This is a genomic window from Pseudoalteromonas sp. SR44-5 (assembly GCF_014163675.1).
Taxonomy (GTDB): Bacteria; Pseudomonadota; Gammaproteobacteria; order Enterobacterales; family Alteromonadaceae; genus Pseudoalteromonas; species Pseudoalteromonas rhizosphaerae.
Genome location: NZ_JACJDT010000031.1, coordinates 1 through 57485, shown reverse-complemented (window position 1 = coordinate 57485; position 57485 = coordinate 1). Strand labels below are relative to the sequence as shown.

Here is a 57485-nt window from a genome sequence, read left to right as displayed (position 1 = left end):
GTTTGTTAACAATGGAAACTCAGTTTTACTTGCTGTACCTGTAACTCCGCAACCAGCTAAGATTAGTGATAAAGATAAAAATAGTAGATGTTTCACACGTACTCCATATTTACGTATCGCCGCATCAAGCGGAACCTAACCAACTGTTTAAGTTCCAGTACGCCCGGCATGGGCATTGACTTATGAGGTGAAAGTCCTCTGTAGGAAGATCACCGTTTAAATAGCACACTGTTATTAAACGATAGACACTCGCGAATGGCAAGGGCTAAATCGCGAGAGATAGTCTGAAGGAAGCCGCTAGCATTCTTTATAAAAGTAAGTGCGAGCTGATGAACAAAAACATCATATGAGGCATAGGCGGAAGACGAGCTAATACAAAATAGCGAAGTCATGTGATCTAACGGCCGCTGTAGGGTAATAATGTGCTACTGGCGGCAATGGCGCTCTTTCCAAAGGAATAGCCCCAAAGTACGCAGTTTAATGAAATTGGGTGTTAGTGAGCGACTCGCCATAGCATGTGGTATCACCAGTACCAAAAGTAGGCGCTTGGAAGCGAAAGCCCTTGTCGAAGCTCAAAAAAAGGAATTAACATTGCGCTAGGCAATAACTACTTAACTTTACAAGGTTTAGTGTCATTGAGAGATATTTGGATCAATATTCATTACGGGAGATGAACCGCCCATTGAAAAGCGCATGGTGGGTGGTGTAGGGGCTGGAGGCCTCCGGCTATCCGATTAGGCGTTTCTCGCATCTAGCCTATTAAGCTTTCTTCAAATGCTGACTCACCTTCGTAGGTAATTTCATTTTTTTCCCAAGCCATTGAAGCACGAATCTTGACCCATGTGGAGCATGTGTCCCAATGAGGAAATCCAAGGTCGTAACTGCCATAGAGGTACTTATAATGAAATTTTCATTGGGGATTTCTACGAAATCTATGTTCGTCGATTCAAACCATGGGTTGTATTCGTAAAATGCCTCAATAAGGCTTTGATCCATCTTTCTGAGGCTTTCTTGTATCGAAGGCACACCAATCAACTGCCTTAATCCGAAAACATAGCTGTCTAGCGCAAACAAGTAGCCAGAATTAAAATTGACGCCGAAAGAGTTATAACGATTATCAGGATGTCCATAAGCTTCAATATTACTGATGAAATCTGATACTGAGAAAATATCAACTGACTCAGAAACAGCTGAATGAATCTTGACTGCTTCATTAGGTTTCGTTTTAACGCTTGAGAGTTGCTTATCTACTGAGCAGGCTTCTTGGTGCAGGGCAACAATGGGATGGCCACGGAACCGCTTTTCATTAACAGCGATTCCCCTCATAAGGAGAAAAGCCTTTAAGTATTTTTCGAGCGCTTGAGACGCAGCCCAGAAGAACGCACGATACATACCTTTTTGCGCTAAAAATCGAGCAGTTACGTAGTCCTCATCGGCGGGTTTAACGAAAGAATCGGTGATGACTTTAACAATGTATTTTTCTATATCAGCCTGCATCGTTTCTGGCAACTTTTCGAAGTGTTCAAGATCGTCTTTACACTTGAAACTGTATATGTAGCTCAATTTTCTCTCATTCATCAAATCCCGAATCCTTGCCTTTTGCCGACTGAACGCTCATTTATCTACTTAATATAGTTTTAACAAATAACCTAAAGCATTACTACCACTAAGTTTTTTAAAGCTTTAAACTGAAGTTTAATAGAGCAATATGCGCGCGTCGCTCATTATCATGAATATATACACAAAGAGCAGTTTGACCAATCAATTAACTATTATATTTAGCCAATCTCAATGACCGGTAATTGCTCAAAGCTGTTATTCAGCTTTAATATTTTTAAGGTTGGGTTTCGTTGCTCTCAACCACAACCTACGATGATACGTTTAACGCTGTTTTTAATACTTATCGCTTACAGCTGACGGCTTACAGCTTCTTTTTAGCTACTTTTAAAACCAATTCTAAAACCGCCCCAGTGTTTGCCATTTACATAAATGGGTACTGATAGGTCATGTAAAATTTCACCGGTATCACGTTTATAGGTTTGCAATAAAAAGCTCTCAGTGTGGCTACCACAGCGGCTGCCGGTGGCATCGTTGAAAATACGTTTAGTGCGGTTATTCACTAAATCTTGTTGGTAATTGCCAGTTAATGGCTGGCTGTAGCGCTTATTGTGGGTAGGGAAGTAACCTTTTTTGTCTACGGCACCAGCAAAAAGAATTTTGTCATTTTCAAGGGTAGGCTCTTGAATTGGCGGTAAAATTTTATCGGTTAAAGTATCGTATGGTGTTGTATATTTTGTGGGGTTAGTATTTTTAATTGCTTGATATTCTTGTGAGAACAACTGCTTTTCAGTTAATTGCTTCGTTTCTAGCAACTCATTAAATTTTACCGCGATTGCATTGCTTGCCGTTGTTGCGGCATTGAGTATAGGCTTAAAAAAGGCATTGTGTTCAACTTTACTGAGCTCTCTAAAGATGGTTTCAGATCCTATCGATAACATAGCTGCTTGTGATGAAATTGAGTTACCTTTGGTTGCTATTTCAGCTAGCAAGTGGCTGATACTTGATACAGAGGTATTTATTTGTGTGGTTGCTTGTTGAAAAGCAGATACTGCTTGCTGCATGTTTTCTAAGGTTGATGATGAGTCTGTAATATCATGATTTATTGTTAAAAATGCTTGGGTAACATTTTCGAGTTCGGTTTTCACTTCATCACTTTGTAAAGAAACCTGTTTCATATCATCATTTGTTTGCACGCTATTAGTATTGATCTCAGTTAGCATCTGTGCAATTTGTTTAGTGGCTTGATTGGTTTTATTGGCAAGATTACGTACTTCATCGGCAACTACAGCAAAGCCTCTGCCTTGTTCACCCGCTCGTGCTGCTTCTATGGCGGCATTTAATGCCAGTAAATTAGTTTGCTCAGCAATGGTTTGAATAACTTGGGTAATGCTTTGAATATCAGTTGCACTTTTTAACAATAAATCTAACTTACTTGCGACGTTAGTAATTGAGTTAGACAACGAATCAATTTGTTGTGTGGCTATTTGCAAGCGTTGCTCTGCTGATGTTGATGCCTGAGATGTTTGCAACATTGCTGCATTTACGATGGTGATACTATTAGTGAGTTCACTACTGTTATGGGATAACGCCTGTGTTGCAGCGCTAACCGATTCGCTTTCACTGTAACAACCATCAATCTCTTTAGTTAGGCTATCTACATAGAATCCGACTTCTGCTGCACCAATTGCATTTTGAGAGGTTGCCACTGTGATGTTTTGAGCAACATTGCTGAGTTGGGGCTGTTTATTAATGTCTGACGCAGGGTTTGGTTTTTTGTCAGTTAACTTGGCTGTAAAAGCGAATAGAGCAGTAAAAATTGCAATGATTAGCGCCGCGACTATCGATAGTTGCTCGAAGTAATATAGAAAACCAATACTGACAGCGAAGAGTGTATAGCATAGCGATTTTAAATTCATTCCATTGACCTTTGTTGAGTTGTAATTTTCAGTCTTAAATATAAAGCACAGAAAATCAATTAATAAAAGGTCTAATAGGGAAGTCGACTGATTGACTTAGCAAACAAAAAAGCCAACCCTAAGGTTGGCTTTTGCAGTAATCTATTGCAGTAATGAGCATCAACTCATTTTAGTAAGTTGCACTGCCTTTGGTACGTGGGAAGGCAATAACGTCACGTACGTTGCCCATACCAGTTACATAGGCAACTAAACGTTCGAAACCTAAGCCAAAACCAGAGTGTGGTACTGAACCGTATTTACGTAGGTCGCGATACCAGCTGTAGTCTTCTTTGTTTAAGCCCATTTCTTCTAAACGTGCATCAAGTACATCAAGACGTTCTTCACGCTGTGAACCACCAATGATCTCGCCAATACCTGGTGCTACAACGTCCATTGCAGCAACGGTTTTGCCGTCTTCATTTTGGCGCATGTAGAATGCTTTAATATCACGTGGGTAGTTTTTAATAACCACTGGTGCTTTAAAGTGCTCTTCTGCTAAGTAACGCTCGTGCTCAGATTGTAAGTCAACACCCCATTCAACGGCGTATTCAAATTTCTTACCACAGCTTTTAAGAATTTCTACTGCATCAGTGTAATCAACTTGTGCAAAATCTTTCTCAACAAATTCTTCTAGGCGCGTGATAGCTGTTTTCTCAACACGTTGAGCAAAAAACTCCATATCATCACGACGTTCTTCAAGCACCGCTTTGAACACATACTTAAGCATGTTTTCAGCAAGTTTGGCGATATCTTCTAAATCAGCAAACGCAACTTCTGGCTCGACCATCCAAAACTCTGCCAAGTGGCGAGAAGTATTTGAATTCTCTGCACGGAAAGTCGGGCCAAAAGTATAAATTTTTGACATCGCTGAGGCGTAAGTCTCACCATTTAACTGACCTGATACAGTAAGGAATGCTTCTTTACCGAAGAAGTCTTCGCTGTAATCAACATCGCCTTTATCTGTACGTGGCAAGTTTTGCATATCAAGCGTTGATACGCGGAACATTTCGCCTGCACCTTCACAGTCACTTGCGGTGATGATAGGGGTGCTGATCCAGTAATAACCTTGCTCATGGTAGAAACGGTGAATAGCTTGCGCTAAACAGTTACGTACACGTGTTACCGCACCAATCATATTGGTACGTGGGCGAAGGTGAGCGTGCTCACGTAAATACTCAATGCTGTGGCGTTTTGCCGACATTGGGTATGAGTCTGGGTTTTCTACCCAACCAAGTACCTGTACGCTATTTGCTTGAATTTCGAAAGATTGACCTTGGCCTGCTGATTGTACTAAAACACCAGTAACTGACACAGAGCAACCGGCTGTTAGGCTAGTAACTTCATCATAATTATTTAGTGAATTAGGTACTACCGCTTGAATAGGATCAAAACACGAACCGTCATGAACGGCTAAAAATGAAATTCCTGCTTTTGAATCGCGGCGTGTACGGATCCAGCCTTTAATTGTTACTTGGCTGTCTACCGCAACCTTGCCTTTTAATAGCTCTGAAATCGCTAAGTGGCTCATCTTCACTCCAATGATATAAGTTGCCTACATTAATATGTGCGCTATTGCACTTGAACGGTGTATCTTACCTTTGAATGTAAAATAAAAAAACATTCAAAAGTAACTCTTTGCTTATTCTTTTGCATTTTTGTGGTTTTTTGTCGTTTAAAACCTAGAACTTTAATTTTTTGTGATAAGAAACAACTTAGATCAAAATTTAAAGGCGATTTTCACTGCGATAAAAACGGGTTTTGTGGCATTATATGCAATTACGATATTTAAACTAACTTGCTAAACATATAGGTATTATGAAACAAGTCTTTATTTTACGTGGTTTACCAGGGTGTGGTAAGTCTTATTATGCGCAAAACCTAGCCGATGAAATGGTAGCGGGCGATCAAAGCCAATACTTAATTTGTTCGACCGATGATTATTTTTATAATGAGCAAGGGGAGTATCAGTTTGATAAGTTCAAACTGTCGCAATACCACAATTTAAATTTAGCTCGTTTTATAAATGCGTTAGCGCAAGAAATCCCACTTATTATTGTTGATAATACTAACATCAAGAAATGGGAATTTATTGCTTATAGCCAAGCCGCTGTTGCACTAGGCTACCAAGTTAAAGAAGTGATTGTGGGTGAAGTAAAAGACAAATCAATGCAACACCTGTACGCCAAACGTAATAGCCATAACATTCCACTGAAAATGATCAGCAAAATGGCTTATATGTTTGAGTGGTAATAATTACCCAAATTACGATTAGGTTGGGTAATTATTTGGGGTCTTGATGATATGCTAATAATGTTTTCCGGCAATTGCGGCGTAAATGGCGTTAGCTAATGTGGTGATATCGCCTGAACAACTAATATACGGTGGCATTAAATAGATAAGCTTACCAAAAGGGCGGATCCATACATTTTTACTAACAAAGAAAGCTTGTATCTTTGCTACATCGATAACAGTATCGAGTTCAACCACACCAATTGCTCCTAACGTTCTTACATCAACAACATGCTCAAGATCATTACAACGGTGTAATGCTTGCAGCGCATCGTTTAGGTGGGCTATTTGTGCTTGCCAGTCTTGCTCAAGTAATAAATCAATACTCGCACAAGCCACTGCGCAGGCCAATGGATTGCCCATAAATGTTGGGCCATGCATTAATACCCCAGCTTCACCTTCGCTGATACCAATGGCAATTTTATCTGTGGTTAATGTTGCAGATAACGTCATCATGCCACCTGTGAGTGCTTTACCTATGCATAAAATATCTGGCTCAATATCAGCATGTTCTACGGCAAATAGCTTACCTGTGCGGCCAAACCCTGTGGCTATTTCATCACAAATTAATAATACACCGTAACGATCGCATAGTTCACGCACGGTTCTTAAATACTCAGGATGATAGAAGTTCATTCCCCCTGCATTTTGTACAATTGGCTCGATGATAAAAGCTGCAACATGCTGATGATGTTCTTCGAAATACTGTGCAAGGTGGTGTGCTTCTTGTTTATCGAACTGTTGTCCAAACTGAGTCTTTGGTGCAGGCACAAATACATGCTCAGGTAAAAAGCCTTGATATAAAGAGTGCATAGAATTAATAGGATCACATACGCTCATCGCAGCGAAGGTATCGCCATGATAGCCTTTATAAGGCGTCATCAGTTTTTGTTTGCTGGTTACTCCTTGACTAAGCCAATATTGCAAAGCCATTTTTATCGCCACTTCAACACTTACCGAGCCGCTGTCGGCTAAAAATACTTTTTGCAACTTACTCGGGGTTATTGCAACCAGCTTTTTACAGAGCTCTACTGCTGGCTGGTGGGTTATGCCACCAAACATTACATGGCTCATTTTATTTATTTGGGCGTGCATCGCTTCATTTAAAACCGGATGATTATAGCCGTGAATAGCACTCCACCATGAGGCCATACCGTCAATAAGTTGCTCCCCCGTTTCTAAGTGAATAATATTGTGATTTGCATGCGTAACGGGGTAAACCGGAATAGGTTGAGTCATTGATGTGTAGGGGTGCCAAATGTGCTGACGATCAAAATCAAGGTCTATTGTTTGTTTTATGTTCATATGTAAACTTTAACTAAGTGAGCTTCGTTGACAATGGTACGGCAATACGTATTCTAAGCCAATAACACCAAGATCAAAAAATAAAAGAGAGTATTATGGAGCTTGCAACAGTTCGACACGATTGGACCCACAGTGAGGTGAAAGCCTTATTTGAAATGCCATTTAACGATTTATTGTTTAAAGCCGCCTCTGTTCATCGCGCTAATTTTAATCCAAACGAAGTACAAATTTCTACGTTGTTATCTATTAAAACCGGTGCTTGCCCAGAAGACTGTAAATATTGCCCGCAATCGGGGCATTATAAAACTGATTTAGAGCGCGAACGCCTGCTAGAAGTAGAAAAAGTGGTAGAGCAAGCGCGGTTAGCAAAACAAAAAGGCGCCACTCGTTTTTGTATGGGGGCCGCATGGTCAGATCCAAAAGACAGAGACATGCCATACATTTCGCAAATGGTAAAAGAAGTAAAAGCCCTTGGCCTTGAAACCTGTATGACTTTAGGCATGTTAAATAACGAAAAAGCCCATGAACTGCGCAGTGCAGGGCTTGATTACTATAACCACAACCTCGACACCTCACCTGAGTACTATGAGCAAATTATATCAACTCGCACCTTTCAAGACCGTCTTGATACTATAGGTAATGTACGAGACGCTGGTATGAAAGTCTGCTCGGGCGGTATTGTGGGTATGGGGGAGCAAGCAAGCGATCGTTATGGGTTATTAATGCAGTTAGCTAATTTACCCCAGCAGCCCGAAAGCGTGCCAATTAATATGCTAGTAAAGGTAAAAGGGACACCGCTTGAAAATGTTGATGACTTAGATCAGTTTGAGTTTATTCGTACCATTGCCACAGCACGTATTATGATGCCACACAGTTATGTACGTTTATCAGCAGGACGTAATGCGATGAATGAGCAAATGCAATCAATGTGCTTTTTTGCAGGCGCAAACTCTATATTTTATGGCGATAAACTATTAACAACAGAAAATCCAGAAGCCGATGCCGACATGCAATTAATTAAAAAGCTCGGGATGAACCCTGAAACAGCCGAAGACTATTCTGATGAAGCCGTTGCTGCGTCTTTGTCATCGCAAGTGGCCGATAAAGCAACCGCAGAATTGTTTTACGAAGCGTAAAGTGCTCAGTACTATGGTAATGGTTTAAAGTATCGCGTTGAAGGTTAAAGCATTTATGTCATTTGAATTTATAAACACCCATTTAGATGAACGCAAAGCGCAGCAGCTCTTGCGTAAACGCTATGTAGTACAAAGCGCAACGGCGCGTACTATTACGGTTAATGATAAAACCTACCTTAACTTTGCGAGTAACGATTATTTAGGGTTTGGCGATTCGCCGGTGGAGTTAACCAGCGCGCCATTACTAGGTAGCCACAGCTCAGCATTAGTAACGGGTTATCAACAACCACAGCAAGCGCTTGAGCAAGCTTTATGTAGTGCTTTGGGTTATGAGGCAGGCATGTTGTTTAATTCGGGCTTTAGCGCAAATAGCAGTGTTATTAAAGCCTTGTTTCAAGATAAAGCGACAGCGCAACACAGTGCGATTTTTCAAGATAAACTCAATCATGCCAGTTTAATTGATGGCGCATTACACGCTAACGCCGCGTTAGTACGCTTTAACCATAACGATATAAACCATTTACGCTCACGGCTAGAAAAATCAAAAGCGCGCAATAAGCTCATCGTGTCTGAAGGTGTGTTCTCAATGGATGGTGATACCGCGCCAATTAAAGCGCTATTTACCTTAGCAAAGCAGCATAACGCCTGGTTAATGATAGACGACGCCCATGGTTTTGGTGTTTTAGGAAAATCGGGGCTTGGCAGTTGTGAAGCCTTAATTGCAGCCGACACCTTGCCCGATATTTTAGTGATCACCTTTGGTAAAGCGGTTGCGAGTAGTGGGGCGTGCGTATTAGGTTCGCAGCATTTTATAGATTACATGCTGCAGTTTAATCGTGATTATACCTACTCAACCGCTATGTCACCGTTTATTGCCGCTCATACTTTGGCACGTATTAACAGCATAAGAGACGCCAACGACAGGCGAGCCAAATTAAATGCTAATATTGCGCTGTTTAAACGCCTAGCTAAAGAGCAGCACATTGCGTTAATGGAATCAAACACCGCGATTCAACCGATTGTTTTAGGCTGCGCTGAGCAAACGTTAAAAGCCAGTGAGCAACTAAAGCAGCAGGGCATTTGGCTAACGGCTATTCGCCCGCCAACTGTTTTACACAATACCTCGCGTTTGCGTATTACCTTAAGTGCAGCCCACACCCATGACGATATAAAACAACTCGTTGGTAGTTTACAAAAGGTCATTTCATGATAAGCCCGCAGGCAATTAAAACTAAGCCACTTAGCCCCACTACAGTGTATTTAGCTACTCAGGCTTTAAAAAAAACCACAGCACATAACTTTTCAAAAGCAGCAAACAGTTACAGCCTGCATGCTAATGTGCAAAAACAAGCGGCGAATGATTTATTTAAACTCATTAGTGCAAACCCTAAAAAGCTCTGTGTTGACCTAGGCGCAGGGCCGCTTGTTAATACTCAGGCTTTAAGGGCATTATTTGGCCAAGTTGTTGCCATAGATTTAAGTTTTAACATGCTAAAAAGCAGTGCCTTAAACACCCCTAAACTGTGCGCCGATATGGATAACTTACCGCTGCAAGCTAATAGTATTGATGTGCTATTTAGTAATTTTGCGCTGCAGTGGTCTGCTAATTTTGAAACCTTAATGCACTCGCTTTACCAAGCATTAAAACCAGGCGGGCAAGCTTACATTTGTACGGTTGTTGCAGGGTCATTAAACGAGATAAAAACCGCCTTTGCAGCGCTTGATTCACATAATCATATTAATCAGTTTGCAAGCCATAATAATATAAACCAATCGGTCGAAAAGGCAGGGTTTAAGATCAATACCTCAAAAAAAGTCATTTATACCGATCAACACAGCAGTGCATTAGCGGCTATAAAATCGATTAAAGCCATTGGTGCCACCACACAAAATCATGCAACAAGTCGTCGTGGTTTATTAACTAAATCAGCACTAAAAAAAGTCTGTGATGCCTATCCGCTTGTAAACAATAAAGCCCATGTATCTTACCATGTAGTATTGTTATCATTAGAAAAAGCCCAGTAAAAATAATAAGGCCATGCCATGAACCAGTTTTTTATTACCGGTACCGATACCGACGCCGGTAAAACTCATGTAACCAGTTTGCTGCTAAAGTTACTCGCACAACATAAAAAGCGCGCAATAGGTTTTAAGCCGATTGCCTCTGGGTGTGAAATGGCGTTTGAGCAGCTCGTAAACGCCGATGCGCTAATGCTAATGGAAAGTGCCACAGTCAGCGCTAAATACGACATAATTAACCCATTTGCATTTGCGCCGCCAATAGCTCCCCACATAGCTGCAGAGCAAGCGGGTATAAACATAACAGTAGAAAAGCTGAGCATGGCTTATCAACATGTTAAGCAACAAGGCGCAGATTACCTGTTAACAGAAGGCGCGGGTGGTTGGGCTTTACCTATTAATAATAACGAGTATTTATACGACTGGGTAAAAGCAGAGCAACTGCCAGTAATATTAGTGGTCGGGATGAAACTAGGCTGTATAAATCATGCATTACTCACGGCAGCACATATGCAAAGTATGGGTGTTAATTGCATTGGCTGGATTGCTAACCAAGTTGATGCCACTATGGATGAATACCAAGCAAACCTAGATTCACTGAAAACACGTTTACCATTTCCACTGCTTGCCATTAGCCCATACACAGAGCAAACCCCTAAATTACAAATTTATAAAACCCTGCTTGAAAAATTATCAATAAATCCATAAATAACCCTTGTGTTGTGACATAGTTTGTCACAGAATAGCGCTGACGTTATGACATAGTGTGTCATAACGCAGTGATTGCTCAATGCCGATCAAACATAGTAAATCGCTCAGCAATAAATGTTATTTTTGGAGAACTCGTATGAAACGTGTATTTTTGTTTTTATTAACTAACCTCGCGGTTATGTTGGTATTAGGTGTGGTGCTTTCAATCATAATGAGTGCGCTGGGCTTAAGCCATCGTAGCCTTGGCGGAATTTTACTAATTGCGACTGTATTTGGTTTTGGTGGATCGTTTATTTCGTTATTTATGTCGAAATGGATCGCAAAAAAATCAACCGGTGCGCAAGTGATCACCCAACCTCGTACCGAAACCGAACAATGGCTGGTAAACACTGTGGCTGCTCAAGCTAAAAAAGCCGGCATTAACATGCCAGAAGTGGCGATTTACGACAGCCCAGAAATGAACGCCTTTGCAACCGGCCCAAGTAAAAATAATTCGTTGGTGGCGGTAAGTACGGGTTTATTACATAACATGAGCCAAGATCAAGCAGAAGCCGTACTGGCGCACGAAGTATCGCATGTTGCTAATGGCGACATGGTAACGCTAACGCTTATTCAAGGTGTGGTTAATACTTTTGTTATTTTTGCCGCGAAAGTGCTGGCTGGCATTGTAGATAACTTTATCAATAGCGATGAAGAAGAGGGCGGCAGCAGCTGGACTTACTTCTTATTCGATATGTTATTCCAAGTATTATTTGGTGTATTGGCAAGCATAGTGGTTGCCCATTACAGCCGAAAACGTGAATTTGCAGCCGATAACGGCGCAGCTCAGTTGGTAGGCGCAGATAAAATGCGTTCAGCCCTTGAGCGATTAAAGCAAAACCACCCATCGCAATTAGAAGGCTCAATGATGGCCTTTGGTATTGCCAGTGGTAAAGGCATGGCTGAGTTGTTTTCATCTCACCCACCGCTTGACGCACGAATAGACGCACTACGTCGTTAAAAAAATTCAAGTTTTTCACAGTACTTGTAAACAAAAAGCCTGCATTTGCAGGCTTTTTTATGTTTAATGTTTTTTATTGCGATTGAATAATGTCAGTAATGCCCTCTGGCGAGAGTATTTCAATCCAGTAACCGTCTGGGTCTTTAATAAAGGCAAGGCCTTTCATTGAGCCGCCATCTGGCTGTTTTACAAACTCCACATCGTATTTAGCAAAGCGTTCGCACGCTGCATATACATCTGGCACGCTAATACCAATATGGCCAAAGCCTTTTGGTTCTTCATTACCACTGTGATAACCGCTAAAGCTGTCGTCGTTTTCAGTACCCCAGTTATGGGTAAGCTCAATCAGTGCAGGGCGGCGAAACACCCACTGGGTTTTTTGTTTATCATCGCCTTTAGGCATATCTTGCTCATAGCCTAAAAAGTACAAGGTAAACTCCATACCAGGAAAGTCGTACTTACCTAACAACTTCATGCCCAATACGTTTTCATAAAATGCCAGCGACGGTTTTGGATCTTTAATACGCAACATAGTTTGCTGCATCACATAGCCCTCAGTGGCCTGTGTAATTTGCTCTGGAGATTCGTTATAGCTAGACATGAAATAATCCTTAATGGATTTAAAAAGGCAGGGTGTGCGCTCATCATAATCAACAGCAGCAAAAATTAAAACCACCGAGCTAAATTACCAGCCAGTGAGCTGAATGTTTTATAAGCAAAAAAATGGCATATTTAGCGATACTGTTTATTTGCACAGTGTTGGTGTTTTATCTAATATTACTGATCTCCACCATTTTGGGGTATTTCTGCATTTATGAAGTATGAGCCGAAGCTAACTAGTTGTTTACAGATGTTTATTTGAGGGCTAAGATAAATGCAATGTAATATATAGACATTTGTCGGTTTTATAAAGCGACAGATGTCGTAGATAAAGTTGTTATACATCCTTGAGGTACGTCACATTTTAATCCGAGCTATAAATAGTCAGAGGAAGTTAAAGCCTTATTTTTATTCGCAGACTGTGAAAGTAGGTTCTGTTGGTTGCACCTTAGGAATTATCATTGCGTACAACTTGTTCTTTGTAATAGCTTCCAGCTTAGGTATTGAGGCTGATGTGCCTATTCGTAGCTATAGTGGTGGTTTAATGTCGGCCGCATTCGCTTTGTGTATATTGGCTTTGGCAGTCTCGCTGTATATATTTTGTCTAGTATCAGGCGCTATTTATTATGGCTTTAAACTCAAGAAAGAACTTATTAGTAAAGATGAATTCATGAATATTGTATTCAAAGGGGTTTACCCAACTCGTTGGCAAAAGAGGTTGTAAGGCGGATGTATAACAAACCAAGTCAGCGGGAATTTTACTCGCTGAAAAATACTCATAAAATCCCCTGCTTGGGGCGTTACGAATAATATAGGAATCTAGCCGATGGATGGTTACTTACAGACAGGACTCGGAATACTTGTATCGTTAATACTATTTGTGGTCGGGTACAGGCAAACTATTGGTGCTAGAAAGGAAAGGGCGAAGAATGCAAACAGCTCCGTCCATCGAGCGATAATGCGTCGGATGGTTCTAGAAGATTATGCTCCGGTATACAACGATGTAACCAGACTCATAGAAGGGAAGGCAAGGGAGTTTCAGGTTTCCTTAAATTTGCTTTTCTCAGAAGAGCAGATATTGAACAGTCTATATACTGAGGTTTTTGATAGTGATCTAAAAAAACCAAATGGGGTCAAATCTTGACTTCAGACATCAAATTCATGCGGCAATTTTATAAGCTGTTTTTAAAATAAAATGCTGGTGGTTCACTGGCTAATTAATTTCTGAGTTAAATTAAGGAAAAAGATTTTTTATGGAAGGTATTAATTATGAAAGGTATTAAACGTATTTGGTTTTGGTTTACGCTAGTTGTGTGCCCATTGTTGATTATTTTAGGCGTGGCTACCTTTGCACAGTTATTAGGGCAGTACATGTATTCTCAGCAATTTAGTTTCTCGTCACTATCAAGCTTTCAAATTGCGTTTATGGGGGGCGGAATTTGTGCGTTTTCTGTATTTTTAAACACATTAAAAGAAGCAAAAAATACGCTTTTTTGCAAAATGAGTTAGTTAATAAGGAAAAGTACGTTTGTTGGTGGGCTAGCTAGGTTTGCTTGGTTTTGAGCCTGTTTTAAAACGGGTGTAAAATTAACAGCTATTAAATGGATGATTCAAGGATGAACAAAGGATTATTAAAATCGTGGAATGAAGAGAAAGGCTTTGGCTTTATTAAAAACCAAATGGGGTCAAATCTTGACTTCAGACATCAAACTCATGTAGCAACCTTATAAGCGGCTTTTAAAATGCTGGTAGCTTATAAGCTAATTAATCTCTAAGTTAAATTTAAAATAAAAGGATTTTTTATGAAAGGTATTAAACGTATTTGGTTTTGGTTTACGCTAGTTGTGTGCCCATTGTTAATTATTTTAGGTGTGGCTACCTTTGCTCAGTCATTTGGGCAGTACATGTATTCTCAGCAATTTAGTTTTTCTTCGCTATCTAGTTTTCAAATTGCGTTTATGGGTGGCGGAATTTGTGCGTTTTCTGTATTTTTAAACACATTAAAAGAGGCAAAAATACGCTTTTTTGCAAAATGAGTTAGTTAATAGGGACAAAGAGAGGTTGTTGGTGGGCTCGCCAAGATGTGATTGGTTTTAAGCCTCTTTTAAAACGGATGTAAAATTAACAGTTATTAAATGGACGATCCAAGGATGAACAAAGGATTATTAAAATCGTGGAATGACGAGAAAGGCTTTGGCTTTATTAAATCAACCACACTGCAACACGATACCTTTATACACATTTCATCGCTCAAACATATGAGCCGTAAACCTAAAGTGGGCGACATTATTTACTTTGAGGTAGCGACTGAGCCTAACGGTAAAACCAAAGCTGTAAATTGCCGTATTGAGGGCGTATTGGCACAACCACAAATAAAAGCCTCTACAAGGCCGGTTAAAATAAGTAAAACGTCACGTAAAAACTCACCGTTAATGAAACTTATAACGCTTGGTATTATTTTTAGTATTGGTTTTAGTGTGTATAAAACCGGTTTTTTAAATACCAAGCAAACACCAGTAGTGACTAATGCTAACTTAGAGTCATTTATGCCCGCTAGTTCAAACTCAATTACTAAAACACCACCAACATTTCGTTGTGATGGCCGCCAACATTGTAGCCAAATGACTTCCTATGCAGAGGCGTTATTTTTTATTCAACATTGCCCCAATACTAAAATGGACGGTGATGGAGATGGCGAGCCCTGTGAACGGCAGTTTGGGAATAGGTAGTTTTTATATTGGGGTTATTAATAAACTAAAAATTAGTTGATGCCTGTTAAGTGGAATACGATTTTTAGTAATACAGTTATAAATAGCTGGTGGATTAAAAGCCATTTACCATGGAGGTTGTTATGTTTAAAGTAATAATTGGATGTGCTGTTATATTTTCGTTTGTTTGTATGTTACTCGCCGCCGCACCTTTTACGCCTGCGATATCAGGATCATTTAAACCAAATGGGGTCAAATCTTGACTTCAGACATCAAATTCACACGGCAAACTTATAAGCTGCTTTTAAAATGCCGGTGACTTACAAGCTAATTAATCTCTAAGTTAAATTAAGGAAAAGGATTTTTTGTATTAAATATAAAAGGCATTAAACGTATTTGGTTTTGGTTTACGCTAGTTGTATGTCCATTTTTGATTATTTTAGGCATGGCTACCTTTGTACAGTTATTAGGGCAGTACATGTATTCTCTGCAATTTAGTTTTTCTTCGCTATCTAGCTTTCAAATAGCATTTATGTGTGGCGGAATTTGTGCTTTTTCTGTCTCTGATAAAACGGCTGTAAAATTAAAAATAATGAAATGGACGGAGATAGAGATGGCGAGCCCTGTGAGCGGCAGTTTGGAAATAAGTAGTTTTATATTGGGGTTATTGATAAATCAAAAAGTTAGTTGAAACCTGTTAGGTGGAATACGATTTTTGATAATACAGCTATAAATAGCTGGTGGAAAAAAGGCACGATAAGGTGCTTTAAGTTAAGCTATATTGAATTAACTGTTAAACACCATGGAGGATGTTATGTTTAAAATAATAATTGGTTGTGCTGTCATATTTTCGTTTGTTTGCATGTTACTCGCCGCTGCACCTTTTACGCCTGCGATATCAGGATCATTTATTATGCTGTTGTTTGCAGGAGCTATTGGATACAAGGGCTACCTGCAATCAAGTTTGATATTGCTGTTAATTAATACGCTGGCGGTTATTGGTAGCCCAGCTACAGATATAGGCAACACTAATACATTACTGTTTTTACCGATATTATTTTCAATCTCATTTGGTGGTGTTTTATTAGGCGTAAGAAAGTTAACTTTAAAACACGTTTTGTAGACGAATGACTTGGTGAGGTTTGAGGTAAGCTTTTTTTTATTAAGCAATAAGGTGTAGCAGCGCTTTGCTCCCTTTGTGAAAAAAGCCTTTAAAGAGCTATTTGCACAAAGAAAAATGAAAGAGGAGCAAACGAGAAGAAAAATAGCCTTTCACATTGTTTGTTTCCTCTAACAGCAAAGCGTCTCTTAGTTCTCCTTGTGAATAAAGCTCTTATGTTTAAACCTAATGTGGTATCAAATAGTTGTTACAAACTTAGAATCAAAGCGCTTCAAAAATGGCTGCAATGCCTTGCCCACCGCCAATACACATTGTGACTAGCCCATATTTGCCATTAATTCGTTTGAGTTCGTACAAGCATTTAGTTGATAAAATTGCGCCCGTTGCGCCAACAGGGTGGCCTAAGGCAATTGCACCGCCATTCGGGTTTACCTTATGCGCTGGGAAATTTAACTCGTTGGCAACGCACAGAGCTTGTACTGCAAAGGCTTCGTTAGACTCAATTACATCCATATCATCAATGGTTAAGCCTGTTTTTTCAAATACGTGTTTTACCGCAGGAATTGGGCCGGTGCCCATTAACGAGGGATCAACGCCCGCTCTGGCATAACCTATTAATCGACCAAGAGGTTTTAAGCCTTGCTCATTCGCTTTTTGCTCAGACATGAGTACCAACATGGCTGCGCCATCGTTTATACCTGATGAGCTTGCTGCGGTAACGGTTCCATCTTTTTTAAAGTAGGGCTTTAAGGTAGCGAGCTTCTCGGTTGTGGTATCGGCTCGCACGTGTTCGTCAGTATCAAAAATATGGCTGCCACTTTTTGATTTGATTTCAATAGGGAGTATTTGCTGTTTAAAATGGCCTGCAGCAATCGCTTTTGCTGCGTTGTGATGACTTTGAGCTGCGTAAGCGTCTTGCTGGTCGCGGCTAATAGTGTATTTATCTGCAATGTTTTCAGCGGTTATTCCCATTGGGTTATTATCCCAAGGGTCTTGTAATGTGGAGGTGAGTTCATCTTGCATGATGCTATTGCCCATTTTTTGCCCCCAGCGATTACTTTCGAGGGTATAAGCTGAGTTACTCATGCTTTCAGCTCCGCCAGCAAGGGCTGCGTCTACATCACCTAATTGTATTTGTTGTACTGCTTGTATAATGGCTTCAAGACCAGATCCACATAATCGGTTGAGAGTTACTGCGTGACTACTAATAGGTAACCCCGCATCTAGCCCAATGACTCTTGAAAGGTATGCGTCTTTAGGGCCGTTATGAATTACTTTACCGACTACAGTGGAGCCAACTTGGTTGGGTGATAGCTTGGCTCTGGCTAGTGCTTCTTTCGCACATAGAGTGCCTAGCTCGGCGGGCGTGAAATGTTTAAGGCTGCCACCAAAGCTGCCGATAGCGGTACGAACTGCGCTTAATATAACTACGCTATTGTTATTAAGTTTTGTCATTATTTTCTCTTCTTATTTTTAAACTTTATTCGCTTTGTTATAAATGAAGCTACTTAAGAACCAAAGGGATCTAAATTTTAGGTAATTCATCAAAACACAATTAAGCAATAAACAAAAGTAACAGCCGTATCCTGTTTGTTAATAAAGCCTATCAATTTATTTGAACATATAGATAAGTAATATGGCTTTTTCTAGATTTTAAAATAATTTATTTAGTTGGGCTCTCATTTTAACGATAACCCAATGTTTAATTTATAAATAATAAATAAGTAAGACACTCACCTTAATTTTTGCATTTTACAAAGCTAAATACTAAGTTTTAATTAGTGTGAAAAATAATCATGGTGCCGCTACAAAGTATTATCACTGTATTTCACGTTGTGTTCGCCGAGCATTTTTATGTGGTGAAGACTGCTTTACAGGAAAGTCTTATGAACATCGCAGAGGGGGGAAAGGCAAGTTACTTGCTTTAGTCGCAAAGACATTTTGTATTTATATATGTGCTAACGCCGTAATGAATAACCAGCAAAATGTAGCAACGTTAACAACAGCGAAAAACTACTGGCCAGTACTTATACCCAGCTAAAACGTCAAATATTGCCCCAAGGCAAGGGTTTGCATGTCAGTAATTTTGGATTTGTAGAATAAAAGCTTCCCAAGATAATTGTAAATGTAATTTTGAATGAGTTTTAGGCGGTAAATTGATTTGATCTGAACTTATTTGATGCTATTTTTAGGTGATTTTAAAATGGGGGAGTCATTTTTACTTGTTACACCGCTTCGCGGCATCAAAATTGTCGTAAAACTCAGCGTTAGTTCTCAAGGATGAAAATTTTGAAAATAATTATAGTTTGCATTTTACTCGTATTGTTCGTGTTCTATTGGATTCGTCCACTGGCTAACCCTGACATTACAGAATATTATCCTCCAATCATATATTCTGATGAGACCTATTTTTCAATTACGATCCCTGTGGAAATTGATTTAAAGGATGATAAGCGATCATTCACAGAGTTGTTTAATGCCTACGGTTTTAGCGGCAATGGCCCATCTATAGAGCAAGTTGTGAGAGCAAATACACATTTTGCATCTGTTCAATTTGATAGCGAAGGTGATGCATTTTTTATGTATACGTCAAATGAAGAGCAGTATTTGTCGATTTTAAATGAACTACGCTGTATGGAAGAAATTGCCTGTTTAAAAAAGTGGGTTAAAACCGCGCGATGGGTGTTGATTAAAGAGTGAGAGCAAATCGGATAGCCGGGGGTCTCTAACATCAAGCCCCAGACTGCTCATCATGCGCTTTTTATTAATAGCAAGTGCAATGGGCGGATCATCTCCCATCATGAATATTGATCCAAATATCTCTCAATGACACTAAACCTTGTGACGCTAAATAGTCATTGCCTAGCGCAATGTTAATGCCTTTTGTTTTTGAGCTTTGACAAGAGCTTTCGCTTCCAAGCGCCTACTTTTGGTACTGGTGATACCACACTATATGGATATGGCGAGTCGATCACTAACCTTCAACTTGATTAAACTGCGTATCTAATTAGTGCGTACTATTTTTATAAAAAGCACCACTGTCGCCTGTAACACATTATTACTAAACGGGGGATCTTGTGTTCTAAACCCACGGTTAGTCGATAAGCGTTGGAAGACTGCAAGTAAGTTACATCGACAGAATGAAGCTCAAAAAGACAGCTCAATAGGGCTATGACAGCTTTTTATTTAAGAAATGGTAAAAGGTTAGGCTGTATTGAGCCTGTTTGCTTGTAAGTAAACTGTGCAATATTACAGTTTAAAATGCATGAATAAATTGACCTTACACGGAAAAACGAAAGTAATGCTTTCATTGCATTATGCGGCAACTTTATTGTCTTGCTCATAATATAGAAAAGCTACTTGCTTAAAACGTCAACCAAACAAAAAGCTGCGCATTGCAATAATGCACTTTTTAGTGTGTTTGTTATTTAGGTTTTTTATCATGAGTTGTTTATTTGCATGATAAATTGAGAGCATGTTAGGGGACACAGTAAAATTACCAGATAAAAATCATGTTTAGTCTGAGATTATTAAAAGTGGGTGTCTATTTTATTGTTATGGTGGGTATTGCTAGTGGTTAATACTAGTCGTGTTAAGTTACTGACCATTTATAGCGACAGATAAATACAGTGATAACAAGGCAGGAATTTTGACATGTAGTTGTTCTCGGCAATTGCTCCTGCATTGCTCTACCTCCTGCATCCATGCTGTCGTACATAAAAAATCACTAACGCAGTCAGCACTTTATTTAGCCCGCTAGAATGGTTAAATATTTAAGTCGATTGGTATAAGGTATGGCTGAGTTATTCTCTTCACCCCCACCACTTTATGGTCGAATTAACGCGTTACGTTAATTTTCAATTTACCCCACAAAAAAAGCCAGCGATGCTGGCTTTTTTTGTGGGGTAAATTTGATAATGATAAACAGGAAAGTTATGAATTACCTGAACCTTGGGTAAGGGATTTATTATCCTAAGTTCAGATTAATTACAGCCTTTTTGAATTGGTTGTGTTGTGACATTTACGACGAAGTCATTGTAGTCTCTGTCGTTTTGATCTTCCCAATATTGCTTAGTACCACTGGCTTTATAGGCTGTTTTAAGATTGTTTGCATTACCGTTCACGGAAAGTACGTAAACGATTGAATCACTGGCTTTAACGTCGTAATAACCTGATGCTCCATGCTCATCTAACAATTTAATATATTGGTTATTAACCTTAATACCCCAATCATTATTATAACCAGAATTTTCAGAGATAAAAGAGTAACTGATCCGTGTGTAATTCTCGGCAATACACTGAGCATCATCATTTAAGATAGACGCTGGTAGAGAACTTGAACCAGTTACATTAAGCTGAGCAACGGCATTGACGGTAAAGGTTTTAGTTTCACTATAGTCATCGTTATCAATTGTTGGGATTGTAAATGAAGCAGTTGTTTCACCTGCCGCAATAGTAATGACTTGATCAGAGAAACTGTAGTCGCTACTTGTTGCTGTTCCTGCTGAAGTCGATACATAAATATCACTATCTTGTTCATAACTATTGCTTAGCTCTAGTTTATAAGATAATGCGCTACCTTCGTCTACTGAATCAACAATAGGTACAATAGTAAAGCTTGGAATATCTGACACGGTGCAAACTGGTGCATCGTAGCATGCAACTGATTCGTTAAAATTAGTTGCTAAATCATTTAAACGTACTGGAAAATCTGCAACATGGCAGGTATTGCCAGTGTTTTTATTTACTTTGTACAACTCAGATTTATTAGAATGGCCTAGATCAGTTAAAATAGTTCGGCTTAATACAATATCACCTTGCTGGTTAAGTGCAGCGCCTGTGACAGTCGTTAAGTTGTGATCAGATAATTTTGTTGCCGTAAGTTCCTGCACATTCACAGTATATAAACTTGTACTGGTGACTAAGATTAATTCACCATTTTTAAATACCATGTCACCACGCCAGATACCTTGGTCATTTTCAAGGCCTGTAATATTTCCAAGTAAAGTTGTTTCGCTAGTTTCAGGATCGATCGCGTATAGCTTATCTTTATATGATCCAAGTAAGCGATTATTTTGTTGGTCATACACTAAACGATACATGTTACTTGTTCTGCCAACTTCAACATGTTCGTTTGTATCTAAATCAACATAGGCCAATTTGATGTACTTAAACTTACTGCCACTAATAGGTAGAGATTTGAGCTCTGTTGAATTAAAACCTAAGTGCTCAACATCTACTTGATATTCAATAGGGCGAGGTGCTGAGATGTAATACAAGCGATTTGTTTCCGGAATATGAGTAAGCGCTGAAGAGCTGTATTTAGCTCTAGAATGTGCTTGAGTTTGTTGTGTATATTCGTCTAGTTTAAATATAATACCGGTGTCACCGCGTCCAGCATTAATACCATAAAGTTGACCGTTACATTGGTTTGCATGCGCAACTTGCAAAGATGAAAGGATAGCAACAGACAGGGTTGTAATTTTTAGCGTTGTTTTCATTTAGAGTAGGCCTTTTAACGAGGATCCATTGTTACAGCTATAGTTAGTCTGAGGTAATTACAATTTGGTTTATAGCTGCCTATCCTTGTTCCCAAAATTGTATTGCTTAATTCCTATAAGCCGAGCGCATCCGTTATTAACCTCAAAGTATTGTACAATTATCCTAATGGTTGATTACAAAAGCAACATATCTTAACGAACGGTTGGCATTTATACACGAAATGCTGGCTAAATTGAGGTGTTTTATAATACTAAAGGCTTTATTTTGTATCTTTAACGGGGAATTTTAAGTTGTGGCTATTTTTGTTCACGAGCAAGCTGGTTAGGTAATAACTGTTCAATGATTTCACGTGCAGGTAACGTATAACGCACACCATCAAACATAACAGATGTAAATTCATTAATGCTAGTAATACCTGTAAGGGTCCAACCTTCACCGCGCTTTGGGCAATACACTGTGGTTGTAGGTTGTATTACTTTAAATTCGTCATTCATAATTAGCTCAGTTATTAACTTGTATGGCGGGTATCTTAAGGGAATAATAGCGGGCTTTAAAGCCGTAATTTAATTTTATTTATGAACAATGAGTTTGCACTAAGTCGAATCACATTAAAGCCAATTAAGCATAGGGACTGTAGTGCGTTGTGGGCTATTTTGTCTGAGCCGTTAGTTGCTCAGTTTAATGACTATGCAGTGCCACTTGCACGTGATGACGTAAAACAACTGATCCAAGATGATATTACTGGCATGTATGAAGGAAATACGCTGCGCTTTGGAATGTACTTACTAAATACGTCGACCTTGATTGGCTGCATTGGTTTATATGATATTGAAGAAGATACTGCTTGGTTAGGTTTTGAGTTGTCACCAAATCATTGGGGGAATGGGTTTATGTCTGAAGCATTAGCATTTATGCTAACAAATATAACAGCCGTTGTTGCGCAGTTAGGCAATGAGTTGAGCATTACTAATTTACAGGCGAAAGTGGCGACAGAAAATAGCCAAAGCCAGCAACTACTTCGCCGTTTTAAATTCACTCATGTAGCGAGTGAACAATGGTTGTATCAACTGTAAATCACACTTTGTTACATAACGGTAGTTTAATTAAAAATACAGAAAGGGTATTGTTTTTAAAACAATCTTTACCTGAAAGCTATGCTGCTATTAAAAAAACTAAATCGCACTGCAATCATAATTCTATTGAGTACAGCCGGCTTCATTGCATGCGCTATTGTCATTTATAAATATAACGCGCATTACACGTCAAATTTTAAAGACATCACTATTTATTCTCAGGTATTGGATGAAAGTAGGAAAGTGTTTATTCGTTTACCTAACAATTTTGAGCCAAATAAGCGCTACTCCTTGATCATTAGAACCGATGGTAACTTTAATCTTACGCAGTGGGATTCAGTGATGACTGAGTTACCAGCGCAGCAAGATACAATTTTAGTGTCTATTCCTAATCAATTTTGGACCTTTACCAGAAATCGTGATTTAGTGCCGCCGTATGCACGCCAAGATGTGAATACCCAAGCAAGACCAGCAAGTGAAAATTCACCAGAATTATTTGGTCAAGCAGATCAATTTTTGGCTTTTATTGAAGGTGAGTTATTACCGTATTTAGAATCACATTATAAGCTAGATAATAATCGTGTTTTGTCGGGCTATTCAGCAGGAGGGAGTTTTGTTTTATACACTATGAGTACAAAGCCTTGGCTGTTTAACGGTTATTTTGCATTTAGTCCGGCTGCTTGGTACGACGATATGACCGTTGTAAAAGAGTTTGATCGATTCTTATCGCAACGATGCCTCAATACAGACGATAACATACCGCTGTCGCTCTATATAACAGTAGGAGGCGCCGAGCATCCTTTAATGTTAAGTGCCTTTGCTGGTCTTAATAATAGCCTTAACATATATGCTAATGATATTATTTGGAATAGCAGAATTAATGAAGGTTTAGAGCACAGGGAAAACCCGGTGCATAGTGTTAAGCAGGCACTCGATTTCTATAATTCATCAATAAACTAATATGCTTAACTAAATAATAAGACAGTAATAAACCACAAAAGAACACATCATACTATATTTGTTAATTAAGATAACTCTGCATAAAAAGTTATTTTCAACTAAAAGCTATCAAGAAGAATCATGAGCTTGATAAATCAAAGTTAGTAATTCGATTAAACGTATCACAAGAGTTATGTTTATTTGGCTATGGAGGGATCTTCATTGATACAACGACAACGTCTTAAATCAAAAAATATCAGTAAACAGTCGGTAATTGCAGCGAATTAGTAGGGGTTTAGAAGGTGAGTTTTATTTACACACTAACGACGTTTAATTTATCAATAGATAAGTTACAGAGTTTGCACTTAAACATAGAAAATCGCTATTACTTTAAGTTAAAAGCTTAAATTTAATGCCCAAAGTGAAACACAGCGTGAAATAAGTTGTCGCTAAAGAATAGATATTTTGCTGGTGAGTTGACGTAGCATTTTTTCAGGTTCTGGCGCAGGTTCATTTAACCCTGAAATAATGGTCATAAAATAACAATCTAACATCACACTTGCTTTTATATCGTCAAACTCTTGCTGTTCATTGAACAGCCGTTTTTTAAACTCACTCATTTGCTGTTCAAAAAAAGCTGCTTGCCAAATCATATCGCTTATCAATATTTTACTAAATTCAATGTTATTACAATAAAATTCAAACAACGGTAGGGCATAGTGACGTAACTTAAGCCTTGGTGCATGTTGGCGATCAGTTAAACTAGCCTGATGAATGATCGTATCTATTTGTTGCTGCATTCCTGCTTTTAGTAAGTCGATTTTATTTTCGAAATGACTAAACACAGTACCAACGGCCACATTAGCCGCTTTTGCAATTTCTCGTGTAGATGTATGAGCATAACCTTGCTCTAAGAATAACAGCCAAGCCGAGGTAAGAATTTTATTATAGGTTTGCGTTTTTTTATTCATTGTATATCAATTAATTATATTTAACTTGTGATAGTAAAGATGAAGTTACTTGAAAAAGTGACTGCGCTCAATTATATTTGTGAGCGCGCTCATTTAAACAAGGAACTTATATGAACTTTATCAAACAAGTTATTGGTTACGGACTATTTATCCCATTTATTATTTTTTATTCTTACATGCTAGGACCATTACTTAAAGCAATTTTATTACCGGGGGGAATTTTAATGTTATGGATAATTTTAGGACCTAAGGAAGGTTATTTGGCTTTGACAAAATCGTTTGCAACTAAAGGTAAAGCAAAAAAAATGTGATCGCAGCGGGTGCTAAATATTAGCAAAGCAGGCTGATTAAATAATCAGCCTGTCAGTGTTCTAGTTATAATGTGTAATGAAAACCAAATGCAATGCCATCATCTTCTGATAGACCCATTTGATATTCTTGTTCTTTATCGGCACTTGAAAAATCACTAAAGTCTTTACGTGCTTCAATGTAAAAAATCGTATCTTCGTCGAATAGATAGTGAAAGCCAAGTACTGTAAATTGACGTTTAAAGTTGTCATTAGGATCGGCGTTAAAATTTGGTTGGATCACGTAATCTGTTCCAGCATCATAGACGTTATATGCAATGAAGGTACGAATGTCATTATCAAACTTATAAGATAATAAAGACTCTACCCCAATCGCGTCTTTGATAAGACGGCCTAAGTTATCGGTATCATGATTTTCATTTTTGTTGATATTTGCGGCAAAATAAAGGCCATCATTGTTGAAGTTACCCCAAGTAACGCCTGCGCCATAAATAAAATCATTAACAGACTGAATTCGTCCTGCGGCGTAATTTACGGTCAGTTCTCCGCGGTTAAACCCAGCAGAAAGTTTTAAGTCGTCGCTTACTGAATAGGTAACGGCTGCCCCATAGGTTGAATTAAATTCTACTTGTTGAGCAAGATCACTGCCATTTTCCCACAAAGTCTGACAAGCAGCTTCAGAAATGGCTTCGATATCGCAAGTATAAAAATCATTATTTTTAAATTGCACTTGTGTTGCAATACTAAAATCACCGAACGTATTACGATACTGCAATAACTTGTCACCGCGCCCGGTACCATTAATTGCACCATCGTCTTTGTTGTAGGTGTAAACACCGGCTGCATTACCATCCCAAACTAGGCTATAGTTAGTACTATAAACTACGTCGTACCAAGCACCCCATTGTTTACCAATTGTCACTTGTCCGTATTTTTCATGTGCTATACCTACATAACCAAGTCGGTTATATAAAAATTTATCTTGAATAGATTCAAAGCGGTTGTTATAGATAATATCGCTACTACCAACAGGGTTTACACCCCATTCTAATAAGGCTAAAGCTGACCACTGATCTTTTAGTTTGCGACTAAAATCAAAGCTAATCCGTGATGCACCATTAACTATTTCAGTTTGCCCTTGTGTGTGGATTATTCTGGCGTCAATAAAACCACCGATGGTTAAATTGTTTTTTCCGTCATCATAAACCTCAACAGCGTTTACGCTCGGTGCTATCAACGCGCTTGCGATGATGACCCCAATTAATTTTCTATTCATTTAATATTGCCTTGTGTGCTATTTATCATTGTCCTTTGGTCGCGCAGACTAACAAAGCTAAATTAATGGCTAAAGTGAAAAAATATCATCAAAAAATGATAGAGGAAATTTGAATTGTTAATTTATGTTCTTTTTGTGTGCAGCTACACAATACTAGCATAATAAATTGACCTAAATTAGCTTATTTCGATGGACAGCAGCTATAGCCCACGAAGCTAATAATTCATGGAAAAATAAGCCTATTTGGTTTACACTCCAGCCAATTTTATTTCTTTGATTTTCCCCGTTGGAGGGTAGCGCTATCATCAGTACAGCTAACATCACCATGCAATTTGGTGCTAAACCGTTATTTGAGAATATTTCAGCTAAATTTGGCGAAGGTAACCGTTATGGTTTAATTGGCGCAAATGGCTGTGGTAAATCAACATTTATGAAAATCTTAAGTGGGGAATTGGAACCGTCAGCTGGTAATGTAAGTACTGATCCAAATGAACGTGTTGCTAAACTAAACCAAGACCAGTTCGCTTACGAAGAATATTCAGTTATTGATACTGTGATAATGGGCCACAAAGAGCTGTGGGCTATAAAGCAAGAGCGTGACCGTATCTACAGCTTGCCTGAAATGAGTGAAGAAGATGGCATGAAAGTAGCCGATCTTGAAACTGAATTCGCTGAAATGGATGGTTACTCTGCTGAGTCTAAAGCGGGTGAATTACTAATGGGTGTAGGTATTGATACCGTACAGCATTATGGCCCAATGTCTGAAATAGCGCCTGGTTTTAAATTACGGGTGTTACTTGCACAAGTATTATTCTCTGATCCAGACATCATGTTACTCGATGAGCCTACCAATAACTTGGATATTTACACAATCAAGTGGCTTGAAGATGTATTAAATCAACGTGATTGTACGATGATCATCATTTCCCATGACCGCCATTTTTTAAACTCTGTATGTACACATATGGCTGATATTGACTATGGTGAACTGCGTATTTATCCGGGTAACTATGATGAATACATGTTTGCAGCTACCCAAGCCCGGGAACGGTTATTAAGCGAAAATGCTAAGAAGAAAAGCCAAATTGCTGAGTTACAGCAGTTTGTATCGCGTTTTTCGGCTAATGCATCTAAAGCTAAACAGGCTACATCGCGTGCTAAACGTATTGATAAAATTCAATTAGACGAAGTTAAAGCGTCATCTCGCCAAACGCCATTTATTCGTTTTGAGCAAGAAAAACAGTTGTTCCGTAATGCCCTTGAATTAACAAACTTAGGCCAAGGTTTTGACGATATGCTGTTCACTGGCCTTGAAGGCTTAGTTGAAGTAGGCGAGCGTATCGCTATCATTGGTGAAAATGGGGTAGGTAAAACAACATTATTAAATACTCTCGCGGGGCGTTTAGCACCAAAGCAAGGTGAATTTAAATGGTCTGAAAATGCCAACATTGGTTATTATGCGCAAGACCACGCTGACGAGTTTGCCACAGATATGAATTTATTTCAGTGGATGGAGCAATGGCAGCAAGAAGGCGATGATGAACAAGTTGTTCGCAGTTTCTTAGGCCGTATGTTGTTCTCTCAAAATGATATTAAAAAGTCAGTAAAAGTAATATCTGGTGGTGAGCAAGGCCGCATGCTGTTTGGTAAAATCATGATGCACAAGCCAAACATTCTATTAATGGATGAACCAACAAACCACATGGATATGGAATCAATTGAAGCATTGAATCTAGCGCTAGAAGCATATGAAGGTACCTTATTGTTTGTATCTCACGACCGTCAATTTGTGTCGTCTGTAGCAACCCGTATTTGGGAGATCAAAGACGGCAAAATAATTGATTTCAGAGGTACTTACTCTGAATATTTAGCCAGTAAAGAAGGCTAAAGCTCAATTTACTTACTGCTCAAAAAGCCATGCTAGTCATGGCTTTTTTGTTACTCGATATTCGCAATTTAACAATTAATACGTGTATAATGACCGCCTTTAATGCGGACATAAGTCCGCTATAGGTATTAAAACCATTACTGAGGAGTATTTATGACTGTTGGCATTATTATGGGTTCCAAGTCAGATTGGCCAACTATGGAACATGCGGCGATCATGCTAGATAAATTTGGCATCGCTTACGAAACTAAAGTTGTATCGGCTCATCGTACTCCTCAATTACTCGCTGATTACGCAAGTTCAGCAGCAGAACGTGGTATTAAAGTAATTATTGCAGGCGCAGGTGGTGCAGCGCATTTACCAGGTATGGCTGCCGCTTTTACCTCTTTACCTGTTTTAGGCGTACCAGTTAAGTCTAAAACATTAAATGGCATTGATTCCTTGCTGTCGATTTGCCAAATGCCAAAAGGCGTTGCGGTAGGTACATTAGCAATTGGTGAAGCTGGTGCTGCAAATGCAGGATTATTAGCTGCACAGATTTTAGGTTGTCAGCAACCGGAGATATTTGCCAAAGTTGAAGCGTTCCGTAAAGAACAAACCGACACTATTTTAGCTAACCCAAATCCAGCAGAGTAATATGACTATTTTAATTTTAGGAGCCGGCCAATTAGCACGTATGATGTGTTTAGCTGGTGCGCCATTGAATTTAAATGTGATTGCGTATGATGTTGGTAGTAAAAAAATTGTTCACCCATTAACTGGGCAAATCTATACTACAACGTTAGAGCAAGCCATTGTAGACGCTCATGCGATCACCGCTGAGTTTGAGCATATTCCTGATGATGTGCTAACGCTATGCTGTGCAAGCAAAAAGTTTTATCCGGGTAAAGCCGCGATTAAAACGGGTGGCGATCGCGCCCTAGAAAAAGCATTACTAAGTAAAACCGCGGTTAAGTGCGCACCATATCAGTTAATCACTGAAAAAGCCCATTTAGAACAAGCCGTTGCTAGCTTGGGTAAGCCATTAGTGATCAAAACCTGTCAAGCCGGTTACGATGGAAAAGGCCAGTGGCGTTTAAAATCAGATGATCAAATTGAGCAGATATGGTCACAAATGGCTGATTTTATTGCCTCCGGTACTGAATCCGCGCCACACACTATTATTGCCGAACAAATGATACCATTTGATCGTGAAGTATCAATCATAGGTGTTCGCGATAAAAGTGGTAATACCGCTATTTACCCACTTACTGAAAACCAGCATACCAATGGTGTTTTAACCTTATCTATCGCCGGTAAAGAAAAATCAGTGATTCAACAACAAGCTGAAGATGCATTTAATAAATTGGCTAATGAGCTTGATTACGTTGGTGTATTGGCGATTGAGTTTTTCGATGTGGCAGGGCAGTTATTGGTCAATGAAATTGCTCCTCGGGTTCATAATTCTGGTCATTGGACCCAACAAGGCGCGCATTGCAGTCAATTTGAAAATCATATGCGTGCAGTCGCTGGGCTGCCATTAGGTAGCACACAATTGCAGCGTGTTACGGCAATGGTGAATGTGCTCGGACAAGCAGCGATCCCTCAGCAAGTACTAAGCATTGCTGAGGTTACGAGTCATTGGTATGGTAAAACAGCAAAGCCTGGTCGTAAAATGGGCCATATTAATGTATCTGCTGCGAACCTTCATGAGTTAGGTGAACGCTTAGCACAATTGTCGGAGTATCTTCCGGAGGAAGATTATCCCGGCGTATTAGCGGCCAGCACCGCGTTGATTTTAAATTAACTAAAAAAGCCGAGTATATCTCGGCTTTTTACTTGAGGAATAGTTTTATGATTAGCGCTAAATACAGAACCGTGGTATTCGCTTTTTTCATGGCATTATTTATGTCTGGTTTTATGTCATTGGTAATTTCAATTTTTAATGTTGGTTTAATTGATAACATAGTTTCTATTTGGTTAGCGGCGTGGGCTTTTGCATTTTGTGTCGCATTTCCTACCGTAATTCTTGTAGCACCAGTTGTGCATAAGCTCACTACAAAGATTGTGCGCTCGTAACGAAGGGATTATTTTGTCTGTGTCTGATCGGATTAAAAAGCCTCTATACTTGCTTTTTTTTGGCCTGTGTATCACCCCTTGGATTGGTGGTGGTAGTGCCCTAATTTGTGGCGCGATGTTTGCTATTTTGCTCGGTAATCCATTTGCAGAGCTATCCCAAAAGGCGAGTAAATGGATGCTCAAAGCCGCGGTGGTTGGCTTAGGTTTTGCTGTTGATTTTAATCAGGTGATTGAAGTTGGTCGCAGTTCACTGGTACTGACCATAGTCAGTATTACAGCGATCATTGGTCTTGGTGAAATTTTAACGCAAGTCTTTAAATTAAATCGTAACACAGGTGTATTAATATCATTCGGTACGGCCATTTGTGGAGGCAGTGCGATTGCAGCGATGGCGCCGGTAATTAAAGCTAAAGATCACGAAGTAGCGGTTGCACTTGGTGTAGTGTTTTTATTAAACGGTGTCGGTTTGCTACTATTTCCAACCATTGGTCATTACTTTAGTTTAAGCCAACACCAATTTGGTTTATGGGCAGCGTTAGCTATTCATGATACCAGCAGTGTAGTAGGGGCCTCAGCAGCTTATGGAGCTGTGGCACTAAGTATTGCTACAACAGTTAAGCTCACACGTGCGATGTGGATCATTCCCTACACTACGATTGCAGGTGTCTTTTGGCGCTCAGAAGAAAAGGCCAGCATTCCTTTATTTATTGTTGGTTTTTTAGCTGCTGCATTGATCAATACGTATTTGCCTCAATTTACGGATCTCTGGCAGCTGATCAACACCGTAGCAAAACAACTATTGGTAATGACTTTATTCTTAATTGGCAGTGGCTTATCACTGGCTGTATTAAAACAAGCAGGACTAAAGCCCTTTATAATGGCAATTATTTTATGGATAGTCGTAAGTAGTGTCATTTTGTTATTAATTTTAGATGGATATATCGTATGAAGAAGCAGTTTTCTATCGCCACATTAGCGTGCCTATTAATCAGTGGTTTTTCTAACTCAGCATTGGCCGCATCATCTTTACGTGTAGCCACGTTTAATGTGAGCATGGATGCAACAAATTATGCTGAAAATGATAAGGACGTTGATCCTAATGGCCTGGTAAATGCGTTACAAACAAATCATCCACAAATCAAAAATATTGCCGAGATCATTCAACGCATTCGCCCTGACATTTTATTATTAAATGAATTTGATTATGTCAGCAAAGCGCAAGGCATTGATTATTTTAAAACGCACTACCTTGCTAAAAGCCAAAATAAACAGCCCGCTATAGATTATCCGTACAGCTATGTTGGCCCAGTAAACACAGGTTTGAAAACGCCATTTGATCTAGATAATGACGGCCAAGCAACTGGTATTAAAGGGGATGCATTTGGTTTTGGCTTTTTTGAAGGCCATTATGGTATGGCCGTCTTATCTCGCTACCCAATTGATTTTGATAAAATTCGTACCTTACAAACCTTTAAATACAAAGATATGCCAAATGCTAAAATGCCAATTGATCCAACTACAGGTGAAAATTGGTATAACAACGAAGAATGGCAAGCTTTGAGACTCAGTTCAAAATCGTTTTGGGATATTCCGGTTACTGTAAAAGGTAAAATGCTGCACGTTATTGCATCGCACCCAACGCCTCCTGTATTTGATGGTGCTGAAGATAGAAACGGCTTACGTAATCATGATGAAGTACGTTTGATTAAAGATTATATCGCCAGCGCAGATTACCTCTATGACGATCATGGTGTCAAAGGCGGGTTAGCTGAAAAATCACGATTTGTTATAGTCGGAGATTTAAATGCGGCTCCTGAAGGAGATAAAAAACGCCCAGATACAACGGATCAACTTTTAAAAAATTCATTAATAAATAGTCAATTTACACCAACTAGTAAGGGCGCTAAAACCACTTACAGTGAAAAATATGCTGCGGCTTACACAGCTTACTGGCAAGCTCGTGCAGATTATGTTTTGCCTTCAACTTATGGCATTGAAGTCCATGACGGTGGGGTATTTTGGCCAACTAAAAGTAGCGAGTTGTACCGGTTAATTAAAGATCGTAATGCATCGTCAGATCATCGCATGGTGTGGTTAGATATTTCTATAAAGTAACTTGGTTATTAAACAGCAAAGTTTGGCTGTTTGTCTGAAATAATTGCTATTACATAGGTGCTTCTGCTTAAATTGGGGGAATTACAATAACCTTACAGAAGCCCTATGATTTTTAAATCTTCTACTCAAAAAACCTTAATTGCACTTGCCGTAGCATCCAGCGTTATGTTGTCCGGTTGTCAATCAACCGCATCTACCCCTACAGAGCAACCACAATCAACTGTTGCCAGCGTTGTTGTAACGCCTGCTGATACAGGCAGCAGCGCAATCACACTTGAGCAAGCAATGGCTCATCCTGATTGGTTAGGCCGCCAAGCAGAGCGTGCGTTTTGGGCTACTGATTCAAAAACAGTTGTCTATGCGCAAAAACAACAAGGTAATGAGCTTCGAGACTTATTTACACAAGCTGTTGATAGCCAAGCGGCAAGCCAAGTAGCGTTAAATAAGTTGCATACATTAGGGGCTGGTGATGCTGTTTATTCAGTGGATCGTACACAGCAAGCCTATGTATTTGAAGGTAATATATTTGTAAAGAACATCAATACAGGTGCAATTACACAAATTACTCACGACAGTGCTAAACAATCTAAACCACAATTTTTAACTGATGGTAATTTAGCTTATCGTCAAGCAAACTCTTTTTATAAAGTAGATTTGGCAACGGGACTGCAAGCTGAGCTTGTAAATCTTCATTTGAGCGATGCACCAAAAGGAGTTACAGAGCCTGAAACTTACATCGCTAAAGAACAGCATAAACTGATTGATTACATTGCGCTGACTCATAAAAATAAAAAAGATAAACAAGCGCGCAAAGAGCAACTCAACCAGCAAAATAGTTCAATTGCCGATGCTCAGTTTTACTTAGGTAAAGGCAATGAGTTAGCCGATGTGCAGTTATCACCAAATGGTAAAGCATTAATTGCTGTTGTCACTGAGGCCAAACCTTGGCGAGATGAAGCCGACATCATGCCAAACTATATTGCTGATGATGCACGGGTAAAAGCTGAAAAAGTACGTCGTCGTGTTGCTGATGAAAAACCACAAACCTCGCAAGTTATCTACATAGATTTAACTGAGCAAACGCAAACAGCACTCGCATTTGATACCTTACCTGGTTTTGATGAAGATGTATTAGCGGCAGTTAAAAAAGAAAACTATGCCCGTGACGGCAAAACATATGAATCTAAAAAAGAACTTCGTGCTATCAACCTAATGATGGATTGGGGATGGGATCAAAGTGCTATCGTCTGGAACAAAGCCGGCACGCAAGTCGCGATTATGCTTGAAGCATGGGATAACAAAGACCGTTGGTTAGCTACTGTTGATGCTGAAAATTCCAAACTTGTTTCACAACACCGTTTACACGATGATGCATGGGTTAACTATGCTTATAACGATTTTGGCTGGTTAAATAATTCAGATACCTTGTATTATTTATCTGAAGAAACTGGCTATAGCCACCTATATAAAAAACCACTCAATGGTAAAGCAACACAACTTACCAAAGGTCAGTTTGTCGTATCGAACCTCACACTAACAGATGACGACAGTGCAATTTATTACAAAGCCAATGTTGAGCATCCTGGTCTATATGAAATCTACCGCGTTGATCCACAAACGGCAAAATCAGAGCAAGTAACCAACTTAGACGGTATGACCGACTATAAATTAAGCCCTGATCAAAGCAAATTATTGTTAACACATTCCAAAATCATGGCTCCACCAGAGTTATATGTTGCTGATGCAAAAGCGAATACAACTGCAACGCAGCTAACTCATACAGTATCGAGTGAATTTTTAGCAAAACAATTAATTGCGCCTAAAATTGTTGCGGTACCGTCAAGTCATACTGAACAACCGGTATACGCTAAAGTATATTACCCAGCAGACTATGTAGAAGGTGAGAGCGGCAAAAACCGCAAAGCGATCATTTTTAACCATGGTGCAGGTTATCTACAAAACTCACACATGGGTTGGTCAGGTTACTTCCGCGAATTTATGTTTCATTCATTACTAGCCTCTGAAGGTTATGTAGTGATGGACATGGATTATCGTGCATCAAAAGGTTATGGACGTGATTGGCGTACGGCGATTTACCGTCAAATGGGTACCCCAGAAATTGAAGATTTAGCCGATGGTGTTAAATGGATGGCTGAAAATGCCAATGTTGATACCGGTGCTGTGGGTACATATGGCGGCTCTTATGGTGGCTTTATGACCTTTATGGCGTTATTTACTCAGCCTGATTTATTTCAAGCCGGGGCTGCACTTCGTCCAGTTACCGATTGGGCACACTATAATGGTCCATACACATCAAACATTTTAAATCACCCAGATGTTGATCCAATTGCGTATGAAAAAAGTTCGCCTATATATTATGCGCAGGGACTTAAAAACCGCTTATTGATCAACGCCCCTATGGTTGATAATAATGTGTTTTTCCAAGACTCAGTACGCTTAGTACAGCGTTTAATTGAGCTTGAAAAAGAAAACTTTGAAACGGCTATATTTCCAGTCGAACCACATGGTTTTGTACAGCCTTCTAGTTGGTTAGATGAATACCGTCGTATTCATAAACTATTTAAAGAAAGTTTATAAGCACTAAATTTTTAGACAACGCCAAGCTTATGCTTGGCGTTTTTTTATATAATTTATCAGCAGTGGCGTTGCGAGTACTATTCCGCCAATTGCACCTATTAAGTGAGCATCAACAGCAACCCGAGAGGCAATTAATTTACTCACTTCAGCACTGGGGCCATGAAATTGTTCATAAGCAATTTTAAGCCAAATACCGATAAACAATAAACCGCCGCTTTTCATGCCAACTTCAATATCTTTGATTGCCCCCCACACAATTACACCATGCAGTAGTGCACTCAATCCGGTGTAAATGTGAATCTCAGGACAAAAAAAGTAAACCCCAATACCGCACCAAGCAGCCAAAAATAAGGTGTGCAATGCATATTGCGTCGGTTTTGTATGCTCAGCATGTAACGCCCATATCAGTACGATACCGGCACAATTTAATGCTAAGTGCGCCCAGTTAGCATGCACATATTGGCTCGTGATCAAACGCCATACTTGGCCTTGGTCAATGAGCTGGCGATTAAACTCTAAAACATCATTTAAATTAAACGCTGCAAATAGGGCGCTTAATGCCATTAAACACAGCGGGGGTAAAATATATCGGGGTTGAAGTGGTAAATTGACCATTTTATTCTTATTTTTTACAGCAAAATTTTGCATATTGTGCCCGTTTAACTTTAAGATGCCAAACATCTCAATGCAATTAAGGTCTTTTTATGTTTTTACCTTTTAAAACCAGCGTCGTCTTTAGTTTAACTCTTCTCACTTTACCTGTTTTAGCCACTCAAACACCACGAGAAGTACGCGAGCCAGAAGCCGCCACTGGCCATCAACTAAAGCAACATGTCACCGGTCAGCAGTATATGGTTGCTGCGGCAAACCCCTATGCTGCTAAAGCAGGACAAACCATACTCGCTAAGGGCGGCAGTGCAGTCGATGCTGCCATTGCAACACAATTAGTGCTGACTTTGGTCGAGCCGCAATCATCCGGGATCGGTGGTGGTACTTTTATGCTGCATTTTGACAAAGGTCATAATAAGCTAACCAGCTTTGATGGCCGCGAAACAGCGCCAAGTAATGCTGACGAAACATTGTTTTTAGATGAAAAAGGTAACGCGGCACCTTGGATTGAAGCAGTGGTTGGCGGCCGTTCAGTGGGTGTACCTGGTTTATTGCATGCCTTCGCTAAAGCGCATCAACAATATGGCAAACTTGCATGGGCGGAGCTGTTTAAACCGGCCATAGAACTTGCTGAACAAGGATTTGTAGTATCGCCGCGTTTACATGCTTTATTAGCCAAACAAATAAATCCTGGGGTGACAACACTTCCAGTGATCCGTGATTATTTTTTTCCAGATGGTAAACCGCTTGCTGTTGGTACTGTTAAAACGAACCAACCACTTGCTGAAGTTTACAAAAAAATCGCCAGTAAAGGCATTGATGCTTTTTATAAAGGCGATAACGCTAAGAAAATGGTTGCTGCGGTCACTCATTCTATTGTGGCGCCAGGCACTTTAGCATTAACCGATCTAGCTAATTATCAAAGTAAACAACGTGACGCAGTTTGCACCCCGTACCATAGCTATAAAGTATGTTCTATGGCACCACCGAGCAGTGGTGGAGTCGCGGTGTTACAAATTCTCGCTTTGCTTGAAGATAAGAACATGGGTCAATTTAAAGCTAATTCGGCACAAGCCCTGCATTATTTTAGCCAAGCATCGCGACTCGCTTTTGCGGATCGTAATGTGTATATGGGCGACCCCGATTTTGCAGATATTCCTACTAATGAGCTACTCGATAAACGCTATATCGAGCAACGGACAAAATTAATAAGTGAGCGAGACGAAAAAGCCTATGCAGGGCAGCCTCGTCCATTACTAAGTTACGCACAAGATGATGCGTATGAATTGCCATCTACTACCCATGTATCTATTGTCGACAGTGAAGGGAACGCGGTATCAATGACCAGCTCAATAGAAATGGCGTTTGGTTCAACGGTTATGGTGAACGGTTATATATTAAACAACCAATTAACCGACTTTGCCTTGTCGCCGCGCAAAAACGGCAAATTATTAGCCAACCGTGTTGAAGCAGGTAAACGTCCGCGCAGCTCAATGTCACCGGTGATGGTGTTTAATAACGATGGCAGTTTACGCTTAGTGGTCGGCTCACCTGGCGGTAGCCGAATTATCGACTATGTCGCGCAAGTGGTTATTGGCGTACTAGATTGGCAACTAACTGCTCAACAAGCCATTGACTTGCCAAGAATTACTAATCGTAATAATAATTACACTAGTATTGAAAAAGGCACCGCTATCGAGGCGATTATTCCTGATTTACAAAAGCGGGGTCATACAGTAAAAGTGGTCGATTTAAACTCTGGCTTGCATGCGGTTGAAGTCGTCAATGGCACTTTATTTGGTGCCGCAGATCCTCGCCGCGAAGGGATCGCTTTAAGTGAGCAAAGTATTGTTCTTAAAGAGCACGAAATGCCAGTGAATAAGCCTTAATTGACATCGTGATTTAATGTACAATCTACTTTTACGTGTGTGTTAAGCACACACGTCTTATTTTCTCCTAATGGTCTGACAAGATTGAATATCATTGCTTTTTAATATTCAACAGTAATAATGACAGATCGTAACTTAAAGACTTCGTTAAGCTTGGACTTATGACTACAAATACTGACCCAAATTATCTTTATATTCATCACTCAGGCCCTGGTCTGATCGAAACGCCACTCTTAAATAAAGGCAGTGCATTTACTCAAAAAGAGCGTGAAAGTTTCAACCTTGCGGGATTACTGCCTCCACGCTATGAAACGATTGAAGAGCAGGTTGAACGTTGTTATCAACAATATTCAAGTTTTAAAGACAACCTAAATAAACACATTTATTTACGCGCCATCCAAGATAACAACGAAACACTTTACTACCGTTTAGTGCGTGACCATCTTGAAGAAATGTTGCCTATTATTTACACCCCAACCGTGGGTGATGCCTGTGAAAAATTCTCAGATATTTATCGTAGCGCGCGCGGTTTATTTATCTCTTATGAAGATCGTTATCAAATCGATGATATTTTACGTAATGCGACCAAAGGCAAAGTAAAAGTTATCGTTGTTACTGATGGTGAACGTATTCTTGGTTTAGGCGACCAAGGTATTGGTGGCATGGGTATTCCAATTGGTAAACTATCACTTTATACCGCCTGTGGTGGCATAAGCCCAGCCTATACGCTACCAGTTATGCTTGATGTAGGAACGAATAACGAAAAGTTATTAAACGATCCTATGTATATGGGTGCTCGCCATAAACGTATTGCACAAGATGAATACGATGAATTTTTAGATCTATTTATTAAAGCCGTTAAGCGTCGTTGGCCAAATGTGTTATTACAATTTGAAGACTTTGCACAGCCTAATGCGATGCCTTTATTAAAACGCTACCGTGATGAAATTTGCAGTTTTAATGATGATATTCAAGGCACAGCGGCGGTTACAGTTGGTTCGTTGCTTGCTGCATGTCGTGTGAAGAATGAACAATTATCAGAACAAAAAGTAGTGTTTGTAGGCGCAGGCTCCGCAGGTTGTGGTATTGCCGAGCAAATCATTACGCAAATGGTGTCGGAAGGTATTTCTGACGAACAAGCCCGCAGCCAAGTTTTCATGGTTGATCGTTTTGGTTTGTTAACACAAGGTATGGAAGGACTGCGCGACTTCCAGCAAGCACTTGCTCAACCTACAGATAAATTAGCTGATTGGACATACAGCGGTGAATACGCCTCATTGCTAGATGTGATGCACTGCACAGCTCCTGATATTCTCATTGGTGTATCAGGGCAACCTGGTTTATTTACTGAGCAAGTCATTCGCGCCATGCATAATGGATGCGAACAGCCTGTTATTTTCCCGTTAAGTAATCCATCTAAGCAAGTTGAAGCACTACCTGAAGATGTGATCAATTGGACACAAGGCAAAGCGATTGTTGCAACTGGCAGCCCATTTGCACCGGTTGTTTATGACGGTGAAACATTTGTAATTCCACAGTGTAATAACAGCTATATTTTCCCTGGTATTGGTTTAGGTGTTATTGCGGCGAAAGCCACCCGTATTACTGATGCAATGCTCATGGTGTCGAGTGAAATATTAGCAGAATCATCACCTCGGGCTAATACCGGTAAAGGGAGTTTATTACCTGCACTAACAGAAATTGAAACACTGAGTAAACGTATTGCTTTTGGGGTGGCTAAAAAAGCCATCGAAGAGGGGGCAGCGCTTGAGATCAGCGATGATATGTTATGGGCGGCAATTGACAGAAATTACTGGTTACCAAAATACCGTAATTACAAACGTTGTAGTATCTAAGCGGTCACTGCTGATTAACTAGTAAATTATCTAGAAACAGGCTTCGGCCTGTTTTTTTATGCTTGTTCATTTTAAATTAACCGCGTACGGTATCTAATAACGTTATTAAAACTATTAAGGATATGTATGCGTTATTTACCATTATTAGCCGCGACTCTAAGTTTCAATGTATTTGCAGCCAGTACACCAGATGCCCCACACATTTATATTCAAGGCCAAGCGCAAATCTCCACTATTGCCGATAATGTAAAGTTAGGCGTTGCCATTGTTGAAGTTGATAAGGACTTGATGAGCGCTAAACAAAAAGCTGATCAAACTATGGCTAAAGCGATTAAATTAGCAAAGCAGCAGGGGATTGATGAAAAAAGTATTTATGGTTCACAGATCTCAATTAACCGAGAAAATCAATATAACCGTGAAACAGGTAAACAAGACTTTATTGGTTACCGAGTTAGTCGCACACTTTCACTCACACTGACGGATGTAACAAAATATCCATTACTGCTGCAAAGTTTAGTGAACGCAGGCATTAATGAAATAAATCAAACTGAGTTCACATCGAGTCGTTACGATTCATTGCAAAAGAAAGTGCAAAAAATGGCAATTGCAGATGCAAAATCAGCGGCAAAAGAATTTGCAGCTGAATACGACGTAGAACTCAAAGGTTTGTATAGTGCTTCAAATGCCCCTATGAACGTATCAGCTCAACCTTACATGCGTGCTGAAAAAACCATGCTGTCAGACAGTAATTCAGGTAATTTCGTCCCTGATGCCTATCATGCTGGCGAAATCACAATCTCAGCAGACAGCTATGCAATTTATCTAATTAAAAATTAACACTCAACTCATTGGTGGCGAAATTTCGCCACCAATTTATCTCCCATTTCAGGGGAGATCCTCGCGATAGCATTAAGCATATTAATTATTTGCTCGCGATCATACTGATTACTAATATTTTCATTTACATCATCGATAATAGCATCTAAATAAGTAAATAGACTCTGCGCTGCTTTACTGTTCTGGTGGGTTCTGAACAAAATGTTTTTGAACGCTTCGAGTACATTATTCATCACATAACCATCACTTTTTGCATAGTTGCGGATTGGCGTGAAGTTATCATGCAATAATTCATCAAATGATGTTTCATGGAAATATAACAGTGGCTGTTTATCATCACTATGTTTTAAAGAGTAATTAACGTTATAAATGCTTAATCGATCAATGAGTAAAATACTGAGCATATCGATCGCCTTTACCGCAGTACCTGGATCGTTAATACCCGGGCTCATCGCTTTCACTGCAATCTCTGAGATCTGTGTCATTCCAAACCGATAATTGTCACTTACATATTCTTCGATATAAAAAATAAAGCAATTAAGTAAATCTTCAAGGAGTTGCTCGTTATCAGATAAATCATGATTACATTTTAAAAACGGATAGCCTTCAACAGTAAAAAAACCCTGCTTAACTACAACATAAATTTTTATATCATGTTGTTGGCAAAGGGCACATAGTTTATCGCTATTCACGCCTTTAAAGTAACCTTCTGTTTTACTTGAAATACTCGACCAATCGTCAAAGTTAGGAAATACATCGATAGGGTTATCTTTTTGCATGCTAATAATCGATTTCAATTCATTTTTAGTATTCTTATATAAGTCGTTTAATACGTTATCGACTTGAATAGCCCTTGAAATTGAATGGATGAAAAATACAAAAAAGCCTAACGATATCAGGCCAAAAACAAGTGAAAAAAGTATGCCCAATGAAGGAATTCCTATTTCACCATTATCCATAGTACGGATGTTGATCAGCATAACGATTGAAAAAATAATACTGCCGAGATAAAACCCCAAAACAAGTTGATGTGATTTCCGCGTTATAAGCCCCGGTAATACTCTTGGTGATAGACTTGCGCTGGCACTATTTAGTACCACCATAACCATAGAAAAACTAAAAACAGTTAGCGAAATAATACTACCCGTTAATGTACTTAGAATCGTTCGTGCATTTTCTTCGCTATCAACCAATAGTACCTCAAGCAGCGACTTAAGCTCCATAACAAAAGAGGTGTACTCTGTTGTGGTAACAAGTACTGCAAACAATAAAAATATCACCGATAATAACGATGGATAGAAACCAATACTACTGACTAATTCTCGGTAATTATCGGCAAATTTTCGCGGAGTAAACATATATGAACCCTAAGATGACTTAGTTGTTGCACCAACAACAGCTAGTTTATGCAGTAAGCTTAACAACAAACTTTGTTGCAGGTCTAATTATTAATAGTAACAGTGCCAATAGGAACGTATTTTTTGTCCGCTGCAGGTTTAAAATCTATAATATATGGGCTTCTAATCGCGGGCGGTAAGATGTTGTTACTTTATTTATATTTCATCATGATTAATCGGATAAATAGTAAACGCCATTGATACTGTACTGGTTGATTATCATTTGTTATTTAAATAACAATAGTTGTATAGTACTACCAATAATTAGGGAGACTTGGTAATACACAAGTTTTTATAAACACTTAGATAAAAATTAGGTTTATTGTGATTGTATCTTTATATGCTGCTTTATTAGCACTTTTTTATATTTATTTAACGATGAACGTAGTTAAAGTTCGTCGAGCTGAACGAATTTCACTTGGTGATGGTGGTAATCAACAACTGCAATGCGCCATGCGCGCGCATGGTAATTTTATTGAGTATGTTCCTCTTGCAATTATTTTATTGTTTTTAGTCGAGTATCAAGGTTTAGCCAGTCATTATTGCCACGCATTTGGGGCAGCATTACTGATAGGGCGCGTATTTCATAATTTGGGTATTGTCGATAAAAATCTCCGCTATCGCCAAATTGGCGCGCTAACAACCTTCTTAATAATAGTGTTAAATGCGTTTATCTTATTACTTACACGCCTTTATTAAATGTCAGAGAGAATCTTTATAATTGGCCTACCTCGTACGGGCACAACCAGTGTATGCCATGCATTTTTACAACTTGGTTTTAGTTGTGCCCATACAGCCTATACCAAGCAATGTTTTAACCAAGCGCAAGTGATCGCTGACACCCCAATTTTTAATGATTACGAATATTTAGATTCACTTTATCCAGGTGCTAAATTTATCTATTTAGAGCGAGAAGCAGATAAATGGCTGCCTTCAATTCGCCAATTATTACTGAGAATGCACACCAACTTGATGCGAGCGGATGGGGGGTTCAACCCTCATATTAAGCGTTGTTATCTGCATACCTTTGGCCGTTTTTCTGTTGATGAGTTACACAGTGATGCCTATTTGCAACAATGCTATGAGCAACACAAAAGTGCTGCGCATAACTATTTTGCTAAGCGAACAGCTGACTTTTTATCAATAGATATCGCCCATCCAAACAGTTTTAATCAGCTTTGTGATTTTTTGCAATTACAAACTGAACTGACAGAGTTTGAAAAAATGAATATTGGTGGCAAAGTAACAGCTTGGAATGCAGTAAAACATCCACTAAAAGTTGCTTCAACAGCAAATGGTAAAATCGATAAATATCTATACCCATCGTCTTGATAGGAAGTAACTACTCAAGGTGATTAAAAATTATTGCTGTAACAAGATTTTGTAGTTCAATTGCGTTAAAATCTCGCCATTAGTTTTTAGGTAAAATATTTATGTTCGAATTAAAATACCACACTCCATTTGCATGGACCGAAGCTGTGATGGCAGACTTTGACACCTTTTTACAAGATCATGCCGCTGCAGAAAAAAAAGCATCCGGTATGGCTATGTCGATGTTGTCGCATTATCCAGATCGCCGCAAGCTTGTAAAAGCAATGACAGATTTAGCACTGGAAGAAATGATCCACTTTAAACAAGTATTAAAGCTACTGCTTGATCGTGATGTTAACTTAGGCAACGACCAAAAAGATCCCTACGTGAAACAAATTCGCGCGATTTTTAGAAATGGCCGCGACGAGTTCTTAATGGATAGATTATTAGTCGGTGCCGTAATTGAGGCGAGGGGACACGAGCGTTTCTCTTTAGTTGCACAAGCATTACCAATCGGCAAAGAAAAAGATTTTTATGTGGCAATAGCTAAATCGGAAGAAAAACATAAGAACTTATTTGTCGAGCTGGCTTATGAATATTTTGATAAAAATGAGGTCGATGCACGATTAGAAGAAATTCTTATCGCTGAAGCTGAAATATGTAAAAACATTCCATTTACTGCAGCGCTGCATTAAACATATGGGCACTAGCTGGTAATTTTATTTATCTAGTGCCTAACTGTAAGTTACTAATTTATCAACGTTTTAAAATTTTTGATTAATTCACTTAACTCAACAATTGTAGGGCTCCCGCCTAAGTAATTGGTATCAATATGGTACGTATTTTCGATCCAATATGGCTTAGCGGTTGCGTTATGTCCATGAATAGAGAACAGCACGCCAAGGTTTTGAACCAGTTTTTTACTCTGCGTTATTTGTCTATCCCATAATAAGTCACTGATCAGTTGAGCATTTACTTTCATAGGTTGCTGCCAATCCCAACATGTAGCTAAAGTATGCGACAAACCAATTTTTTCGCCTTGGTAGTTCAATAAAATTGATAGTGGGCATGATATTAATTTATTGTTTACTGGTCATAAATAATCAAGCCGTAGTTCACGCTTAAAAAGTCGCTACCAGATAGTCAGCAATAAAAAACGCATCTTACGCTAGGGCACTTGCCTGTGAATATACTAAACGAGCTGTCACGTACAATTGAGCAAATACACGAACGAATGATCGTAGAGCTAGGACCATAGTTCAACCATCATAGCTGCCGGTAAAGTTTAAACATCGGCAGCACATTATAGTTGTGTGTAAATGAGCAGTGTACAAAGTCAGCTTAGAACATAAAACAGCTTTTAAAGTGCGTTTAGAATCCAAGTTAAACGACCAGCCTTAACAATTAGTTATGTGTGAGTTAGGTATTTAAAATTGGTGTAACGGATTTAATCTAAATTTGCATGCAAGTAGGGAAAATAGCGTTTATTAATCACGGTAATTAGGTTGTTACTTATAAAACTCATTCTATTTAACATAATATAAATTATAGGTTATCAATTAATTATCTAAGCTGGGGTGTGTTTATATGGGTGTTAAGTCCAATACTAGACGGTATCGGACTTAGTGGTGGTTTATTTCAATAATACAGTTTAATTCGAGTATCTTTCTTGAGCTTCATTATCGCTTAGCATAGTATTAAAAATACAATTTAAGCTGTATCACAAGAAGTAAACAATATGGAATTTGTGCGCCCGTTAGAACCAATCCTAATAATTGATGATGTTCAAGATATACGTGACTACTTAAATCAGATCTTAACTGAGTTAGGTTTTGAAGATATTCTTGAAAGCAGAGATTTTGAATCGGCTAAAACGTTGATTGATGAAAAATCCCCGAATGTTATCTTTCTCGATATTGAACTGCCCGATACCGATGGTACAGAAATTCTTGAATACTTAAATGACAATTACCCACATACACATGTTGTCATGTGCTCTGGCCATAACAGCCTCGAAAATGTTCAAAATACTTGGGAACTAGGTGCTAAAGGTTTTATTGCAAAACCATTTAATGCTAAAAAAGTTGATACGGTCATGAAACGCCTCGAACTCATTTAATGTAATTTATCAACCTACAAGGTTACTATGAAACAGTCCGTACAAGCGATCATTGATGATTTATCTCAGGTTATTTTTGGCAAACAGCAACAAATAAAACTCGCGTTAACCTGCTTATTTAGCCAAGGTCATTTATTAATTGAAGATTTGCCAGGTATGGGTAAAACCACTTTATCGCATGCACTTGCTGCGGTATTAGGTTTATCATATCAACGAGTGCAATTTACCAGTGATTTATTACCCTCAGACATACTGGGCTCAAGTATTTTTAATGCCAATGAGCATAAATTTACTTTTCATAAAGGGCCTATCTTCAGTCAAGTTGTTTTAGCGGACGAAATAAATCGCGCAGGTCCAAAAACACAAAGCGCTTTATTAGAGGCAATGGAAGAAAACCAAGTTACTATGGATGGTGATAAACATGCCCTACCAACACCATTTTTTGTTATAGCAACTCAAAACCCTTTATATCAATCAGGTACTTATCCTTTACCTGAATCTCAATTAGACCGTTTTTTTATGCGTATTAGTTTGGGTTTTCCACCTAAAGAAGCTGAACGTAAACTCATTTTAGGCCAACATAATCGTGATTATGCACACTTACCTGTACGTATCGATACACAACAATTAATTGAAATACAAAATAAAGTAAGTGCTGTTATGTTAAGTGAACCGGTTGTTGATTATATTTTGGCGCTTGTATCTGCTACCCGAAATAACAGCCAATTTGCTAATGCGTTATCTCCACGGGCCAGTATTGCAGTTGGCAAAGCCGCGAAAGCATGGGCGTTTATTGATGGTCGTGACTTTGTTACCCCTGATGATGTGCAAACTATTTTTGCTAGTGTTAGCGAACATCGTTTAGGTCTGCAGCATGATGTTAGCTCACAACAGATCAAACAATTAATAAATACTGTTGATGTGCCACTTTAAGGTATGAACAATAAAACAGGAAAGCGCCCTACTTTTTGGTTTCAGTTTAAAGCTAAGGTTTTCAAGCTATTACTAAGAAATAAACATAATACCGAACATCTTACCTTAACGCATAACACAATATATGTTTTGCCATCAAAATTGGGCGTGAGCTTTTTAGTGGTTACTATGCTTAATTTTATATTAGGCATTAATTATCAGAATAATCTGATTTTAGCGATGGCTTATTTAATGCTTGTCGTAATGATATTTTCGCTACTTATGGGTTATAGCAATCTTAAAGGATTAAAAATTGATTATAAAAATCATATAGCTAGCTATGCTCCCTGCTCTGCATTATTAGAGCTGCAACTAAAAACCGAAAAAAAATGTCAATCATTGCAGTTTATTTATGAAAATAAAACCCTCACAACCGTTGATGAAATAACCAGTCAAAAGCAAATAGTTAATTTAGATTTAGGATTAAAAGAACGTGGTGAATACCCCTTGCGCCGATTAAAAATAATCAGCAAGTACCCGTTTGGATTAGTATCGGTATGGAGCTACATGCAATTAGCACATACGGTATTTGTCTACCCGCAACAACTCAAACCATTGCATGAAGCTAGTTTGCAAAATAACCACAACACTGATGATGGCCTGCATAAAAACAGCCATGGTAGTGATGAATTTGATGGTTTAAATATTCATCAAACTGGTATGAATATGAAACGAATATCATGGAAACATTACGCAAAAACTCAGCAATTAATGGTAAAAGAGTTTGTAAATTATTCAGCCCAAAGTGTTGTTTTTGATTTTAATCAGTTACAAGGAAATACCGAATCCCGCCTACAACAATTAAGCTATTTAGTAACTCAGGCTTACTCACAAGGCGTTAGTTATGGCCTGCAATTAGAAGCAGGACTATACGCGATCAGTGATACCAAAGAACATTGTAAACAGTGTTTAGAAGCACTAAGCCGTTTTGCAAAGGATGAAAATGAAAGTCACTGATAATTTAACCGCGATCAATTTGTCGTTATCTATTGTTTATATTTTAGTGCTGAGTTTTATTTTTACTGAGTTACCTCCTCTATTTAATACATTATTAGCTAGTTTGTGTATTTGGAATCTAGCCGTTACCTTATTGAAAAGAAATAAACCCACTGCCATATTAGCAAATACTTTGGCCGGTTTGAGTCTATTGATCTTGTTTTATGACGTAGGTTTTAGCGATACGGTGACTTTATTTGTTGCGATGCTGATCCTCTCTAGCTTATTTAAATTACTGCAAGCCAATACAAAAAAGCATTATCAAACTATCATTTTGTTAAGTTTTTTTAGTCTCTCAACAGTATATCTATTTTCTCAGAGCTTATTTGCTACGCTAGTAATTAGCATGCTATATATTTTAAATTTTGCGCTTTTAGCGCTGATTGAATCTAAACATAGTTTAAAAATTGCAGCTAAAGACAGCTGCAAACTTTTGTTGCTAGCACTACCTTTAGCGATATTTTTATTATTATTGTTACCGAAACTTCCCGCATTTTGGCAATTACCGGGGCCAAAACTCGCTAAAACCGGTTTGTCAGAAAGTGTTGATCCATTTGATATAGCCAAACTGTCTAATTCAGATGAGTTAGTATTTCGAGCTAAATTTGATCAGCAAAAGCCATCTTCCCCCTATTACTGGCGAGCGATTATACATGATGAGTTTGATGGTAAACGCTGGTTAATATCGGACATTTTAAAAAGCCAGCAAGTAATTGACCAAATCACCTCAGCTGAACGTGGTGAACGTGGTGAACCATTATATAGTTATCAAATTTTTGCAGAGCCTGGCGCTAAGCCTTGGCTTTATGGTTTACAGTTTGCCGACTCGGCCCATCAAGATGTAAAAACAACCAGCAATGGATTACTACTGCGGAAACGTTTTTTAGCTAATAGTATCAGCTATACAGCCCAGAGTTATGCTTTTAGCTTGGCTGAACTCTCTCGCTCTGCACACTATCAAAACGTGCAGCTTAGTTTAGCTAAAGAGACTAATTTGCAGTCACAGTCTTTAGCTAAACGTCTGTATGAACAACATAATAACAATGATCAGGCTTTTTATTCAGCACTTTATGACTACTTTGCCAATAATAACTTTAGCTATACCTTAACGCCGGATCCAATTACCGGTAACAACACCCTTGACCAGTTTTTATTTGCTAATAAACGTGGTTTTTGTGGCCATTATGCCAGCACAGCTGCATTTATGTTTAGAAGTGTTGGTATTCCTGCCCGCGTTGTTTCGGGGTACTTAGGTGGTGAGTATAATCAACAAAATAGTTATATGAGCGTCTATCAATATGATGCCCATGCATGGGTTGAAGTATTTATAAAAAATAAAGGTTGGCAAATTTTTGATGCAACTGCGGTTGTTTCACCTGAACGATTAAACGGATCTTTATCACAGCACTTGCAGCTGAATAGCGAATTTACAAGCAACTTGAGTTTTGGCTTATTACGATTGAGTAATATTGCTGGTATTAACTGGTTAAGGCTTAAGCTTGAAAATCTTGATTACCAATGGACAAATTGGGTGTTAGGTTTTGACCAGCAAAAGCAATCTTCCCTGCTAAAAGAATTATTCGGTAATAAACAGCTTTGGCAAATTTCACTGATGGTGATAGCAACCGTATGTTTAGCCTTTATTTGTTACTTTGTGTATTTGTCTTGGCCTAAAAAGCCAGAATCGCCAGCGCATTCACTCGCAAAAGACTACCTTACTGTTGTGCGTTGGTGTAATAAGCAAGGTATTTCTGCACCGTCAAATCAAACGCCGCTGCAATTTTTAGCATATGCAGCTCAACAGCTGCCTAACAAGCGGACATATATCATGCAATTTGCGCAATTATACTCCGATGTGCGTTATCGCCAGCTAATATTTAGCGCTTATCGTAAAAAACACAGTAAAAATCTGGTAAAATTAATTAAAACAACAACTAAGAGAACTCTATGAATGCAGTCGTGATTGGCGTTATTTTAATGCTTGGCCTTACTTTAGCCCGCGTTAATGTAATTGTTGCTATGACTTTAAGTGCTTTAGTCGCCGGTTTAACCGCCGGACTTAGCTTAAACGATACCCTAAACGCATTTAACGCAGGCCTCTCTGGCGGAGCTGAGATCGCTCTAAGCTATGCAATGCTAGGCGCATTCGCTGTTGCGATTTCAAAATCAGGCTTAACGCGCATTTTAGCTGCAAAACTACTCGCTAAAGTAAATAACAATAGTAGTAATAGCGAAACAAATTTAAGCTATTTTATTTTACTGATAATTTTAGTGTGTGCAATTTCATCGCAGAACCTAGTCCCAGTTCATATAGCTTTTATACCAATTTTAATCCCCCCGCTACTGGTTATATTTAATAAACTAAGGTTAGACCGACGTGCTATTGCCTGTATTTTAACGTTTGGTCTAGCAACCTCATATATGGTTTTACCCTATGGCTTTGGTGGAATTTATTTATACTCGATTTTACATAAAAACTTAGTGGAAAATGGCTTAGAAATCATTAATACCCAAGTACCTATGGCGATGATCATTCCTGCCTGTGGCATGTTAGTTGGGTTAATTGTAGCGGTGTTTATCAGTTATAGAAAACATCGGGATTATCAGCATGATGAACATCAAGAGCACGCAACTAATGTGGTTGTAGAACAACCTAAAAAAGTATTGTTAGTCGGTATTACAGCGGTATTAGCCTCTTTAGCAGCACAAAATGTCAGTGGTTCAATGATTTTAGGTGGCTTAGTTGGGGTGATGATTTTTAGTTTGTTTGGCGTAGTTAAGTGGGAGCAAAATAGCGACGTATTTAGTAAAGGCGTAGCAATGATGGCAATGATTGGATTTATAATGATCTCAGCTCAAGGGTTTGCCTCTGTAATGAAAGCGACAGGCGATGTGACTAGCTTAGTACAAAGCGCCGCATTGATTATTGATGGCAACAAACCTTTGGCAGCTGCACTAATTTTATTAGTTGGTTTAATGATCACCATGGGGATTGGCAGCTCATTTTCCACAGTGCCAATAATAGCAACCTTGTTTGTGCCACTGTGCTTAGAGCTTAACTTTTCAATGATGGCAACCGCAGCTTTAGTGGGAACCGCAGGTGCTTTAGGCGATGCTGGCTCCCCTGCTTCCGATTCAACCTTAGGACCAACTTCCGGCTTAAACGCTGACGGTCAGCATGATCATATCTGGGATTCAGTTGTGCCTACTTTTATCCACTTTAATATTCCATTGCTAATATTTGGCTGGATAGCTGCTATGGTGCTTTAATACCTTGAATGTGAGTAACCAAGTAGAGAATAGATTAAGACCCCTACTTGGTTACTCAATTATTGTTTTAACGCAGATGCTAAAGATATATAACAGTGCAACATAGTATGATGTGTTCTTTTTATAAAGCAAAGAAAGCACCATAAAAGTGCTTTCTTAACTTAATAACTCGGTTTAAAAACCATAAATCATCTTATCGCATACAACCGGCGTAGGTCTGTGATTGTCATCGACCGCAACGAATGTAAAACTCCCAGTAATTGCCGAGTGTTTATCATCCCTGTGCATTGTTTCTAAGAATATTTCAACGTCTACTCTTAAACTTGTATTGCCTACATGCACAACTTTTGAGATCAATTCAGCGAAGGTTCCAGCTGGAATAGCTTCTTTAAAATCAACTCTATCTGATGAAATGGTTACCAATGGTTTACGGCAAAAGCGCGTTGCAGCAATAAATGCAACTTCGTCCATCCATGCCAATGCATCACCACCAAACAAGGTATTGTGGTGATTAGTGCGCCCAGGAAATACTGTTTTTGTGACCGAAGTCGTTGAGTCTTTAATACGCTGAGCAATTATTTCTTCACGGTTTACTTGAGTTGTCATGTTCTCTACTTTTGGTTTGCTAATTTATCTAACATCATAAGTGCAGGATCAAGGCGTTCGCCTTTCCAATTAAAACGCCAATCCAGATGAGGGCCAGTTACACGACCAGTCGCACCAATTTCAGCTATTTTATCACCGCGTTTAATGGTATCCCCTACTTTTACATCAAGCTTACTTAAGTGTATGTAGGTAGACGTGACACTGTGGCCATGATCTAAAATTAAAGTTCCACCAGAGTAATAAAGGTCGTTATCAGCAAAAACAACGGTACCACTGACAGGCGCATAAACAGGACTGCCTGTCTTGTTGGCTATATCTAAACCAAAATGTGGCCGACGAGGCTCACCATTAAAATAGCGTTGGCTACCATACACACCCGAAATACGCCCTTGTGCAGGTTTGTAAACTGGATCTAAAAAGTACCTAAGCTCAGAGTCAACTTTTCGGGCATTTCTTACTGCCACAGCTTCGCGGCTGATACGGTCACTTACCGCTTTTGGCGGTGACACATATTTACTTGCCACTCCAGTAATTTTATCAATTTTATAATCACGTTTAGTGATCTCAATCGCTTGCTGATGTTTGACACCGTCTGCATCAACCCAGGCTAATTGATGGGTTAATTCAGCATCACGGCCAAAGCCAAATACAAACTCACCTTGTGCGGTGGTTTTTAATGCTTGGCCATTAAAAATAACTGACTTAACCCCATCAATTTGACCAGTCACTAACCCGCCTTGGGTTAAGTGACCTTTTAGCTCCACTGCATCAGCAAAAAAGCTCACAGTAGCAAATAACGAAACGGCTAATAATTTACGCATAACAAATGGACCCTTTGGCCACACCTTCGTATGCTGTGACTTTTACGTCATTGTCAGGATGCTGCGCTTTAACTTGCTCAGCAAGGTAACCTGCAATACATTCAACCGTAGTATCAATGGGTAAAATATCACACCGTTCTTTACTTATTGCCATTTCAAAATAGCCTTGTGCGGCGGTATAGGCAAAACAGAGGTCATGTTCTTTGGCGCTGATGTGCTGTAGCTGCGGCGCTTGAATTTGATCTTCTGCTGTAGCTAAATAAATATCTTGCCATTTATCAGCCCATTGCTTTTGTAATCGTGGCATTGCCATCCCATCAAGGGCAATACCAATTTGCGAACGGTGACCATGAATAATACGCTGGCAATTACCGTCGTGCTTTTTAAGGCCATGACTATAGTGATAATAAAAGCTCTTACTATGCTCTGGCTTTAACTCAATTTCGATTTTATCGATATTGCTTGGTAACTGCGGCATGATTGTAGCAATTAAAAATTCAATAACTGACTGCTCATTAATAACATCAGCATCAATTAAACAAAACGCTTGGTTTGGCGCGCTCATTGCTAAGTGGTGATCATCACCAAAAGTACAATCAAGTGTTGTGTAGTCACCATGGTTTTCAACTTGGCCGTTAATTTGGTTGCCAATGGCCAGCTTGTGATCAATACATTGGTCGATAATGCCTTTGATTTGCTTTTTAACTAAGCCAAAATCAAGCACCATAGACTCTTCATTTAACTTGCCATGCAAGGTTAAATCAACAATCCAGCTCTCGCCAACTGCGCCTCGTTTATTACACAAGTAAGAAAAATCAATTACGGTAAGTGCGTTAACAAAAAGGATCATAAACTTCCTTTATACTGGTTAAAAAATCACGGTAATTATAATGATTTTTGCTAGTAATTGCGCGATTTAATCGTGTAATTAGCATGTTCTTCACCTAAGCGGTGGTATTTCGTGCAAATAAATTATTTTTTTAACTGCTCCGAGTTGTTTAGCGTACAAGTGTACGCTAAAGTACGTGGCAATTTCTAAGCGATGAAAAGTGTTATGGAACCTAAAAATAGTTATACAAAAGAAGATTTGATCCTATGTGGTCAAGGTGAAATGTTTGGAGAAGGCAATTGTCGTCTACCAAGTGACAACATGTTAATGATGGACCGTATCGTCTCAATCACTGATGACGGTGGAGAGCATGGTAAGGGTGAAATCGTTGCTGAGCTTGATATTAACCCTGATCTTTGGTTTTTTGCTTGTCACTTTAAAGGTGATCCAGTCATGCCAGGTTGTCTTGGTTTAGATGCAATGTGGCAACTGGTTGGCTTTTTCCTTGGTTGGTCTGGTGGTCCTGGTCTTGGCCGTGCGCTAGGTGTAGGTGAAGTTAAATTTACTGGGCAAATTTTACCAACAGCAAAAAAAGTGACCTACCGTTTGACCATGAAGCGCGTTATTAAACGTAAATTATTCATGGGGATGGCTGATGGTACTGTTGAAGTAGATGGCCGCGTTATCTACGAAGCAAAAGATTTAAAAGTTGGTTTATTCCAAGATACTAGCGCGTTTTAATTTTGTAATTAAAACCCAGCTACAAAAACGCCGCTGTTTCATAAACAGCGGCGTTTTTGCTTTAATTCAATACTTAAAAATTAGGTTTTATACATATTGCGATTTTCTATCGCTTCGCGCCAACCGCCTAACCACTCTGATTTTGGGTCTATTTGTTGATAAGGGCATAGGTCTTTTGAACGGCCCGCGAGGCCTGCTTTAAAGCCTTGAGAATGAGCTCTTTCTAACCGATCTCTTTTCTGTCTCTTCATAGGTAAATCCTCACCTTTTATATTTATATATTTGTAGTGTTCGTGACATCTACATTTAATGAATAGTTAATAAAACTGTTAAATTCAAATCACAAAAGCAATTAAATAAATTGACTTTAACTAAGCTGCTGATGCAAAAATGAATTAACATATAAAAAAGTAAAGTGGTCGTACCATCTTCTGTGCGACCCATATATGTACAAAAAATTACGACTATCTAATCACTAACACGCAGTTTCCTGCTCTAATTGTGACTGCGGTTTATGGGTGAAGTTCCTATAAAAAATGTAATTATGACAAATTTATTTCAACTCATTAATAGTAAAGAAGTTTAATTTTTGAACTTATTTCAGACCACTTTACTGCGGCTTATTCACACTTAATTAGCCCACATTTCACGTACATTTTTAAATTGTTTAATAATTAATCCTTGCAACTATACCCAAACCACCTCAATATACAGAATTCAGCGTTTCACAGGGGCTTAGTATCAAGGCGTTACTTTGCAACAATGGCAGCCCCTTTTAAGAAGTAACAACGCTGAGAGTAAGTGCCTGTGAAACGCCCAACGGGTTGGTTTAAAAGCGATTTATACTGCGTTATTGATTTTAACAATAGAACCACTATTACTTGCAATCAATGCCTTGCCTAAATCGCTTTTAATTCCAACTGAAACTCGCATCTTGAGGTGGTTTGGGTATATTAATACGATCGGTCTAATATGTGTTTATGCTAAAAAACAGTCAAAATCCACCACGACGTGGTCGCCCACCAAAAGTTGCCCGCAGTAATGCCGACACCAAAGCGTTACTTATTGCTACGGGGGTAGAAACACTAACCGAGTTTGGCTTCAGTGCCACAGGACTTGATACTATTTTAAAAAAAGTAGGTGTTCCAAAAGGTTCTTTTTACCACTACTTTAATAATAAAGATGCCTACGGCTTAGCTGTTATAGACGCTTATAACGATTACTTTGTTGCTAAACTTATTCGCTATCTAGGGGCAAGCGATATCCCTCCTTTAGAGCGACTAATCAATTTCACCCAAAGTGCAGCACGGGGTATGCAAAAGTACGATTTTAGTCGCGGTTGTCTAGTCGGTAATTTAAATCAGGAACTAAACCACCTCAGCGATGACTTTAAAAATAAACTATTAACCAGCTACGAGATTTGGCAACAACATGTGCAAGTTTGCTTGGCACAAGCTCAGCAGGAGCGTGTTATTGCAGCCAACGTGAATACCACACAAATGAGTGAATTTTTTTGGATTGGCTGGGAAGGTGCTGTAATGCGTGCCAAGCTAACTAAAAATACTCAGCCACTTATTTTATATACTGAAATGTTTTTACGTGCATTGCTTAGGTAACGGCTTAAGTAATTGCTCTTTATTCATAACAATTAAAAGACGATCGGTCTAAATGGAGTCCAGATGAACAATCAATTTAAAGCCATTGTTATAAATAATACTGACGATAAGTATACCGCGTCAGTACAAACACTAAATAATAGCGAATTACCCAATCTCCCTGTCAAACTAGATGTGCTTTACAGCACCCTAAATTATAAAGATGGTCTAGCTATTACAGGAAAAGGCCCCGTGGTGCGCTCATTTCCTATGGTGCCGGGTATTGATTTAGTGGGTAAAGTAACAGCCAGTGATTCTAGCGAGTTCGCTATTGATCAGTTGGTATTATTAAATGGCTTTGGTGTTGGCGAAAAATACTGGGGGGGTCTGGCTCAACAAGCCGCTGTTAATGGCGATTGGTTGATCCCACTCCCAACGTCGTTAACACCTAAACAGGCCATGCAAATTGGTACTGCCGGTTACACCGCGATGCTCAGTATTATTGCGCTTGAAAAGCAAGGCATCACTCCCGACTCTGGTGATATTTTAGTTACGGGTGCAAACGGTGGTGTGGGTAGCTTTGCCGTCTATTTACTTAATCTACTAGGTTTTACCGTAGTTGCAGCAACAGGTCGTGTAGATCAAAGCGAACATTTAAAACAACTTGGTGCCTCTGAAGTGATCGACCGAAATGAGCTATCAAATCCAGGTAAGCCATTAGCAAAAGAACGTTTTGCTGCAGCCATTGATTCGGTTGGCAGTCATACCCTTGCTAATATTTGTGCTTCTTTAAAGTATGGCGGTGTAGTTACTGCTTGCGGTTTAGCACAAGGCATGGATTTTCCTGCATCCGTTGCGCCGTTTATTTTGCGTGGTATTTCATTAATCGGCATAGACAGTGTAATGCGTCCAAAGGTCGACCGCATCCAAGCATGGCAACGTCTAGGTGAGCTTGTTGAGCAGAGCTACTTAGATAAAATATCGACTGAAATTAATTTAGAGCAGGTTATTAACGCGGCTGATGAGCTGATGGCCGGAAATATCCGAGGCCGTGTAGTAGTAAATTGCCAACAGTAAAAATAAGTTATACCAATCGTGTTAGTTACTAAGTATTTATAGCGACGGAGAAATACAGTGATAACAAGACAGGAATTTTGACATGCCGTTGTTCTACTTGAAAAATTACTGACGTATTTAGCGCTTCATTTAGCCCGCTAGAATGGTTAAATATTTAACTCAATTGGTATATTAAAGCTTCTTGTAAAAGAAGCTTTAATTTTTTCGTCATTACATGCCTAAAGCAGCAAGCTTTTCGTTTAATTCGTCTTTTGAAATTAAACTCATTTCATACTGTTTTTTAACTTTACGAATAGTGTCGAAATTATCAAGTTTTAATCGTGCTTTAGCTAATTTCTGTTCTTTTTCTGCTACAGAGATCACATCAAGTTTAACGGCTTTTTCAAGCTTCTCTTTTTCTTGATCGTATTCTTTTTGAAAAATTGCTTTTTCTTGAATGATGATTTGATCTTTTAGCTTTTTCTCAATTTCAATAGCTTCATCTTCAAGCTCAATTTTTTTCTCAAGTAACGGTTCAACACGGTTTAATGCTTCTTGCAAAGCACTTTCGATATTTTGTCCTTGGTTTTCTAGTAAATTTTCTACGTATTTTTTACCAATATCTTGATAACCAATATTTAGCTGCCCTTCTATTGAAGTGATCTCAGAGCGGATCGCCGATAACTTTGAGTTCTCTTTCATTGAGGTGCTCATATCAGAGCTTAGTTTAGACGTTGATTCGCTGATATTTGAACCAATAGTGGTAGCTTGTGTTTTAATTTTATTAAAAAGACCCATGTATATTATTCCTTAAATCTATCATCCAATGTTGTGGCGTCATGCCAATACTTATTAAAGCGCACTAATATTACCGATAAACTAAACAAATGTAAATTACACAAGCAAACTGACTTGATATTCTTGTATCAAATTATCGTGATAAAAATTATAATTCTGGGATTAGATTTTAGAAAAAGAGTGTAAAACATGAGTAATGAAGATTTATTCGGCAATAACCCGCTACAAGGCGTTAAACTTGAGCAAGTTGTATCAGAGTTAGTTGATCAATATGGGTGGGAGCTTTTACATGCTTATCTACTGCTAAATTGTTTTAAAAACAACCCTGACATCAAATCTGCAGTTAAATTTTTGCGTAAAACCCAGTGGGCACAAGATAAAGTTGAAAACTTTTATCTTTATAGATTAAAAAATCTTCCTAAACCCGATGATGTTCAATATGAACTACCACCACGTGACCGCGTTATTCCTGAAGATCATAAACCGGGTGAACCATGTGAGTTAAGTTTTAGTGACGCAAAACGTATTCAAGCGAAAAAAGAAGCCAAAGATCGTGCACGGACGCGCAAACAACGCTCAAATGCCAGTAATCCTTGGGGGAACTAAGTGCTAAGTGCTAAGTGCTAAGTGCTAAGTGCTAGGTGCTAGGTGC

Annotated in this window: 56 protein-coding genes and 1 pseudogene; 39 read left to right on the top strand and 18 right to left on the bottom strand. The window is 39.0% G+C overall.

The features are described from left to right. Positions 1-759: 759 nt before the first annotated feature. The 3 genes from H5154_RS15600 to asnS form a co-directional block, all read right to left on the bottom strand. A complete protein-coding gene (locus H5154_RS15600; RefSeq protein WP_182718874.1) occupies positions 760-1578 on the bottom strand; it encodes a HEPN domain-containing protein in 819 nt (272 codons plus the stop codon). A 356-nt stretch (positions 1579-1934) separates the two neighbouring features. Continuing rightward, positions 1935-3476 (bottom strand): methyl-accepting chemotaxis protein, encoded by a 1542-nt coding sequence (locus H5154_RS15595; RefSeq protein ID WP_182718873.1) that lies wholly within the window; start codon positions 3474-3476, stop codon positions 1935-1937. A gap of 169 nt (positions 3477-3645) precedes the next feature. After that, positions 3646-5043: an asparagine--tRNA ligase gene (gene asnS, locus H5154_RS15590; RefSeq protein ID WP_182718872.1), complete on the bottom strand. Its 1398-nt coding sequence runs from the start codon at positions 5041-5043 to the stop codon at positions 3646-3648. A gap of 287 nt (positions 5044-5330) precedes the next feature. Here asnS and H5154_RS15585 point away from each other — a divergent pair, with 287 nt between their 5' ends. Further along, on the top strand, positions 5331-5765 hold the full coding sequence (locus H5154_RS15585) for an AAA family ATPase (RefSeq protein ID WP_145233300.1): 435 nt from the start codon (positions 5331-5333) through the stop codon (positions 5763-5765). 54 nt (positions 5766-5819) lie between these two features. Here H5154_RS15585 and bioA read toward each other — a convergent pair whose 3' ends face one another. After that, positions 5820-7109 (bottom strand): adenosylmethionine--8-amino-7-oxononanoate transaminase, encoded by a 1290-nt coding sequence (gene bioA, locus H5154_RS15580; protein ID WP_182718871.1) that lies wholly within the window; start codon positions 7107-7109, stop codon positions 5820-5822. A 95-nt stretch (positions 7110-7204) separates the two neighbouring features. Between bioA and bioB the strand changes: the two genes are divergently transcribed. The 5 genes from bioB (at position 7205) to htpX (ending at position 11975) form a co-directional block, all read left to right on the top strand. After that, positions 7205-8245, top strand: coding sequence for a biotin synthase BioB (bioB, locus tag H5154_RS15575; protein ID WP_182718870.1), 1041 nt, complete (start codon positions 7205-7207; stop codon positions 8243-8245). Positions 8246-8300: 55 nt separating this feature from the next. Beyond that, positions 8301-9455 (top strand): 8-amino-7-oxononanoate synthase, encoded by a 1155-nt coding sequence (locus H5154_RS15570; protein WP_182718869.1) that lies wholly within the window; start codon positions 8301-8303, stop codon positions 9453-9455. Further along, positions 9452-10270, top strand: a complete 819-nt coding sequence (locus H5154_RS15565; RefSeq protein WP_182718868.1) for a methyltransferase domain-containing protein — start codon at positions 9452-9454, stop codon at positions 10268-10270. The genes H5154_RS15570 and H5154_RS15565 overlap by 4 nt, the downstream gene beginning before the upstream one ends. An 18-nt stretch (positions 10271-10288) precedes the next feature. Beyond that, on the top strand, positions 10289-10972 hold the full coding sequence (bioD, locus tag H5154_RS15560; RefSeq protein WP_064666215.1) for a dethiobiotin synthase: 684 nt from the start codon (positions 10289-10291) through the stop codon (positions 10970-10972). 139 nt (positions 10973-11111) lie between these two features. Then, complete coding sequence (gene htpX / locus H5154_RS15555; RefSeq protein WP_064666216.1) at positions 11112-11975, top strand: protease HtpX; 864 nt, start codon at positions 11112-11114, stop codon at positions 11973-11975. A 73-nt stretch (positions 11976-12048) separates the two neighbouring features. Here the strand turns inward: htpX and gloA are convergent, their stop codons facing one another. Continuing rightward, entirely contained in the window at positions 12049-12576 is a 528-nt protein-coding gene (gene gloA / locus H5154_RS15550) for a lactoylglutathione lyase (RefSeq protein WP_182718867.1), read from the bottom strand. 420 nt (positions 12577-12996) lie between these two features. Here gloA and H5154_RS15545 point away from each other — a divergent pair, with 420 nt between their 5' ends. The 6 genes from H5154_RS15545 to H5154_RS15520 all read left to right on the top strand — a co-directional run bounded on the left by H5154_RS15545 (position 12997) and on the right by H5154_RS15520 (position 16406). After that, positions 12997-13299: a hypothetical protein gene (locus H5154_RS15545; RefSeq protein WP_310736220.1), complete on the top strand. Its 303-nt coding sequence runs from the start codon at positions 12997-12999 to the stop codon at positions 13297-13299. A gap of 545 nt (positions 13300-13844) precedes the next feature. Further along, positions 13845-14084 (top strand): hypothetical protein, encoded by a 240-nt coding sequence (locus H5154_RS15540; protein ID WP_182718866.1) that lies wholly within the window; start codon positions 13845-13847, stop codon positions 14082-14084. A gap of 107 nt (positions 14085-14191) precedes the next feature. Further along, the gene (locus H5154_RS15535) at positions 14192-14305 is read left to right on the top strand and encodes a cold shock domain-containing protein (RefSeq protein WP_220493413.1); all 114 of its coding nucleotides are present in this window, start codon (positions 14192-14194) and stop codon (positions 14303-14305) included. A gap of 72 nt (positions 14306-14377) precedes the next feature. Continuing rightward, positions 14378-14611, top strand: a complete 234-nt coding sequence (locus H5154_RS15530) for a hypothetical protein (protein ID WP_182718864.1) — start codon at positions 14378-14380, stop codon at positions 14609-14611. A 114-nt stretch (positions 14612-14725) separates the two neighbouring features. Beyond that, positions 14726-15304: a cold shock domain-containing protein gene (locus H5154_RS15525; RefSeq protein ID WP_182718878.1), complete on the top strand. Its 579-nt coding sequence runs from the start codon at positions 14726-14728 to the stop codon at positions 15302-15304. A gap of 793 nt (positions 15305-16097) precedes the next feature. After that, entirely contained in the window at positions 16098-16406 is a 309-nt protein-coding gene (locus tag H5154_RS15520; RefSeq protein WP_182718863.1) for a DUF6419 family natural product biosynthesis protein, read from the top strand. 258 nt (positions 16407-16664) lie between these two features. Here H5154_RS15520 and H5154_RS15515 read toward each other — a convergent pair whose 3' ends face one another. Further along, entirely contained in the window at positions 16665-17858 is a 1194-nt protein-coding gene (locus tag H5154_RS15515) for an acetyl-CoA C-acyltransferase family protein (protein WP_182718862.1), read from the bottom strand. Between the two features lie 322 nt (positions 17859-18180). Here H5154_RS15515 and H5154_RS15510 point away from each other — a divergent pair. Both H5154_RS15510 and H5154_RS15505 read left to right on the top strand, forming a co-directional pair. Continuing rightward, positions 18181-18393: pseudogene (locus H5154_RS15510) on the top strand (hypothetical protein); the annotation flags it as partial. A gap of 338 nt (positions 18394-18731) precedes the next feature. Further along, positions 18732-19103: a hypothetical protein gene (locus tag H5154_RS15505; RefSeq protein WP_182718861.1), complete on the top strand. Its 372-nt coding sequence runs from the start codon at positions 18732-18734 to the stop codon at positions 19101-19103. A 1283-nt stretch (positions 19104-20386) separates the two neighbouring features. Here H5154_RS15505 and H5154_RS15500 read toward each other — a convergent pair. Further along, positions 20387-21904 (bottom strand): Calx-beta domain-containing protein, encoded by a 1518-nt coding sequence (locus H5154_RS15500; protein WP_182718860.1) that lies wholly within the window; start codon positions 21902-21904, stop codon positions 20387-20389. Between the two features lie 297 nt (positions 21905-22201). Next, positions 22202-22399 (bottom strand): hypothetical protein, encoded by a 198-nt coding sequence (locus tag H5154_RS15495; protein WP_145233335.1) that lies wholly within the window; start codon positions 22397-22399, stop codon positions 22202-22204. Between the two features lie 81 nt (positions 22400-22480). Between H5154_RS15495 and H5154_RS15490 the strand changes: the two genes are divergently transcribed. Together H5154_RS15490 and H5154_RS15485 are read left to right on the top strand one after the other, a co-directional pair. Then, positions 22481-22978 (top strand): GNAT family N-acetyltransferase, encoded by a 498-nt coding sequence (locus tag H5154_RS15490; protein ID WP_182718859.1) that lies wholly within the window; start codon positions 22481-22483, stop codon positions 22976-22978. A gap of 81 nt (positions 22979-23059) precedes the next feature. Further along, a complete protein-coding gene (locus H5154_RS15485; protein WP_182718858.1) occupies positions 23060-23938 on the top strand; it encodes an alpha/beta hydrolase in 879 nt (292 codons plus the stop codon). A 428-nt stretch (positions 23939-24366) separates the two neighbouring features. Here H5154_RS15485 and H5154_RS15480 read toward each other — a convergent pair whose 3' ends face one another. Continuing rightward, a complete protein-coding gene (locus H5154_RS15480) occupies positions 24367-24888 on the bottom strand; it encodes a TetR/AcrR family transcriptional regulator (RefSeq protein ID WP_149981170.1) in 522 nt (173 codons plus the stop codon). A 110-nt stretch (positions 24889-24998) separates the two neighbouring features. Between H5154_RS15480 and H5154_RS15475 the strand changes: the two genes are divergently transcribed. Next, entirely contained in the window at positions 24999-25199 is a 201-nt protein-coding gene (locus tag H5154_RS15475; RefSeq protein WP_182718857.1) for a hypothetical protein, read from the top strand. Positions 25200-25263: 64 nt separating this feature from the next. Here H5154_RS15475 and H5154_RS15470 read toward each other — a convergent pair whose 3' ends face one another. After that, the gene (locus H5154_RS15470) at positions 25264-26472 is read right to left on the bottom strand and encodes a porin (RefSeq protein ID WP_149981168.1); all 1209 of its coding nucleotides are present in this window, start codon (positions 26470-26472) and stop codon (positions 25264-25266) included. 301 nt (positions 26473-26773) lie between these two features. Between H5154_RS15470 and H5154_RS15465 the strand changes: the two genes are divergently transcribed. From H5154_RS15465 to H5154_RS15435, 7 genes are all read left to right on the top strand, one after another. Beyond that, positions 26774-28360: an ABC-F family ATPase gene (locus tag H5154_RS15465; RefSeq protein ID WP_182718876.1), complete on the top strand. Its 1587-nt coding sequence runs from the start codon at positions 26774-26776 to the stop codon at positions 28358-28360. Positions 28361-28513: 153 nt separating this feature from the next. Beyond that, a complete protein-coding gene (gene purE / locus H5154_RS15460; RefSeq protein ID WP_182718856.1) occupies positions 28514-28996 on the top strand; it encodes a 5-(carboxyamino)imidazole ribonucleotide mutase in 483 nt (160 codons plus the stop codon). Position 28997: 1 nt separating this feature from the next. Beyond that, positions 28998-30146: a 5-(carboxyamino)imidazole ribonucleotide synthase gene (locus tag H5154_RS15455; protein WP_182718855.1), complete on the top strand. Its 1149-nt coding sequence runs from the start codon at positions 28998-29000 to the stop codon at positions 30144-30146. A 47-nt stretch (positions 30147-30193) separates the two neighbouring features. Beyond that, positions 30194-30418, top strand: a complete 225-nt coding sequence (locus tag H5154_RS15450; RefSeq protein WP_145233348.1) for a DUF2798 domain-containing protein — start codon at positions 30194-30196, stop codon at positions 30416-30418. 13 nt (positions 30419-30431) lie between these two features. Next, complete coding sequence (locus tag H5154_RS15445) at positions 30432-31367, top strand: YeiH family protein (RefSeq protein WP_182718854.1); 936 nt, start codon at positions 30432-30434, stop codon at positions 31365-31367. Further along, positions 31364-32533, top strand: coding sequence for an endonuclease/exonuclease/phosphatase family protein (locus H5154_RS15440; RefSeq protein ID WP_182718853.1), 1170 nt, complete (start codon positions 31364-31366; stop codon positions 32531-32533). Before H5154_RS15445 ends, H5154_RS15440 begins: the two co-directional genes overlap by 4 nt. Positions 32534-32638: 105 nt before the next feature. Continuing rightward, positions 32639-35131 carry a prolyl oligopeptidase family serine peptidase gene (locus tag H5154_RS15435; protein WP_182718852.1) on the top strand — a complete coding sequence of 831 codons (2493 nt, stop codon included), beginning with the start codon at positions 32639-32641 and terminating at the stop codon, positions 35129-35131. A 27-nt stretch (positions 35132-35158) separates the two neighbouring features. On the opposite strand, the gene rrtA is transcribed toward H5154_RS15435, so the two are convergent. Beyond that, the gene (gene rrtA, locus H5154_RS15430) at positions 35159-35779 is read right to left on the bottom strand and encodes a rhombosortase (protein WP_404936190.1); all 621 of its coding nucleotides are present in this window, start codon (positions 35777-35779) and stop codon (positions 35159-35161) included. A gap of 56 nt (positions 35780-35835) precedes the next feature. Here rrtA and ggt point away from each other — a divergent pair, with 56 nt between their 5' ends. The 3 genes from ggt (at position 35836) to H5154_RS15415 (ending at position 40322) form a co-directional block, all read left to right on the top strand. Next, a complete protein-coding gene (gene ggt, locus H5154_RS15425) occupies positions 35836-37629 on the top strand; it encodes a gamma-glutamyltransferase (RefSeq protein WP_182718851.1) in 1794 nt (597 codons plus the stop codon). Between the two features lie 161 nt (positions 37630-37790). Continuing rightward, positions 37791-39485: an NAD-dependent malic enzyme gene (locus tag H5154_RS15420; protein WP_182718850.1), complete on the top strand. Its 1695-nt coding sequence runs from the start codon at positions 37791-37793 to the stop codon at positions 39483-39485. Positions 39486-39611: 126 nt separating this feature from the next. Further along, complete coding sequence (locus H5154_RS15415) at positions 39612-40322, top strand: SIMPL domain-containing protein (protein ID WP_182718849.1); 711 nt, start codon at positions 39612-39614, stop codon at positions 40320-40322. Between the two features lie 8 nt (positions 40323-40330). Here H5154_RS15415 and H5154_RS15410 read toward each other — a convergent pair whose 3' ends face one another. After that, on the bottom strand, positions 40331-41680 hold the full coding sequence (locus H5154_RS15410; protein WP_182718848.1) for a DUF2254 domain-containing protein: 1350 nt from the start codon (positions 41678-41680) through the stop codon (positions 40331-40333). A gap of 363 nt (positions 41681-42043) precedes the next feature. On the opposite strand from H5154_RS15410, the gene H5154_RS15405 reads away from it, so the two are divergent. From H5154_RS15405 to H5154_RS15395, 3 genes are all read left to right on the top strand, one after another. Continuing rightward, positions 42044-42418 (top strand): MAPEG family protein, encoded by a 375-nt coding sequence (locus tag H5154_RS15405; protein ID WP_182718847.1) that lies wholly within the window; start codon positions 42044-42046, stop codon positions 42416-42418. Beyond that, the gene (locus tag H5154_RS15400) at positions 42419-43051 is read left to right on the top strand and encodes a sulfotransferase family protein (protein ID WP_182718846.1); all 633 of its coding nucleotides are present in this window, start codon (positions 42419-42421) and stop codon (positions 43049-43051) included. A gap of 101 nt (positions 43052-43152) precedes the next feature. Beyond that, the gene (locus tag H5154_RS15395) at positions 43153-43725 is read left to right on the top strand and encodes a tRNA-(ms[2]io[6]A)-hydroxylase (RefSeq protein ID WP_149981156.1); all 573 of its coding nucleotides are present in this window, start codon (positions 43153-43155) and stop codon (positions 43723-43725) included. Positions 43726-43778: 53 nt separating this feature from the next. Here H5154_RS15395 and H5154_RS15390 read toward each other — a convergent pair whose 3' ends face one another. After that, positions 43779-44054, bottom strand: coding sequence for a hypothetical protein (locus H5154_RS15390; protein WP_182718845.1), 276 nt, complete (start codon positions 44052-44054; stop codon positions 43779-43781). 714 nt (positions 44055-44768) lie between these two features. On the opposite strand from H5154_RS15390, the gene H5154_RS15385 reads away from it, so the two are divergent. The 5 genes from H5154_RS15385 (at position 44769) to H5154_RS15365 (ending at position 50387) form a co-directional block, all read left to right on the top strand. Further along, positions 44769-45149, top strand: coding sequence for a response regulator (locus H5154_RS15385; protein WP_145233960.1), 381 nt, complete (start codon positions 44769-44771; stop codon positions 45147-45149). A 27-nt stretch (positions 45150-45176) separates the two neighbouring features. Further along, positions 45177-46082: a MoxR family ATPase gene (locus H5154_RS15380; RefSeq protein ID WP_182718844.1), complete on the top strand. Its 906-nt coding sequence runs from the start codon at positions 45177-45179 to the stop codon at positions 46080-46082. A gap of 168 nt (positions 46083-46250) precedes the next feature. Next, a complete protein-coding gene (locus tag H5154_RS15375; protein WP_182718843.1) occupies positions 46251-47078 on the top strand; it encodes a DUF58 domain-containing protein in 828 nt (275 codons plus the stop codon). After that, positions 47065-49068, top strand: coding sequence for a DUF3488 and transglutaminase-like domain-containing protein (locus H5154_RS15370; RefSeq protein ID WP_182718842.1), 2004 nt, complete (start codon positions 47065-47067; stop codon positions 49066-49068). Before H5154_RS15375 ends, H5154_RS15370 begins: the two co-directional genes overlap by 14 nt. Beyond that, the gene (locus H5154_RS15365; RefSeq protein WP_145233952.1) at positions 49065-50387 is read left to right on the top strand and encodes a Na+/H+ antiporter family protein; all 1323 of its coding nucleotides are present in this window, start codon (positions 49065-49067) and stop codon (positions 50385-50387) included. Before H5154_RS15370 ends, H5154_RS15365 begins: the two co-directional genes overlap by 4 nt. Before the next feature lie 174 nt (positions 50388-50561). On the opposite strand, the gene H5154_RS15360 is transcribed toward H5154_RS15365, so the two are convergent. Genes H5154_RS15360 through H5154_RS15350 form a run of 3 tightly spaced genes read right to left on the bottom strand, consistent with a single transcriptional unit; the run spans position 50562 to position 52664 of the window. After that, positions 50562-50993 (bottom strand): acyl-CoA thioesterase, encoded by a 432-nt coding sequence (locus tag H5154_RS15360; protein ID WP_064666260.1) that lies wholly within the window; start codon positions 50991-50993, stop codon positions 50562-50564. A 5-nt stretch (positions 50994-50998) separates the two neighbouring features. Next, positions 50999-51814 (bottom strand): M23 family metallopeptidase, encoded by an 816-nt coding sequence (locus H5154_RS15355; RefSeq protein WP_182718841.1) that lies wholly within the window; start codon positions 51812-51814, stop codon positions 50999-51001. Next, the gene (locus H5154_RS15350; RefSeq protein WP_182718840.1) at positions 51807-52664 is read right to left on the bottom strand and encodes a 6-carboxytetrahydropterin synthase; all 858 of its coding nucleotides are present in this window, start codon (positions 52662-52664) and stop codon (positions 51807-51809) included. Before H5154_RS15350 ends, H5154_RS15355 begins: the two co-directional genes overlap by 8 nt. Before the next feature lie 204 nt (positions 52665-52868). On the opposite strand from H5154_RS15350, the gene fabA reads away from it, so the two are divergent. Next, positions 52869-53384: a bifunctional 3-hydroxydecanoyl-ACP dehydratase/trans-2-decenoyl-ACP isomerase gene (gene fabA, locus H5154_RS15345; protein WP_182718839.1), complete on the top strand. Its 516-nt coding sequence runs from the start codon at positions 52869-52871 to the stop codon at positions 53382-53384. An 80-nt stretch (positions 53385-53464) separates the two neighbouring features. Here the strand turns inward: fabA and rmf are convergent, their stop codons facing one another. After that, positions 53465-53635 (bottom strand): ribosome modulation factor, encoded by a 171-nt coding sequence (gene rmf, locus H5154_RS15340; RefSeq protein WP_182718838.1) that lies wholly within the window; start codon positions 53633-53635, stop codon positions 53465-53467. Positions 53636-54364: 729 nt separating this feature from the next. Between rmf and H5154_RS15335 the strand changes: the two genes are divergently transcribed. Then, positions 54365-55000 carry a TetR/AcrR family transcriptional regulator gene (locus H5154_RS15335; RefSeq protein WP_182718837.1) on the top strand — a complete coding sequence of 212 codons (636 nt, stop codon included), beginning with the start codon at positions 54365-54367 and terminating at the stop codon, positions 54998-55000. Positions 55001-55063: 63 nt separating this feature from the next. After that, positions 55064-56056 carry an MDR family oxidoreductase gene (locus tag H5154_RS15330; RefSeq protein WP_182718836.1) on the top strand — a complete coding sequence of 331 codons (993 nt, stop codon included), beginning with the start codon at positions 55064-55066 and terminating at the stop codon, positions 56054-56056. Positions 56057-56266: 210 nt separating this feature from the next. Here H5154_RS15330 and H5154_RS15325 read toward each other — a convergent pair whose 3' ends face one another. After that, entirely contained in the window at positions 56267-56833 is a 567-nt protein-coding gene (locus H5154_RS15325; protein WP_182718835.1) for a hypothetical protein, read from the bottom strand. Between the two features lie 189 nt (positions 56834-57022). Between H5154_RS15325 and H5154_RS15320 the strand changes: the two genes are divergently transcribed. After that, positions 57023-57439: a VF530 family DNA-binding protein gene (locus H5154_RS15320; RefSeq protein WP_145233938.1), complete on the top strand. Its 417-nt coding sequence runs from the start codon at positions 57023-57025 to the stop codon at positions 57437-57439. Positions 57440-57485 lie beyond the last annotated feature (46 nt).

Excerpts from the sequence above, each read along its gene's own strand:
- H5154_RS15375 (WP_182718843.1), top strand. The coding sequence starts at position 46,251 with ATGCTTAATTTTATATTAGGCATTAATTATCAGAATAATCTGATTTTA.
- H5154_RS15330 (WP_182718836.1), top strand. The coding sequence starts at position 55,064 with ATGAACAATCAATTTAAAGCCATTGTTATAAATAATACTGACGATAAG.
- H5154_RS15535 (WP_220493413.1), top strand. The coding sequence starts at position 14,192 with ATGAACAAAGGATTATTAAAATCGTGGAATGAAGAGAAAGGCTTTGGC.
- bioB (WP_182718870.1), top strand. The coding sequence starts at position 7,205 with ATGGAGCTTGCAACAGTTCGACACGATTGGACCCACAGTGAGGTGAAA.
- H5154_RS15395 (WP_149981156.1), top strand. The coding sequence starts at position 43,153 with ATGTTCGAATTAAAATACCACACTCCATTTGCATGGACCGAAGCTGTG.
- H5154_RS15525 (WP_182718878.1), top strand. The coding sequence starts at position 14,726 with ATGAACAAAGGATTATTAAAATCGTGGAATGACGAGAAAGGCTTTGGC.
- bioA (WP_182718871.1), bottom strand. The coding sequence starts at position 7,109 with ATGAACATAAAACAAACAATAGACCTTGATTTTGATCGTCAGCACATT.
- htpX (WP_064666216.1), top strand. The coding sequence starts at position 11,112 with ATGAAACGTGTATTTTTGTTTTTATTAACTAACCTCGCGGTTATGTTG.
- H5154_RS15325 (WP_182718835.1), bottom strand. The coding sequence starts at position 56,833 with ATGGGTCTTTTTAATAAAATTAAAACACAAGCTACCACTATTGGTTCA.
- H5154_RS15585 (WP_145233300.1), top strand. The coding sequence starts at position 5,331 with ATGAAACAAGTCTTTATTTTACGTGGTTTACCAGGGTGTGGTAAGTCT.
- H5154_RS15365 (WP_145233952.1), top strand. The coding sequence starts at position 49,065 with ATGAATGCAGTCGTGATTGGCGTTATTTTAATGCTTGGCCTTACTTTA.
- H5154_RS15440 (WP_182718853.1), top strand. The coding sequence starts at position 31,364 with ATGAAGAAGCAGTTTTCTATCGCCACATTAGCGTGCCTATTAATCAGT.
- fabA (WP_182718839.1), top strand. The coding sequence starts at position 52,869 with ATGGAACCTAAAAATAGTTATACAAAAGAAGATTTGATCCTATGTGGT.
- H5154_RS15320 (WP_145233938.1), top strand. The coding sequence starts at position 57,023 with ATGAGTAATGAAGATTTATTCGGCAATAACCCGCTACAAGGCGTTAAA.
- H5154_RS15385 (WP_145233960.1), top strand. The coding sequence starts at position 44,769 with ATGGAATTTGTGCGCCCGTTAGAACCAATCCTAATAATTGATGATGTT.
- H5154_RS15415 (WP_182718849.1), top strand. The coding sequence starts at position 39,612 with ATGCGTTATTTACCATTATTAGCCGCGACTCTAAGTTTCAATGTATTT.
- H5154_RS15490 (WP_182718859.1), top strand. The coding sequence starts at position 22,481 with ATGAACAATGAGTTTGCACTAAGTCGAATCACATTAAAGCCAATTAAG.
- H5154_RS15435 (WP_182718852.1), top strand. The coding sequence starts at position 32,639 with ATGATTTTTAAATCTTCTACTCAAAAAACCTTAATTGCACTTGCCGTA.
- H5154_RS15485 (WP_182718858.1), top strand. The coding sequence starts at position 23,060 with ATGCTGCTATTAAAAAAACTAAATCGCACTGCAATCATAATTCTATTG.
- H5154_RS15565 (WP_182718868.1), top strand. The coding sequence starts at position 9,452 with ATGATAAGCCCGCAGGCAATTAAAACTAAGCCACTTAGCCCCACTACA.
- H5154_RS15470 (WP_149981168.1), bottom strand. The coding sequence starts at position 26,472 with ATGAATAGAAAATTAATTGGGGTCATCATCGCAAGCGCGTTGATAGCA.
- H5154_RS15480 (WP_149981170.1), bottom strand. The coding sequence starts at position 24,888 with ATGAATAAAAAAACGCAAACCTATAATAAAATTCTTACCTCGGCTTGG.
- H5154_RS15450 (WP_145233348.1), top strand. The coding sequence starts at position 30,194 with ATGATTAGCGCTAAATACAGAACCGTGGTATTCGCTTTTTTCATGGCA.
- H5154_RS15420 (WP_182718850.1), top strand. The coding sequence starts at position 37,791 with ATGACTACAAATACTGACCCAAATTATCTTTATATTCATCACTCAGGC.
- H5154_RS15400 (WP_182718846.1), top strand. The coding sequence starts at position 42,419 with ATGTCAGAGAGAATCTTTATAATTGGCCTACCTCGTACGGGCACAACC.
- H5154_RS15380 (WP_182718844.1), top strand. The coding sequence starts at position 45,177 with ATGAAACAGTCCGTACAAGCGATCATTGATGATTTATCTCAGGTTATT.
- H5154_RS15475 (WP_182718857.1), top strand. The coding sequence starts at position 24,999 with ATGAACTTTATCAAACAAGTTATTGGTTACGGACTATTTATCCCATTT.
- H5154_RS15600 (WP_182718874.1), bottom strand. The coding sequence starts at position 1,578 with ATGAATGAGAGAAAATTGAGCTACATATACAGTTTCAAGTGTAAAGAC.
- H5154_RS15355 (WP_182718841.1), bottom strand. The coding sequence starts at position 51,814 with ATGCGTAAATTATTAGCCGTTTCGTTATTTGCTACTGTGAGCTTTTTT.
- H5154_RS15360 (WP_064666260.1), bottom strand. The coding sequence starts at position 50,993 with ATGACAACTCAAGTAAACCGTGAAGAAATAATTGCTCAGCGTATTAAA.
- H5154_RS15530 (WP_182718864.1), top strand. The coding sequence starts at position 14,378 with ATGAAAGGTATTAAACGTATTTGGTTTTGGTTTACGCTAGTTGTGTGC.
- H5154_RS15370 (WP_182718842.1), top strand. The coding sequence starts at position 47,065 with ATGAAAGTCACTGATAATTTAACCGCGATCAATTTGTCGTTATCTATT.
- bioD (WP_064666215.1), top strand. The coding sequence starts at position 10,289 with ATGAACCAGTTTTTTATTACCGGTACCGATACCGACGCCGGTAAAACT.
- H5154_RS15455 (WP_182718855.1), top strand. The coding sequence starts at position 28,998 with ATGACTATTTTAATTTTAGGAGCCGGCCAATTAGCACGTATGATGTGT.
- H5154_RS15495 (WP_145233335.1), bottom strand. The coding sequence starts at position 22,399 with ATGAATGACGAATTTAAAGTAATACAACCTACAACCACAGTGTATTGC.
- H5154_RS15520 (WP_182718863.1), top strand. The coding sequence starts at position 16,098 with ATGTTTAAAATAATAATTGGTTGTGCTGTCATATTTTCGTTTGTTTGC.
- H5154_RS15410 (WP_182718848.1), bottom strand. The coding sequence starts at position 41,680 with ATGTTTACTCCGCGAAAATTTGCCGATAATTACCGAGAATTAGTCAGT.
- purE (WP_182718856.1), top strand. The coding sequence starts at position 28,514 with ATGACTGTTGGCATTATTATGGGTTCCAAGTCAGATTGGCCAACTATG.
- ggt (WP_182718851.1), top strand. The coding sequence starts at position 35,836 with ATGTTTTTACCTTTTAAAACCAGCGTCGTCTTTAGTTTAACTCTTCTC.
- asnS (WP_182718872.1), bottom strand. The coding sequence starts at position 5,043 with ATGAGCCACTTAGCGATTTCAGAGCTATTAAAAGGCAAGGTTGCGGTA.
- gloA (WP_182718867.1), bottom strand. The coding sequence starts at position 12,576 with ATGTCTAGCTATAACGAATCTCCAGAGCAAATTACACAGGCCACTGAG.
- H5154_RS15570 (WP_182718869.1), top strand. The coding sequence starts at position 8,301 with ATGTCATTTGAATTTATAAACACCCATTTAGATGAACGCAAAGCGCAG.
- H5154_RS15540 (WP_182718866.1), top strand. The coding sequence starts at position 13,845 with ATGAAAGGTATTAAACGTATTTGGTTTTGGTTTACGCTAGTTGTGTGC.
- H5154_RS15335 (WP_182718837.1), top strand. The coding sequence starts at position 54,365 with ATGCTAAAAAACAGTCAAAATCCACCACGACGTGGTCGCCCACCAAAA.
- H5154_RS15350 (WP_182718840.1), bottom strand. The coding sequence starts at position 52,664 with ATGATCCTTTTTGTTAACGCACTTACCGTAATTGATTTTTCTTACTTG.
- rmf (WP_182718838.1), bottom strand. The coding sequence starts at position 53,635 with ATGAAGAGACAGAAAAGAGATCGGTTAGAAAGAGCTCATTCTCAAGGC.
- H5154_RS15515 (WP_182718862.1), bottom strand. The coding sequence starts at position 17,858 with ATGACAAAACTTAATAACAATAGCGTAGTTATATTAAGCGCAGTTCGT.
- rrtA (WP_404936190.1), bottom strand. The coding sequence starts at position 35,779 with ATGCAAAATTTTGCTGTAAAAAATAAGAATAAAATGGTCAATTTACCA.
- H5154_RS15500 (WP_182718860.1), bottom strand. The coding sequence starts at position 21,904 with ATGAAAACAACGCTAAAAATTACAACCCTGTCTGTTGCTATCCTTTCA.
- H5154_RS15595 (WP_182718873.1), bottom strand. The coding sequence starts at position 3,476 with ATGAATTTAAAATCGCTATGCTATACACTCTTCGCTGTCAGTATTGGT.